General features: G+C 65.8%; 52 protein-coding genes, 1 tRNA gene and 1 riboswitch (2 of these 54 cut by a window edge). Of the genes, 28 read left to right on the forward strand and 25 right to left on the reverse strand.

Annotated elements, in window-relative coordinates; translation table 11 throughout:
- The 7 genes from E1N52_RS11250 to E1N52_RS11280 form a co-directional block, all read right to left on the reverse strand.
- Positions 1–901, reverse strand: partial view of an L-threonylcarbamoyladenylate synthase gene (locus E1N52_RS11250; RefSeq protein WP_133182801.1) — the 5' portion only. Its footprint begins 146 nt before the window's first position; 901 of the gene's 1,047 nt are visible here — the first part of the coding sequence; the start codon lies at positions 899–901; its stop codon lies beyond the left edge, outside the window.
- 14 nt (positions 902–915) lie between these two features.
- Complete coding sequence (locus E1N52_RS11255; RefSeq protein ID WP_133182803.1) at positions 916–2,133, reverse strand: 5-(carboxyamino)imidazole ribonucleotide synthase; 1,218 nt, start codon at positions 2,131–2,133, stop codon at positions 916–918.
- A 56-nt stretch (positions 2,134–2,189) separates the two neighbouring features.
- Positions 2,190–2,708 carry a 5-(carboxyamino)imidazole ribonucleotide mutase gene (gene purE / locus E1N52_RS11260; protein ID WP_028205944.1) on the reverse strand — a complete coding sequence of 173 codons (519 nt, stop codon included), beginning with the start codon at positions 2,706–2,708 and terminating at the stop codon, positions 2,190–2,192.
- A gap of 26 nt (positions 2,709–2,734) precedes the next feature.
- On the reverse strand, positions 2,735–3,625 hold the full coding sequence (locus tag E1N52_RS11265) for a phosphoribosylaminoimidazolesuccinocarboxamide synthase (RefSeq protein WP_133182805.1): 891 nt from the start codon (positions 3,623–3,625) through the stop codon (positions 2,735–2,737).
- A gap of 216 nt (positions 3,626–3,841) precedes the next feature.
- Positions 3,842–4,906: a class II fructose-bisphosphate aldolase gene (fba, locus tag E1N52_RS11270; protein ID WP_133182807.1), complete on the reverse strand. Its 1,065-nt coding sequence runs from the start codon at positions 4,904–4,906 to the stop codon at positions 3,842–3,844.
- Positions 4,907–5,313: 407 nt separating this feature from the next.
- Positions 5,314–6,750 carry a pyruvate kinase gene (gene pyk / locus E1N52_RS11275; protein WP_133182809.1) on the reverse strand — a complete coding sequence of 479 codons (1,437 nt, stop codon included), beginning with the start codon at positions 6,748–6,750 and terminating at the stop codon, positions 5,314–5,316.
- Positions 6,751–7,182: 432 nt separating this feature from the next.
- On the reverse strand, positions 7,183–8,382 hold the full coding sequence (locus tag E1N52_RS11280; protein WP_133182811.1) for a phosphoglycerate kinase: 1,200 nt from the start codon (positions 8,380–8,382) through the stop codon (positions 7,183–7,185).
- 496 nt (positions 8,383–8,878) lie between these two features.
- Here E1N52_RS11280 and E1N52_RS11285 point away from each other — a divergent pair, with 496 nt between their 5' ends.
- The 6 genes from E1N52_RS11285 (at position 8,879) to E1N52_RS11310 (ending at position 13,776) form a co-directional block, all read left to right on the forward strand.
- A complete protein-coding gene (locus tag E1N52_RS11285; protein ID WP_133182812.1) occupies positions 8,879–9,802 on the forward strand; it encodes a branched-chain amino acid transaminase in 924 nt (307 codons plus the stop codon).
- 59 nt (positions 9,803–9,861) lie between these two features.
- A complete protein-coding gene (locus E1N52_RS11290; protein WP_028205950.1) occupies positions 9,862–10,056 on the forward strand; it encodes a zinc-finger domain-containing protein in 195 nt (64 codons plus the stop codon).
- A gap of 207 nt (positions 10,057–10,263) precedes the next feature.
- Positions 10,264–11,289, forward strand: a complete 1,026-nt coding sequence (gene waaF / locus E1N52_RS11295) for a lipopolysaccharide heptosyltransferase II (protein WP_133182814.1) — start codon at positions 10,264–10,266, stop codon at positions 11,287–11,289.
- 313 nt (positions 11,290–11,602) lie between these two features.
- A complete protein-coding gene (locus tag E1N52_RS11300; protein WP_133182816.1) occupies positions 11,603–12,049 on the forward strand; it encodes a nuclear transport factor 2 family protein in 447 nt (148 codons plus the stop codon).
- Positions 12,050–12,077: 28 nt separating this feature from the next.
- Positions 12,078–13,148 carry a YheT family hydrolase gene (locus E1N52_RS11305; protein WP_133182818.1) on the forward strand — a complete coding sequence of 357 codons (1,071 nt, stop codon included), beginning with the start codon at positions 12,078–12,080 and terminating at the stop codon, positions 13,146–13,148.
- Positions 13,141–13,776 (forward strand): DUF2946 family protein, encoded by a 636-nt coding sequence (locus E1N52_RS11310; protein ID WP_133182820.1) that lies wholly within the window; start codon positions 13,141–13,143, stop codon positions 13,774–13,776. The genes E1N52_RS11305 and E1N52_RS11310 overlap by 8 nt, the downstream gene beginning before the upstream one ends.
- A gap of 8 nt (positions 13,777–13,784) precedes the next feature.
- Here the strand turns inward: E1N52_RS11310 and E1N52_RS11315 are convergent, their stop codons facing one another.
- Entirely contained in the window at positions 13,785–15,590 is a 1,806-nt protein-coding gene (locus E1N52_RS11315) for a M48 family metalloprotease (RefSeq protein ID WP_133182821.1), read from the reverse strand.
- Between the two features lie 184 nt (positions 15,591–15,774).
- On the opposite strand from E1N52_RS11315, the gene moaC reads away from it, so the two are divergent.
- Entirely contained in the window at positions 15,775–16,254 is a 480-nt protein-coding gene (gene moaC, locus E1N52_RS11320) for a cyclic pyranopterin monophosphate synthase MoaC (protein ID WP_042266308.1), read from the forward strand.
- 4 nt (positions 16,255–16,258) lie between these two features.
- A complete protein-coding gene (locus E1N52_RS11325) occupies positions 16,259–16,609 on the forward strand; it encodes a nucleotide pyrophosphohydrolase (protein ID WP_133182823.1) in 351 nt (116 codons plus the stop codon).
- Positions 16,610–16,678: 69 nt separating this feature from the next.
- Here E1N52_RS11325 and E1N52_RS11330 read toward each other — a convergent pair whose 3' ends face one another.
- The 8 genes from E1N52_RS11330 to recA form a co-directional block, all read right to left on the reverse strand.
- Positions 16,679–18,493 carry a PglL family O-oligosaccharyltransferase gene (locus E1N52_RS11330; protein ID WP_133182825.1) on the reverse strand — a complete coding sequence of 605 codons (1,815 nt, stop codon included), beginning with the start codon at positions 18,491–18,493 and terminating at the stop codon, positions 16,679–16,681.
- A 144-nt stretch (positions 18,494–18,637) separates the two neighbouring features.
- Entirely contained in the window at positions 18,638–19,249 is a 612-nt protein-coding gene (locus E1N52_RS11335; protein WP_133182827.1) for a pilin, read from the reverse strand.
- Between the two features lie 126 nt (positions 19,250–19,375).
- The gene (locus E1N52_RS11340) at positions 19,376–20,098 is read right to left on the reverse strand and encodes a TerC family protein (RefSeq protein ID WP_133182829.1); all 723 of its coding nucleotides are present in this window, start codon (positions 20,096–20,098) and stop codon (positions 19,376–19,378) included.
- Positions 20,099–20,285: 187 nt separating this feature from the next.
- Complete coding sequence (gene sucD, locus E1N52_RS11345; protein WP_069262862.1) at positions 20,286–21,167, reverse strand: succinate--CoA ligase subunit alpha; 882 nt, start codon at positions 21,165–21,167, stop codon at positions 20,286–20,288.
- A gap of 98 nt (positions 21,168–21,265) precedes the next feature.
- On the reverse strand, positions 21,266–22,432 hold the full coding sequence (gene sucC / locus E1N52_RS11350; protein WP_133182831.1) for an ADP-forming succinate--CoA ligase subunit beta: 1,167 nt from the start codon (positions 22,430–22,432) through the stop codon (positions 21,266–21,268).
- A gap of 50 nt (positions 22,433–22,482) precedes the next feature.
- Complete coding sequence (locus E1N52_RS11355; RefSeq protein WP_133182833.1) at positions 22,483–23,178, reverse strand: DUF2889 domain-containing protein; 696 nt, start codon at positions 23,176–23,178, stop codon at positions 22,483–22,485.
- 119 nt (positions 23,179–23,297) lie between these two features.
- Complete coding sequence (recX, locus tag E1N52_RS11360; protein ID WP_246089028.1) at positions 23,298–24,107, reverse strand: recombination regulator RecX; 810 nt, start codon at positions 24,105–24,107, stop codon at positions 23,298–23,300.
- 131 nt (positions 24,108–24,238) lie between these two features.
- Positions 24,239–25,315, reverse strand: a complete 1,077-nt coding sequence (recA, locus tag E1N52_RS11365) for a recombinase RecA (protein WP_042266320.1) — start codon at positions 25,313–25,315, stop codon at positions 24,239–24,241.
- A 247-nt stretch (positions 25,316–25,562) separates the two neighbouring features.
- Between recA and E1N52_RS11370 the strand changes: the two genes are divergently transcribed.
- The 4 genes from E1N52_RS11370 to E1N52_RS11385 all read left to right on the forward strand — a co-directional run bounded on the left by E1N52_RS11370 (position 25,563) and on the right by E1N52_RS11385 (position 30,157).
- Positions 25,563–26,327: a response regulator transcription factor gene (locus E1N52_RS11370; RefSeq protein WP_133182837.1), complete on the forward strand. Its 765-nt coding sequence runs from the start codon at positions 25,563–25,565 to the stop codon at positions 26,325–26,327.
- 12 nt (positions 26,328–26,339) lie between these two features.
- Positions 26,340–27,989, forward strand: a complete 1,650-nt coding sequence (locus tag E1N52_RS11375) for a sensor histidine kinase (RefSeq protein ID WP_133182838.1) — start codon at positions 26,340–26,342, stop codon at positions 27,987–27,989.
- A gap of 321 nt (positions 27,990–28,310) precedes the next feature.
- Positions 28,311–29,969: an MFS transporter gene (locus E1N52_RS11380; protein WP_133182840.1), complete on the forward strand. Its 1,659-nt coding sequence runs from the start codon at positions 28,311–28,313 to the stop codon at positions 29,967–29,969.
- Positions 29,970–30,080: 111 nt separating this feature from the next.
- Positions 30,081–30,157 (forward strand) — tRNA-Met (locus tag E1N52_RS11385).
- A gap of 102 nt (positions 30,158–30,259) precedes the next feature.
- On the opposite strand, the gene E1N52_RS11390 is transcribed toward E1N52_RS11385, so the two are convergent.
- Both E1N52_RS11390 and E1N52_RS11395 read right to left on the reverse strand, forming a co-directional pair.
- Complete coding sequence (locus tag E1N52_RS11390; RefSeq protein WP_133182842.1) at positions 30,260–31,276, reverse strand: sensor domain-containing diguanylate cyclase; 1,017 nt, start codon at positions 31,274–31,276, stop codon at positions 30,260–30,262.
- Between the two features lie 174 nt (positions 31,277–31,450).
- Positions 31,451–32,206 carry a FadR/GntR family transcriptional regulator gene (locus E1N52_RS11395; protein ID WP_133182844.1) on the reverse strand — a complete coding sequence of 252 codons (756 nt, stop codon included), beginning with the start codon at positions 32,204–32,206 and terminating at the stop codon, positions 31,451–31,453.
- A 73-nt stretch (positions 32,207–32,279) separates the two neighbouring features.
- Here E1N52_RS11395 and dgoD point away from each other — a divergent pair, with 73 nt between their 5' ends.
- Both dgoD and E1N52_RS11405 read left to right on the forward strand, forming a co-directional pair.
- Positions 32,280–33,428, forward strand: a complete 1,149-nt coding sequence (gene dgoD, locus E1N52_RS11400; RefSeq protein WP_133182846.1) for a galactonate dehydratase — start codon at positions 32,280–32,282, stop codon at positions 33,426–33,428.
- 283 nt (positions 33,429–33,711) lie between these two features.
- Positions 33,712–34,011 (forward strand): hypothetical protein, encoded by a 300-nt coding sequence (locus E1N52_RS11405; RefSeq protein ID WP_133182848.1) that lies wholly within the window; start codon positions 33,712–33,714, stop codon positions 34,009–34,011.
- Positions 34,012–34,028: 17 nt separating this feature from the next.
- On the opposite strand, the gene E1N52_RS11410 is transcribed toward E1N52_RS11405, so the two are convergent.
- Positions 34,029–34,955 carry a CopD family protein gene (locus E1N52_RS11410; RefSeq protein ID WP_133182849.1) on the reverse strand — a complete coding sequence of 309 codons (927 nt, stop codon included), beginning with the start codon at positions 34,953–34,955 and terminating at the stop codon, positions 34,029–34,031.
- A 665-nt stretch (positions 34,956–35,620) separates the two neighbouring features.
- Here E1N52_RS11410 and E1N52_RS11415 point away from each other — a divergent pair.
- From E1N52_RS11415 to E1N52_RS11430, 4 genes are all read left to right on the forward strand, one after another.
- Positions 35,621–36,388: a c-type cytochrome gene (locus E1N52_RS11415; protein WP_069262871.1), complete on the forward strand. Its 768-nt coding sequence runs from the start codon at positions 35,621–35,623 to the stop codon at positions 36,386–36,388.
- Between the two features lie 22 nt (positions 36,389–36,410).
- Positions 36,411–37,706 (forward strand): cytochrome c, encoded by a 1,296-nt coding sequence (locus E1N52_RS11420; protein ID WP_133182851.1) that lies wholly within the window; start codon positions 36,411–36,413, stop codon positions 37,704–37,706.
- A gap of 316 nt (positions 37,707–38,022) precedes the next feature.
- A complete protein-coding gene (trhA, locus tag E1N52_RS11425; protein ID WP_133182853.1) occupies positions 38,023–38,643 on the forward strand; it encodes a PAQR family membrane homeostasis protein TrhA in 621 nt (206 codons plus the stop codon).
- Between the two features lie 257 nt (positions 38,644–38,900).
- Positions 38,901–40,571 (forward strand): DEAD/DEAH box helicase, encoded by a 1,671-nt coding sequence (locus tag E1N52_RS11430; protein ID WP_133182855.1) that lies wholly within the window; start codon positions 38,901–38,903, stop codon positions 40,569–40,571.
- A gap of 67 nt (positions 40,572–40,638) precedes the next feature.
- On the opposite strand, the gene E1N52_RS11435 is transcribed toward E1N52_RS11430, so the two are convergent.
- Positions 40,639–41,472, reverse strand: a complete 834-nt coding sequence (locus E1N52_RS11435) for a ferritin-like domain-containing protein (RefSeq protein ID WP_342777843.1) — start codon at positions 41,470–41,472, stop codon at positions 40,639–40,641.
- A gap of 630 nt (positions 41,473–42,102) precedes the next feature.
- On the opposite strand from E1N52_RS11435, the gene E1N52_RS11440 reads away from it, so the two are divergent.
- Positions 42,103–42,300 carry a hypothetical protein gene (locus tag E1N52_RS11440; RefSeq protein WP_028205977.1) on the forward strand — a complete coding sequence of 66 codons (198 nt, stop codon included), beginning with the start codon at positions 42,103–42,105 and terminating at the stop codon, positions 42,298–42,300.
- 266 nt (positions 42,301–42,566) lie between these two features.
- Here the strand turns inward: E1N52_RS11440 and E1N52_RS11445 are convergent, their stop codons facing one another.
- A complete protein-coding gene (locus E1N52_RS11445) occupies positions 42,567–42,944 on the reverse strand; it encodes a hypothetical protein (protein WP_205965602.1) in 378 nt (125 codons plus the stop codon).
- A 208-nt stretch (positions 42,945–43,152) separates the two neighbouring features.
- Between E1N52_RS11445 and glpK the strand changes: the two genes are divergently transcribed.
- Positions 43,153–44,688, forward strand: a complete 1,536-nt coding sequence (gene glpK, locus E1N52_RS11450) for a glycerol kinase GlpK (RefSeq protein WP_133182857.1) — start codon at positions 43,153–43,155, stop codon at positions 44,686–44,688.
- 135 nt (positions 44,689–44,823) lie between these two features.
- Complete coding sequence (locus E1N52_RS11455) at positions 44,824–45,510, forward strand: HAD family hydrolase (protein WP_133182858.1); 687 nt, start codon at positions 44,824–44,826, stop codon at positions 45,508–45,510.
- Positions 45,511–45,590: 80 nt separating this feature from the next.
- Here the strand turns inward: E1N52_RS11455 and ribB are convergent, their stop codons facing one another.
- The 4 genes from ribB to E1N52_RS11475 all read right to left on the reverse strand — a co-directional run bounded on the left by ribB (position 45,591) and on the right by E1N52_RS11475 (position 49,288).
- Positions 45,591–46,319, reverse strand: coding sequence for a 3,4-dihydroxy-2-butanone-4-phosphate synthase (gene ribB, locus E1N52_RS11460; protein WP_133182860.1), 729 nt, complete (start codon positions 46,317–46,319; stop codon positions 45,591–45,593).
- A gap of 164 nt (positions 46,320–46,483) precedes the next feature.
- A riboswitch (FMN riboswitch) is annotated at positions 46,484–46,657 on the reverse strand.
- Positions 46,658–46,770: 113 nt separating this feature from the next.
- Positions 46,771–47,436 (reverse strand): helix-turn-helix domain-containing protein, encoded by a 666-nt coding sequence (locus E1N52_RS11465; protein WP_133182862.1) that lies wholly within the window; start codon positions 47,434–47,436, stop codon positions 46,771–46,773.
- Between the two features lie 202 nt (positions 47,437–47,638).
- Entirely contained in the window at positions 47,639–48,826 is a 1,188-nt protein-coding gene (locus tag E1N52_RS11470; protein ID WP_133182864.1) for an MFS transporter, read from the reverse strand.
- A gap of 57 nt (positions 48,827–48,883) precedes the next feature.
- The gene (locus E1N52_RS11475) at positions 48,884–49,288 is read right to left on the reverse strand and encodes a VOC family protein (RefSeq protein WP_133182866.1); all 405 of its coding nucleotides are present in this window, start codon (positions 49,286–49,288) and stop codon (positions 48,884–48,886) included.
- Between the two features lie 115 nt (positions 49,289–49,403).
- Here E1N52_RS11475 and E1N52_RS11480 point away from each other — a divergent pair, with 115 nt between their 5' ends.
- From E1N52_RS11480 to lnt, 7 genes are all read left to right on the forward strand, one after another.
- On the forward strand, positions 49,404–50,387 hold the full coding sequence (locus tag E1N52_RS11480; RefSeq protein ID WP_133182868.1) for a LysR family transcriptional regulator: 984 nt from the start codon (positions 49,404–49,406) through the stop codon (positions 50,385–50,387).
- A gap of 279 nt (positions 50,388–50,666) precedes the next feature.
- A complete protein-coding gene (miaB, locus tag E1N52_RS11485; RefSeq protein WP_133182869.1) occupies positions 50,667–52,040 on the forward strand; it encodes a tRNA (N6-isopentenyl adenosine(37)-C2)-methylthiotransferase MiaB in 1,374 nt (457 codons plus the stop codon).
- Between the two features lie 45 nt (positions 52,041–52,085).
- The gene (locus tag E1N52_RS11490) at positions 52,086–53,219 is read left to right on the forward strand and encodes a PhoH family protein (protein WP_133182871.1); all 1,134 of its coding nucleotides are present in this window, start codon (positions 52,086–52,088) and stop codon (positions 53,217–53,219) included.
- Between the two features lie 35 nt (positions 53,220–53,254).
- Positions 53,255–53,716, forward strand: coding sequence for an rRNA maturation RNase YbeY (gene ybeY / locus E1N52_RS11495; protein WP_028205986.1), 462 nt, complete (start codon positions 53,255–53,257; stop codon positions 53,714–53,716).
- A 9-nt stretch (positions 53,717–53,725) separates the two neighbouring features.
- Positions 53,726–54,415, forward strand: coding sequence for a gamma-glutamylcyclotransferase (locus E1N52_RS11500; protein WP_133182873.1), 690 nt, complete (start codon positions 53,726–53,728; stop codon positions 54,413–54,415).
- A gap of 235 nt (positions 54,416–54,650) precedes the next feature.
- Positions 54,651–55,544, forward strand: a complete 894-nt coding sequence (locus E1N52_RS11505; RefSeq protein ID WP_133182875.1) for a CorC family transporter — start codon at positions 54,651–54,653, stop codon at positions 55,542–55,544.
- A gap of 197 nt (positions 55,545–55,741) precedes the next feature.
- Positions 55,742–56,429, forward strand: partial view of an apolipoprotein N-acyltransferase gene (lnt, locus tag E1N52_RS11510; protein WP_133182877.1) — the start only. Its footprint extends 1,004 nt past the window's final position; the window shows 688 of its 1,692 coding nt (coding positions 1–688); the start codon lies at positions 55,742–55,744; the stop codon falls past the right edge of the window.

Consider the following 56,429-nt stretch of genomic DNA (forward strand, 5'->3'; position numbering starts at 1 on the left):
CGTATTCCTGCGGCTCTTCCGGCGCGGTGACGAAGTGCACGCCCTGGGCCTGCGCCCAATCGCCCGCGCGCGAGGCGCGCGCCACGAGCGCCACCGTTTCACCCGCATCACGCGCCGCCGCAAGCAGCGGTTCCAGCGCCTCGAACGGCAACAGCGCGAGCGGCGTGCGCGGCGCGTAATGCGCCTTGAGCGTGCCTGAAGCGCGCGGCGTCGTGGCGTCCGAACCATCGGGCAAACGCGGCGCCTCGCCCAGCACGCGTGCGATGTCGTGCGGCGTCACGTGGCCGGGCCGCAGCAACGCGGGAAATCCGCGCGAGAGATCGAGAATCGTCGATTCGATACCCACGTCGCATGCGCCGCCGTCGAGCACATGCACCGCTGCGCCGAATTCGTCGCGCACGTGCTGCGCCGTCGTCGGGCTCACATGGCCGAAGCGGTTCGCCGACGGCGCCGCCACACCGCCATTGCCGCCGCGACGGGCAGAAAACGCCGCCAGCAACTTCTGCGCGACCGGATGCGACGGGCAGCGCAGCCCCACCGAATCCTGGCCGCCGCTCACGGCGTCGGGAATGCGTTCGTGGCGCTTGACGATCAGCGTGAGCGGGCCGGGCCAGAATGCATCGACGAGCTTTTGCGCCGCCTCGGGCCACTCTGCGGCCCAGTACTGCGGGTCGCCGCCCGGCGGCAAGTGCACGATCACCGGATGGTTCGCCGGCCGCCCTTTGGCCGCGTAGATGCGAGCGACCGCCTCGGGGCTCGCCGCATCGCCGCCCAGACCGTAGACGGTCTCGGTCGGGAACGCGACCAGCTCGCCCGCGTCGAGCAGCGCGGCAGCGTGCTCGATGTCGGCATCGGTCAGAGTCGGCGCGCCATCGTGCGGCGCGTTCTGCTGATCGGACATGATGCGGCTCAACCTCAGCTCGTGGCGATGTGCAGCAGGCGCGCGCAGTCGCGTGCGGCCGCGCGCGCTTCGTCGAGCGTCGGCGCAGTGAAGTTCACGTGGCCCATCTTGCGGCCCGGACGCGCTTCTTCCTTGCCGTACAGATGCAGGCGCGCCGCCGGCATCGCAGCCACCTGGTCCCACGGCGGCGTGACGGGCGCGGCGCCCTTCTGGGGCTTCGCCTCGCCCACGGCGCAGGGGAACCAGACGTCGCCGAGAATGTTCAGCATCACGGCCGGCGAGTGCTGGCGCGTGTCGCCGAGCGGCATGGCCGTCATGGCGCGCACCTGCTGCTCGAACTGGCTCGTTGCGCACGCATCGGTCGTGTAGTGACCCGAGTTGTGCGGGCGCGGCGCCATTTCGTTGGCGACGAGCGAGCCGTCTTCGAGGATGAAGAACTCCACGCACAGCACGCCCACATAGCCGAGCTTCGCCGCGATCTGGATCGCGGCCTGCTGAGCCTGCTGCACGAGCGCCGGGCTTGCGTCCGGAGCGGGCACGATGGTGTGCGACAGCACGCCGTTGCGGTGGGTGTTCTGCGCGAGCGGATAAACCGCGGCCTGGCCGTTCGTGCCACGCGCGATCAGCGCGCTCACCTCGAACTTCAGCGGCAGGCGTTTTTCGAGCACGCACGGCACGCCGCCGAGCGACGCATGCGCCTCACGCACTTCTTCGGCGTTGGAGACACGAATCTGGCCTTTGCCGTCGTAGCCCATGCGCGCGGTCTTGAGAATGCCCGGCAGCACGGCGGCGAGCGCCGTGTCGTCGATGCCGGCGAGCGCCTGCGACGACTCGATCACCACGTGCGGCGCGACCGGCACGCCGGCCGCCGCGATAAAGCGCTTCTCGGCGATGCGGTCCTGCGCCACCGCCACGCAGCGCCCGGCCGGGCTCACGAAGGTCGATTTCGCGAGCGCGTCGAGGCTCGCCGCGGGCACGTTCTCGAACTCGGTCGAGATGGCCGCGCACAGGCGCGAGAGTTCGGTAAGCGCGGCTTCGTCGTCGTACGCGGCGCAGATGTGGCGGTCGGCCACGGTGCCCGCGGGACTCGTCGCGTCGGGATCGAGCACGGCGACGCGGTAGCCCATCGCCTGCGCGGCAAAGCAGAACATGCGGCCGAGCTGGCCGCCACCCACCATGCCCAGCCAGGCGCCGGGCAGGATCGGTGAAACCGGTGAATTGTCAGGAGTCATCTTCGTGGTCGGCCGCGGGGTGGCCGCGGCGCGTGGGGACAATCAAAGCGGGACGATCAAAGCGGGGGCAGCACCATGGCGTGCGCCGCTTCGTTCTGGCGCACACGGAAGGCCGCGAGCTTGTTCGCGTATTCGGTGTTGGTCACGCTCAGGATCGAGACGGCGAAAAGCGCCGCATTGGCCGCGCCCGCCTCGCCGATGGCGAAGGTCGCGACCGGCACGCCCTTGGGCATCTGCACGATCGAGTGGAGCGAATCCACGCCCTTCAGATATTTGCTGACAGCCGGCACGCCCAGCACGGGCACCGTGGTCTTGGCCGCCAGCATGCCCGGCAGGTGCGCCGCGCCGCCCGCGCCCGCGATGATCGCGCGCAGGCCGCGCTCGCGCGCCTTTTCCGCGTACTCGAACATCTCGTCGGGCATGCGGTGCGCCGAAACCACCTTGGCCTCGTACGCGACGCCGAACTCCTGCAGGATCGCGACCGCGTGCTTCATCGTGTCCCAGTCGGAGCTGGAGCCCATCAACACGCCGACGAGCGGCGCCGCATGCTGGTGAGCCGTCTGAACTTCGCTCATTGTGCTTCCTTCTTCCCTCTTCTCGCTCATGCGAGCTTTTGACCCGTGAGACGCTCGAGCGCCTCCTGATACTTCGCCGACGTTTTGGCGATCACTTCGTCGGGCAGCTTCGGCGCCGGCGGCTCCTTCTTCCAGTCCTGGGTTTCGAGCCAGTCGCGCACGAACTGCTTGTCGAACGACGGCGGGTTCGAGCCCACCTGATACTGGTCGGCCGGCCAGAAGCGCGACGAGTCGGCGGTGAGCGCCTCGTCCATCAGATACAGCTGGCCGTGGTTGTCGAGACCGAATTCGAACTTCGTGTCGGCGATGATGATGCCGCGCGTGGCCGCATAGTCGGCGGCTTCCTTGTACAGCTTGATCGAAATTTCCTTGATGGTGCGCGACAGCTCGGTGCCGATGCGGCGCTCCATCTCTTCGTACGTGATGTTCTCGTCGTGGTGGCCCATTTCGGCCTTGGCCGCCGGCGTGAAGATCGGCTCGGGCAGCTTTTGGGCGTTCTCCAGGCCCGCCGGCAGTTCGACGCCGCACACGGCGCCCGTTGCCTGATAGTCCTTCCAGCCGCTGCCGGCCAGATAACCGCGCACCACGGCCTCCACGAGGATCGGCTCGAGGCGCTTCACCACGACGGCGCGGCCCTTGACCTGCTCGACTTCGTCGGCGGCCACGACCGTTTCAGGCGCGACGCCCGTGAGGTGGTTCGGCACGACGTGCTTGAGCTTTTCGAACCAGAAGTCGGCCATCTGGTTGAGCACCTCGCCCTTGCGCGGAATCGGCTCGCCCATGATGACGTCGAACGCCGACAGACGGTCGGTGGTGACGATCAGCAGCTTGTCGTTGCCCACGGCATAGTTGTCGCGGACCTTGCCGCGGCCGAGAAGCGGCAGCGAGCGGAGCGTGGATTCGTAGAGGGTAGACATCGTCGTGATTCGCTAAAAGGACAATCGAAACGGAGGCGGGTTCGGTCCAGAATCGCGGTTGCAACCGCGCGAGGAAACCGTAAAACCGAAGGTAATGCGAGGGTAAACCAAAAACTGGCAAATTTCCCAGAAAAGCCCATCGCCGTTCCCCCAAAACAGGCGGAAACGGCGATGTTTTGCTACTCAAGGCGCGGTGCGCCTGGCACAGAAGCCCGCTTAGCGAACGATCTGCGCGAATTCGCCCGACTTGTACTTCTCGGCGATCTTGTCGAGCGCGACCGGCTTGATCTTGCCAGCCTGGCCTTCCGAGCCGAACGCGAGGAAGCGGTCCACGCACACCTTCTTCGCGGCTTCGCGAGCCGGCTTCAGGTAGTCGCGCGGGTCGAACTTCGACGGGTTTTCATACATATAGCGACGGATCGCGCCCGTGATCGCCAGACGCAGGTCGGTGTCGATGTTGATCTTGCGCACGCCGTGACGGATGCCTTCCTGGATCTCTTCCACCGGCACGCCGTACGTTTCCTTCATGTCGCCGCCGAATTCGCGGATCTCGGCCAGCAGTTCCTGCGGCACCGACGACGAACCGTGCATCACGAGGTGCGTATTCGGAATGCGCGCGTGGATTTCCTTGATGCGCTGGATCGACAGGATGTCGCCTGTGGGCTTCTTGGAGAACTTGTACGCGCCGTGCGAGGTGCCGATGGCGATGGCCAGCGCATCGCACTGCGTGAGCTTCACGAAGTCGGCGGCCTGCTCCGGGTCCGTCAGGAGCTGCTCGCGCGTCATGGTGCCTTCGGCGCCGTGACCGTCTTCCTTGTCGCCCTTCATCGTTTCCAGCGAACCGAGCACGCCCAGTTCCGCTTCGACCGTCACGCCGATCGAGTGCGCCATTTCGACGACCTTGCGCGAGACTTCGACGTTGTACTCGTACGATGCGACCGTCTTGCCGTCGGCTTCGAGCGAGCCGTCCATCATCACGCTGGTGAAACCGCTGCGGATCGCTGCCATGCAGACCGCCGGCGACTGGCCGTGGTCCTGGTGCATCACGACCGGAATATGCGGATACGACTCGACCGCGGCTTCGATCAGGTGGCGCAGGAAGGGCTCACCCGCGTACTTACGCGCGCCGGCCGATGCCTGCATGATCACCGGCGAACCGACCTGGTTCGCGGCTTCCATGATCGCCTGGACCTGTTCCAGGTTGTTCACGTTGAACGCGGGCAGGCCATAACCGTGTTCAGCCGCGTGGTCGAGCAGTTGACGCATTGATACGAGAGGCATTGTTGCTACTCCTTTGATTTGAAACGAATCTCTTCTGCCGCCGGCTGTCTTGCGCAGCCGGTCGAGGGCGGCCTGGCAGCCGCCGCCCGCGTGACCTGCCGCGGGCTCGATGGCGTGATTTTATCGCGAAGCGCGTCCGTTCCCGGCGCCAGGCACGTAACTGGCATGAAATTGGCGTATCGGAGCGTCAAAACCGCGGGAGGGTGCAAAAAGAGTTGACAGCCCGCGCGTCGTTTCTACGGCGTACGGGCTGCAATTGCGGGGAAAAGGCGTCTAAATGGCACCGATCTGGCGCCGAACTGATACCAGTGTGATACCAGTTGGTCACCTCGGGCGCCGAGCGCATTTATTTTCGGGAGTCGCGAAAATAAAGCGAAAAAAATCGCCGCGAGATGACCGCACCGAAGTTAGAGCACGTCGCCGACGCGCACGATCTTCAGCGTGTTCGTGCCGCCCGGCTGCCCCATCGGCTCGCCCACGGTCAGCACGACCATGTCGCCGCGCGACGCGTAGCCCTTGCTCACCACCACCTCGATGGCTTGCTGGAGCGCCGTGTCGCGGTCGCTGCTCGTGTCGAGGTGCAGCGGCGTGACATTGCGGTACAGCGACATGGCGCGTTCGCTGCCCGCGCGCGGCGTGAGCGCGAAGATCGGCACATGGGTCCAGTGGCGCGACATCCAGAGCGCGGTCGAGCCCGACTCCGTGAGCGCGACGATCGCCTTCGCGCCCAGGTGATAGGCCGTGAACAGCGCGCCCATGGCGATCGACTGGTCGATGCGCGTGAAGGTGCGGTCGAGGAAATCCTTGTCCAGCTCGGATTGCTCCGACTTCTCCGCTTCCAGACAGATCGCGGCCATGGCCTCGATGGTCTGCACCGGGTACTTGCCCGCCGCCGATTCGGCCGAGAGCATCACCGCGTCCGTGCCGTCGAGCACCGCGTTGGCGACGTCCGAGACTTCGGCGCGCGTGGGCACCGGCGCGTGGATCATCGACTCCATCATCTGCGTGGCCGTGATGACGAGCTTGTTCGAGTCGCGCGCCATGCGGATCATGCGCTTTTGCAGCGCCGGCACGGCGGCGTTGCCCACTTCCACGGCCAGGTCGCCGCGCGCGACCATGATGCCGTCCGACGAGTCGAGGATTTCCTGCAGCGCCGGAATCGCTTCGGCGCGCTCGATCTTCGCGATCATCTTCGGCTTGATGCCGTACGGCGCGCCCGCGATGTTCGCGAGCTGACGCGCCATTTCCATGTCGGTGGCGTTCTTCGGGAACGACACGGCGACGAAGTCCGCGCCGAGCGACATGGCCGTGCGGATGTCTTCCATGTCCTTCGCGGTGAGCGCGGGCGCCGTGAGGCCGCCGCCCTGGCGGTTGATGCCCTTGTTGTTCGACAGGTCGCCGCCCACGCGCACGACCGTGTGGATCTCGCTGCCGATCACACGTGCGACGTCGAGCACGATCAGGCCGTCGTTGAGCAACAGGATGTCGCCCGGCTTCAGGTCGCGCGGCAGGTCCTTGTAGTCGAGACCGACGCGCTCGTCATTGCCGAGCTCGCATTCGGCGTCGAGGATGAACGGATGGCCCGGCTCGAGCGTCGTCTTGCCATTCTCGAATTTGCCGACGCGAATCTTCGGGCCTTGCAGGTCCGCCATGATCGCAACTTCGCGGCCAGCCTGGCGGGCGCAGTCCCGCACCATTTCAGCACGCTGACGATGGTCGTCGGCGGTGCCGTGCGAAAAGTTGAGGCGCACCACGTCCAGTCCTGCGCGGATCATTTTCAGCAGGATGTCCGGCGTGCTGGAAGCCGGACCGATGGTGGCGACAATCTTGGTGGCGCGATGCATGAGTCTCCTCGTCTGGATAGGATCGCTGGGAAAACCGTTGCTGCGAGAAGTGCTGGCCGGCTGCGCCGCGGGTGCGGATGCGCCGGAACGCGCACCGGGTGTACCCGGCGTCGCTTTCTTGGAGGACGCCGCGGGGCTCGCTTGAGCCGCTGCGGCGCTATCTACATGCGTAGTCGTATTCGATGCGGGCGTGGCTGTGCGCCCTGTCGGATTCTGTGCGGCTGTCGATTCAGCAGTCGACTGCGTCGCCGCAATGTCCACTTCGGCAGCGGCGGCGACGGGCGTCGCGTCCGCCCTCGCCTGATCCGTCTCTGCCTGGGGCGCTGCGCGCCCCGTCTGTTTTGCTGCGGCCCCGGCTGCGCTGCGCGACTTCTGTGCGCCTGCACGAGGAAGTTTGCTCATGGCCTTCCCGGCCGGGGCGCGCGGCGCCACTTAGCCGGCCGCCCGCGTTTCGAGCATTTCGACCGCCGGCAGCTTCTTGCCTTCGAGGAACTCGAGGAAGGCGCCGCCGCCGGTGGAGATATAGCTGACCTTGTCGGCAATGTTGTACTTCGCGATGGCCGCGAGCGTGTCGCCGCCGCCGGCGATCGAGAACGCGCCCGAATTGGCGATTGCATCAGCGAGCGTCTTCGTGCCGTTGCCGAACTGGTCGAACTCGAACACGCCGACCGGGCCGTTCCACACGATCGTGCCGGCCTGCGCGAGCTGCGCGGCGAGCGCGTTGGCGGTGACGGGACCGATGTCGAGGATCATGTCGTCGTCGGCCACGTCGGCCACGTTCTTCGTCTCGGCCTTGGCCGTCGGCGAAAATTCCTTGGCAGTCACGACGTCGGTCGGGATCGGCACCGAAGCGCCGCGGGCGCGCGCCGCGTCGATGATGGCCTTCGCGTCGTCCACGAGATCGGCTTCGGCGAGCGACTTGCCGATCTTCAGGCCGGCAGCCAGCATGAACGTGTTGGCGATGCCGCCGCCGACGATCAGCTGGTCGACCTTCTCGGCCAGCGACTTGAGGATGGTGAGCTTGGTCGAGACCTTCGAGCCCGCCACGATCGCCACCAGCGGACGCTTGGGCGCGCCGAGCGCCTTGCCGAGCGCGTCGAGTTCGGCCGCGAGCAGCGGGCCCGCGCAGGCGACGCTCGCGTACTTCGCGATGCCGTAGGTCGTGGCTTCGGCGCGATGGGCGGTGCCGAACGCGTCGTTCACGTAGATATCGCAGAGCTTCGCCATCTTTTGCGAAAGCTCGTCCGAATTCTTCTTCTCGCCCTTGTTGACGCGGCAGTTTTCGAGCAGCACCACGTTACCCGGCTCGACGTTCACGCCGTTTTCAACCCAGTTCGCGACCAGCGGCACGTCGCGGCCGAGCAGTTCGGCCAGACGCTTCGCGACAGGCGCGAGGGAGTCTTCGGGCTTGAATTCGCCTTCGGTCGGGCGGCCCAGGTGGGAGGTGACCATGACGGCCGCGCCGGCGTCGAGTGCGGCCTTGATGGCCGGCACGGAGGCGCGCACGCGGGTGTCTTCGGTGATGTTGCCGTTGTCGTCCTGCGGCACGTTCAGGTCGGCGCGGATGAATACGCGCTTGCCCTTCAATTTGCCTTCGGAGATCAGATCGGAAAGACGCAGAACCTTGTTCATGGGCATGTCATCTTGATGGTGGGAAGGCGGTGGCAAGGCGATGCGGCGCCGCGGGCCGTATTTTGGCGCGGCAACACGTGCGTGGCGGCACGGCGCGGGATCCGGGTTTGAACGCTGTCTCGGGTCGCGGCTCCATGTCGCTGCTCGTCGCTGGCACGAGCCGGCATCGAATTGCGAGATCGGTATTTTAGCTGATAGCCAGGACGATCTGAGACGTGTCCAGGCGAATCTCCCGTATTTGGGCAGACGCTGCTCGCCGGGCGGGCGTTCGCGCGATTTGCTGCATCGCAGCATAGGTTCGGCCTGAAAAAAATTCAGCCGGAGCCGGCGCCGATCGACCCTAAAATCGCCCGAAAAGCCCGCCCCGCGTGCCCGCGGGCGCGCTGGAAGCCGACAAATGACGCTAAAATAATCGTCTTTGCCAACCGCAGCCACGCGGCACGCGGCGAGGCCCGCTGTATAAGCCGATATTTACTGCACTTGTCTGGAGAATCGTATGTCAATGGCCGACCGCGACGGCAAGATCTGGATGGACGGCAAGCTGATTGATTGGCGCGACGCCAACATTCACGTGCTGACCCATACGCTGCACTACGGCATGGGTGTTTTCGAAGGCGTACGCGCCTATCAGACTGCCGACGGCAGCACCGCCATCTTCCGCCTCGCCGAGCACACCAAGCGTCTGCTCAATTCGGCCAAGATTTTCCAGATGGACGTGCCGTTCGACGCAAAGACGCTCGCCGATGCGCAGCTCGAAGTCGTGCGCGCGAACAAGCTCGAGTCGTGCTACATCCGCCCGATCATCTGGGTCGGCTCGGAAAAGCTCGGCGTTTCGGCCAAGGGCAACACCATTCACGTGGCCATCGCCGCGTGGCCGTGGGGCGCCTATCTCGGCGAAGACGGCCTCGCCAGGGGCATCCGCGTGAAGACGTCGTCGTTCACGCGCCATCACGTGAACGTGTCGATGGTGCGCGCCAAGGCTTCGGGCTGGTACGTGAACTCGATCCTCGCCAACCAGGAAGCCACCGCCGACGGCTACGACGAAGCGCTCCTGCTCGACGTGGACGGCTATGTCTCGGAAGGCTCGGGCGAGAACTTCTTCCTCGTGAACAACGGCAAGCTGTACACGCCCGACCTCTCGTCGTGCCTCGACGGCATCACGCGCGACACCGTCATCACGCTCGCGCGCGACATGGGCATTCCCGTGATCGAGAAGCGCATCACGCGTGACGAGGTGTACACCTGCGACGAAGCGTTCTTCACCGGCACCGCCGCCGAAGTCACGCCGATCCGCGAGCTCGACAACCGCACCATCGGCAGCGGCTCGCGCGGCCCGGTCACGGAGAAGCTGCAATCGGCCTTCTTCGACGTGGTTTCGGGCAAGAATGACAAGTACGCGCACTGGCTCGCGAAGGTCTAAGACAAAAAGGTCCGGGCGAACCTTGCCCGGCCCCCACAGCTACACAGAGAATCGTCCTCATGAGCGAAATCAAGGAAATGCCGCTGGTCGAACTTTCGGCCAAGGATCTGCCCGCTTACTGCCCGAACCCGTCGATGCCGCGCTGGAGCAACCACCCGCGCGTGTTCCTCGACGTGACGCACGGCGAAGCGAAGTGCCCGTACTGCAGCACGCGTTACAAGCTGCGCGCGGGCGAGGTCGTCCACGGCCACTGACGCGTTTCGCCTCACTCGCAGCGCGCCACCGTGTATGCGGCGGCGCGTCTTTACGTCATGCCGCCGCCCGTTGACCGGCGCGCGGCGTTTCGTCATTTTCCCAACCGTGTTTCGCGCGCGGCCCAATACGCCCCGATGCCGGCCCACGCCGGCCCCAGGCAGGCAAGCCGCACGCGCAACCTTTACCCTCCCGGACCCTGACTCCCGATGCGCCGCGCGCTGGTAATCGCACCGAACTGGATCGGTGACGCACTGATGGCGCAGCCGCTTTTTTCGCGGCTCGTGAAACTGCACCCGCGCATTCAGATCGATGCGCTCGCGCCAACCTGGGTTGCGCCCGTACTCGAGCGCATGCCCGAGATCCGCGACGTCTACGCCACCGACCTCGGCCACGGCAAGCTGCAACTGCTGCGCCGCTGGCAACTGGCGGGCGATTTGCGCGCCGAACGCTATGACGCCGCCTACGTGCTGCCGAATTCGCTCAAATCCGCGCTGATCCCGTGGCTCGCCAATATCGGGCTGCGCATTGGCTACACGGGCGAGAACCGCTACGGCCTCTTGAACGTGCGCCATGCGAATCCGCCGAAGGACGAGCGCCCGCCGATGGTCAGGCACTACGCCGCGCTCGCCTATGCGCCCGGCGCGACCGTGCCCGACGACCTGCCGATGCCGCGTCTCGAGTCGGACCCGAACGAGGCGTCGCGCGTGTCGGCGCGCTTCAATCTCGATACGCGCGTGCCGCTGCTCGTGTTCTGCCCCGGCGCCGAGTACGGCCCGGCCAAGCGCTGGCCGCCCGAGCATTTCGCGGCGCTCGCGAAGATGGTGGGCCAGTCGTTCCCGTACACGCAGATCGTCGCGCTCGGCTCGCCGAAGGACGCCCCGCTCGCCCAGGCCATTGCCGATCGCGCGCCGAACGTGCGCAACCTGTGCGGGCAGACCGCGCTCGGCGAGGCGTGCGCGCTGATCTCGCGGGCGAACGCCGTGGTGACCAACGATTCGGGCCTGATGCACGTGGCCGCCGCGCTGCGCCGGCCGCTCGTCGCGCTGTACGGTTCGACGGATCCGCGCCACACGCCGCCCTTGTCCGAGCTTGCAAAGGTACAATGGCTCCATCTCGAATGTAGTCCCTGCTTTGCGCGCGAGTGTCCGCTCGGGCATCTGAACTGCCTGCGCGAACTGAGCCCGGAGCAGGTTTTCGGCGATCTGCGCGGCATGCTGCTCGGGCAGCGATAAGCGTTCAGCATCACCAGGCAGTGTTGGGCGGCTATGTGCCGCCCGCCACGCTGAAAACATCGCGCACACAAATGGATGTGCGCCACGCAACGGACGCCTTGCGCGTTGCGCGCGCCCAATAGAGGCATCGAGGCGCGGGAGGGACCAAAGCGCCGTATCGGAGCACGTCACAGGCCTGTCTCGCGAAAGCGGCATGCTCGCGGCAAACGCGCGCAACGCAGCGACATGCCGCGAAGCGGCGCAACCGATCAATCGCCAACCCGCGCCCAGGTACACGCCGAGTGCAACACCGAGCGCACAAGACCAACGAGCCATGCCACGTTTTGCCCACATCTTCGAAGCCGCCGCGGACACCCTCAACGCGTACTACCAGGCCGTCGCGGAAGTCAACATCGACAGCTTGATGGGTCTGTGGATCGATGAAGAATTCGTGAGCTGCATCACGGCGGAAGGCGCACATCTGCACGGCCTGCCGAGCATCCGCGCCGGCCTCGCCGCGCAGCTCGAAGCGGCGCCGGTGTCGATCGAACCGCTCGACATCCGCGTGTACGACAGCCTCGGCACCGTGGTCTACGCGATCGTGGAAGCGCACCGCCCGGTCGATCCCAGCGCGATTCCCAGCATGGTCTTCACGACCTATGTGATGGTTCACGAGCGCGGCGAGTGGCGCATTGCGCATATTCACGCGAGCCGCATGCCCGACGACGCAGCTACCCAGTTCTCGGCCAGATTGCGCCACGGCCAGGGCGCGCTGCACTGACATAAAGGGCGCAAAGCAGGGGGCAGTAATGAGTACGACCGACGACACCAGCAGACCCGGCGAGGCAGCCCGCGTCGCGGCCGCGCTCGAAGCCCAGACTGCCCTGCTCGGCCCCCGCTACGACAACGACTACCGCGCGCCGTTCTGGCTGCCCGGTGCGCACATCCAGACCATCGTGCCGGCGCTGTTCTCGCGCCTGCCCGCGCCCGCCTACCGGCGCGAGCGCTGGGACACGCCGGATGGCGACTTCATCGAAGTGGACTGGCTCGACGGCAAGCATACCGGTGCGGATTCACACAACGCCCCGCTTTTCGTCCTGTTCCACGGCCTCGAAGGCGGCTCGAGTTCCCACTATGCGCGCGCGCTCGCGGCCGCTGCGCAGGCGCGGGGCTGGCATGCGGCGATCCCCCACTTTCGCAGCTGCAGCGGTCCGCTGAACCTGCTGCCGCGCTTCTACCATCTCGCCGATTCCGCCGAAGTCGATTGGGTACTGCGCCGCTTCGCCGCCCGCCACGCAGGGCCGCTCGTCGTCGCGGGCGTGTCGCTCGGCGGCAACGTGCTGCTGCACTGGCTCGCACAGCGTCGCGAAGACGCCGCGATCGTCGCGGCCGCCGCCGCGATCTCCACGCCGCTCGATGTGCATGCAGGCAGCGAGATGCTGACGCAGGGCTTCGGCATGATCTACACGCGCAGCTTCCTGAAGACGCTGAAGGTAAAGGCGCTCCAGAAACTCGAGCAGTACCCCGGCCTGTTCGACGCGCAAGCCGTGCTCGCCAGCCGGACGATGTACGAATTCGACAATGTCGTGACGGCGCCACTGCACGGTTTTCGCGACACCCACGACTACTACACGCAGGCGACGATCCGTCCGAAGCTCGGCGAAATCGCCGTCCCCACGCTCATTCTGAACGCGCGCAACGATCCGTTTCTGCCGGGCCGCGCGCTGCCCGCACGCCACGAAGTGAGCGCCGTCGTCGAGCTCGATCAGCCCGCCCACGGCGGCCACGTCGGCTTCATGACGGGACCGTTCCCCGGCCGCAGCGACTGGCTTTCGCAGCGCGTGTTCACTTATCTCTCGCCTTTCGCCTCTCATGGATGACATCGTCAAACAGGCGCTCGCGCGCTGGCCCAACGTCCCGCATTGCACGGGCTGGCTGCTGCTCGACGCACGCGGGAACTGGCGCATGCGTGACGAGGCCGCCCAGGCGCAGAACGCACCCGGCACGGCGATCCGCCACGAAGCGCTGCTCGGCTTCATCAACCGCAATTACGAGCGCGATGTACATGGTCAGTGGTACTTCCAGAACGGGCCGCAGCGCGTGTACGTCGAGCTGGAATACACGCCGTGGATCGTGCGTCTCGCGGCGGGTCATGATGGCGATGACGCATTGACGCTCACCGATCAGGGCGGTCAAGCGTTCGAGCCCATGGCCGCGTACCTCGACGAAGCGGGCAGCGTGATCTTTGCCGATGCGAGCACGCCGCCGCGTGCGGCGCTGCTGCACGACCACGACCTCGATCTCTTCACCGACCACGCCACGCTCGCGGACGACGCCAACAGCGGCACGTTCCACTGGCGCGCCGGCGCCGCGCTGCCGCTGCAGCCGATCAAGCGCGCCGACGTGAGCGCGCGCTTTGCCTTCGTGACGAGCCCGGCGCGCGCCGAGCGCGAAGCGCAGGCCGCGGAGCACAGCGCGAGCGGCACACCGCCTGCATCCGCAGACTGAGCGCCGATTCAGCCGCGGCCCTCATCCTTCTCGTCCTGGCGCTCCTGCTTGTAGCGCGCCTCGAAGTCGTGCAGGCGCGCTTCGATCGTCGACAGATCGTAGTAGCCCACCGATTTCATGTCGCGCGCCTCCTTGAGCTGACGGATGGCCGAGGGCCAGGCGCCGTCGAGCGCCAGCTTCTCCGCCATCGCCCGATGCTGGGTGAGCACATCGCCGAGTCCGGCGCTCGCCTGCGCCAGATAGAGCCACCATGCATCTTGCTGCGGCTCGGCCTCGGTTTCGCTGCGCGCGAGCGTCTGCGCCTCCTTGAAGCGCCGCGCCGCGATCAGCGCCTGCAGCAGCGCATCGGTGGCCGCGTGGGAGCCTGGCCACGTCTTGTGCGCAGCCTCTGCCAGCCGCACGGCGTCATCGGTGCGGCCTGAGCGGCGCGCGATATCCACGGCGAGCACGTCGAGACTCGGCGAGTTGCGCGTTTTGCTGCCATCCGCGGCCTCGAACTTCGCGAACGCCGCGCGCGAGTTCGCGAGCGACGCCGTGGCGTCGTCGTAGCGCTCCAGCAGCAACTGCGCGTAGGCAATGCCATACCAGTTTGCGGCGACGTTGAGCGCCGTGCGGTCCTCCAACTCCGAGCGCAAACGCGAAACCTCGTCGATGTACTCATTGCGCGTGCGGTCCTGAAGCACACGCACGCGCGCGCGCACGAATCCGTACTCGGGCGCCTGGCGCGGCTGCCGGTAAGCCGCGCGGCGCGCGCGGTCCTGCATGTCGGCGATGCGCTCGCCGGTGAGCGGGTGCGTGCGCGCGTAGGCCGGCACGCCCGTGTCTTCCATCGAATCGCGCTCGAGCCGCTCGAAAAACGCCACCATGCCCCACGGGTCGTAACCCGCGCCGGTGAGCAGCTGGAAGCCCACGCGATCGGCCTCGTGCTCCGCGGCGCGCGAGAAACGCAACTGGCTGTCCACGGCATACGCCTGGCTGCCGAGCGCAATCCCGGCGCCGAGATCCCCGCTATGCGCGAGCACGCCCGCGAGAATGCCGAACAGCACGCCCGCCAGCGCGGCCAGACCCGTGCGCTCGCTCTGCGAAAGCATGCGTGCGATGTGCCGTTGCAACACGTGGCCCATTTCGTGACCGAGCACGGAGGCGAGTTCGGATTCCGTTTGCGTGACGACGATGAGCCCCGAGTTCACGCCGATGAAGCCGCCCGGCAGCGAGAACGCATTGATCTGGCCGTCGCGGATCGCGAACAGATCGAAGTCGGGCCGATAGCCGCCGATGAACTGCGCACTCGCGGCCGCCGCGAGGCGCGCGGCGACCGAATTGAGGTAGTCACGCACGAGCCAGTCGCCGATATAGTCGGGGTCGCGGCGAATCTCGCGCATCACGCGCTCGCCGATACGGCGCTCGGCCTGCGGCGTGAGCGCGCCGCCCGAGCCGTCGCCGAGGTCGGGCAGTTGCGGCACCCAGGCGGGGGCGCGCACGCTGGTATTGCCGCTCGAAGACGAGGAAGCTGAGCCTGCCTGGCCCTGGGCCGAAAAGCGGCTCTGCGCGCCGCCGTAGGTGCCGAACACGCCCTGCGCGATCGAGGCGGGGACGACGGGGTCCGCCGCGTCGTCGAGCGGACCGCTGACTAATGCTGGCGCAGTATTGGGTGCACCGGGTGTGAGGCCGGAAGGGGCCGGGACGGGCTGCGTGGCGGCCGACGGGGCCGCGCCGAGATTGAGCACGGTGGCATTCGACGCCTGCGCGTACGCTTGCGGCGAAACCGCGAGCGACGCGCACAACCATGCAGCAAGCAGCCGTTTCAGACGCATTGATGACAGGATCGGGGAATGCGGAACACGGGCACGGCGGCGCGCCCGGCGTGGACCGCCCGCGCTCGCTAGCGCCAACCGTTCGATTGTAGCCCGCCTTACAACCCTTGCGGCCCGGCTAGGTGCGCAGAAAGCGCGGCGTGCCGCACTGTTAAGATAGGTACCCCTCAAGGAAGAACCCACCATGCCTGAACTCACGCATTTTGACGCTGCCGGCGACGCCCATATGGTCGATGTCGGCGGCAAGGCAGAGACGAAGCGCATTGCGCTCGCGAGCGGCACGATCCGCATGTTGCCCGAAACCTTCGCGCTGATCCGCGACGGCCACGCGAAAAAAGGTGACGTGATCGGCGTTGCGCGCATCGCCGCGATCCAGGGGGCGAAGCGCACTTCGGATCTGATTCCGCTGTGCCACCCGCTCGCCATCACGCGTGTGAAAGTGGACTTCGCGCTCGACGAAGCGCTGCCCGGCGTTCATTGCACGGCGCAGGTGGAAACGCTCGGCCGCACGGGCGTGGAGATGGAAGCGCTGACCGCGGTGCAGGTCGGACTGCTGACCGTCTATGACATGTGCAAGGCCGTGGACCGCGGCATGACGATCACCGATGTGCGCGTGCTGGAGAAGCACGGCGGGAAGTCGGGGGATTGGGTGGCGGAGCGTTGACGCCATGACTCTCGACGAACTGCTCGCGCAAGTACTGGCCTTCCGCGACGAGCGCGACTGGAAGCAGTTTCACACGTTGCGCAACCTGATCGTCTCCACGAGCATCGAGGCAGGCGAGCTGCTGGAAACGGTCCAGTGGAAGACCGATGCGCAGATCGACGCACAGCTTGCCGATCCCGCGCAGCTCACGCATCTCAAGCACGAATGCGCTGATGTGTTCATCTACCTTCTGCTGGTCGCGCATACCGCCGGGATCGATCTCGTCGAAGCGGCAGCGGAAAAGCTCAAGCTGAACGCGCAGCGCTATCCGGTGGAAAAAGCAAAAGGCAGCGCCGCAAAGTACTCCGAGCTTTGATTGCCTGAGCGACAAAGAACACGCGGCGGCGAGCTGACTCACCGCCCCTTCACGCGCGCGCTGTGAGGCTCAATCGTCCGAATCGTCCTCGTCGTCCTGTTCGACCGATTTCGCCGGCGTCCCGTACTTCTTGACGAGTTGCGCCTTGAAGTCTGCGAGCGTGGGCTGCTCGTCGAGCAGGCCGTAGAGCGAAGCGAGTTGCGTCGGCCAATCGTGCAGCTCCGTGGCGAAAATGCGCAGGCGCTCCACCGTATCGAATGCGCCCGCCGTATCGCCGTCCAGCGCCTGCAACACCGCGTAGCGGCGCAGCACCGTCTCGCCGGGCAGAAGCGCGATGGCGCGCTGGTGCGCGTAAAGCTTGGTCGACAGGCTCGCGGCGTTCATCGGCAACAGCGTGGCCATGCCGTAGTCGCCCCATGCGCCGAACAGGCGCGAAGGATCGTCGCCGTAGTCGCGTGCCGGGTGCTGTCCGTAATACAGCACCTCGGCGCGGTTGTAGTCGCGCAGCACCGGATACAGCGCCGCGACGCCGCCGAACACGACCACCGCATACACGCCGAGCGACACGCGCGACGGCACGACACGCAGCGGCTTCGTCTCCAGCAGACCGAACACGAACATCGCCGGCAGCAGGAAAAACATGTACTGCTGCGGATATTCGACGAGCGCATGCATGACGAGCACGCCGATCAGCATGAAGCCGAACACGCGCTCGGCAGTATGCGGCGCGCGCAGCCCGCGCACGAACCACGCGACGAGCCCGATCACGACGATGGCAAGACCGACGAAGCCGGTCTTCGCGAGCAGGTCGAGGAAAATATCGTGCGCGTTGTTCGCGATCTCGACGCCGCCAAGCGAGCGCACCAGCTCGAACTGATGCATCGGGAAATCGCCCCAGCCGACGCCCAGCACCGGATGCGACTTGAACATCGTCCAGCCGTAGCGCCACAGCGCGAGGCGCGGCGCGATCTGGCTGGCGTCTTTCATGCGCTCGGCAGCCGACTGTGCAAGGTCCAGGCCGTAGTGGACGTTGGCCCAGCGCACGAACGCATTCATGCCGAAGAAGATCAGCACGAGCACGACCGGGATGGTCCAGGCGCGCACGCCGCCGGCCTTGCGGCCCGAGGCCGCACTACGTCCCTCGTCCGCTTCGCTGCGGCAGCCCGTGAGCGCGATCCACAGACCCGCCACGAAAATCACGCCCATCTGCAGCCACGGCCCGCGCGACACCGTGAGCGCAAGACCACCCGAATAGATCGCGGTCAGCACGCCCCACAGCAGGACGTTCAGACGCCGCGTGAGCACGAGGTACATCGCACCCGCCATCGCGAAGGCGATATACGTGGCCAGGTGATTGGCCTGCGCCATGTTGCCGAACGGCCGGCGATCGACCGTGATGTTGTACGCCACCACGAGCGGCGTGACCTTCGTTTCGAGGTGAAAGAGCTGGATCACCTGGGTGAACACGGCGAAGAGGCCGCCGAACTGCAGCGCGAACGCCCCCCACACGAGCGCGGACTGCATGAGGCGCGCGCGCGTGATGGTGTAACCCGCGTGCGTCGCGAGGAACGCGGCGAGCAGATAACCCGCGCCGAGCCAGTTCATCGAAGGCTCGGCGAGCGGCAGTGCGAACGTCTGCACGATCAGCAGCAGGCCGAAGAAAAGCGGCACGAGCGCGACCGTGGGCGACGCGAAGCCCTCGCCCGAGCGCGCCGGACGAACGAGCAGCAACGTCGCGGCGCCCATCAGCACATAAAGTGTCAGTGCAACGAATTCCGCGTAGAACGTCGGAATCGGATAGGTGTGGTTGACGACCGCATAGGGCAGCGTCAACGCGAGGGCCAGCAAGACGAACGTAAGGTAACGCGCAAAATTGGAAGGCATGGTTGGGCGGGGGCGTTCAGCAACGGGGCACTATACAAAACTTTTCCCCCGCTGTGCGGGTGCGGCCGGTTGGGTCGCATCCGCATGCGCTGCGCGAGTGGGCTAGAAAGCGCTCACGGTTGCCCCCGCACCTTTACGCAAACCTTATGCGCGGCACTCCGGCGGCGCGAGATTGCCCGCCAGCGTTGCGGCGTCCGCGGGCGATGGGCCCGTACCAGGCGCGCCGAGGGACGAAGCCGTCTTGCCCGCTGCGAAGCACTCCCACGTGAGCGTGCCGCCCTGCACGCTGCCCTGCGCGAGCACGACGCGCGTGGTGGGCGCATCGGCATTGTCGGGCACCGAGGGCACGAGCACGATCGTGTTGCTGCCCTCGGGCGCCACGCGCGAGGTGAACGCAACCGTGATCTGACCGGTCGTGTCGTCGATATGCAGCGACTTCACGTTGCGGGTGGCAGGCGGCACCGTGTAGCCCGCGCCGAACGCGTTGCCGCTCGCGGCGTTCTCCGCCACGGCGAGGCGCGCGGAAGCCGCGAGCGAGAGGCCCTCGCCCACGCGGCTGCGGGCGAGGTAATCCTGGTACGCCGGAATGGCGTAAGCGGCGATCACACCGACGATCGCGAGCACGATCATCAGTTCGATCAGCGTGAAGCCGCGCGCGGTCCAGCGCCCGGCAATGCTCGCGAGGCGCGACAGTCTGGCAAAACACGCGCAGCCGTTGCGCGGCGGCGGGTTCATGGGAAGTGCAGATACGATCATCGTCAGGGCTCCTGAAACAAGAAACGCCTGCTCACACTCGTGAACAGGCGTCTTGATCGTATCGGCGGCCCGCGCCGCGCATCAGTCGGCCAGATGGCCCAGGCGCAACGGCACAGCCATGCGTGCTCAGTGCGACTGCGGCCCCTGCGTCGCGCTGCGCCGCGCGTTGCGGCGCCTGAGCCAGGTCCCGAGCGCGACGACGAACACGGCCCCCGCCACGCACATGCCGTATTCGGCCGCGGGCGTATCGAGCAGCGGCCAACGGTCGCCGGCGGGGTCGTTGACGATGAGCCCGCCCGCGATCCAGCCGAGCAGTGCTGCGCCGAGCGTCACGATCACCGGGTAGCGGTCGAGCAGCTTGAGGACGAGCTGGCTGCCCCACACGATGAGCGGAATGCTTACCATCAGCCCGAAGATCACGAGAGCGATGCGATGGCGCGGATCGGCCGCTTCGGCAGCGCCCGCAATCGCGACCACATTGTCGAGGCTCATCACCGCGTCGGCGACGACGATCGTCTTGATCGCGCCCATCAGCTTCTCGGCAGGCTTCACGTTGGCGTGCTCGAGTTGACTGGGCGCGAGCAACCGAACGCCGATCCACAGCAACAGCAGGCCGCCTGCGAACTTGAGGAACGGCACGTTGAGCAGCACCACGGCGAAAGCGATCAGCACCACGCGCAGCGCAATCGCGCCAGCGGTACCCCACAGAATGCCGCGCACACGCTGCTGCGAAGGCAGGTCGCGGCAAGCGAGCGCGATCACCACGGCGTTGTCGCCGCCGAGCAGGATGTCGATGACGATGATCTGGAAGACAGCGCCCCAATGGAGCGACGCGAAGAACTCGAGCATGGAAACGAAGACTCAGCCGTGACTCAGGATAGGCGGCTCATACGGCGAGCCAAATAAAAAAGCGAGGGGGCCATGACTGGCTCCCTCGCTCTTTGTTCGGAAACCTCGTGAAAGGATTCCGCAAGCATATCAAAAAACGCTGGCCGCCCGCGCATGCGTGATGCACGAGCGGCTGCGCATTTCGAATTTACAGCATCGCCTTCAGCAGACGACCCATTTCCGACGGGTTGCGCGTCACCTTGATGCCGCACGCGTCCATGATTTCCAGCTTCGCGTCGGCCGTATCCGCACCGCCCGAGATCAGCGCGCCGGCGTGGCCCATGCGCTTGCCCGGAGGCGCCGTGACGCCCGCGATGAAGCCAACCACCGGCTTCTTCATGTTGTCCTTGATCCACTCAGCGGCGTTCGCTTCGTCCGGACCGCCGATTTCGCCGATCATGATCACGGCGTCCGTATCCGGATCGTCGTTGAACATCTTCATGACGTCGATGTGCTTCAGACCGTTGATCGGGTCGCCGCCGATACCGACTGCCGACGACTGGCCGAGGCCGATCGCGGTCAGCTGGGCAACCGCTTCATACGTCAGCGTGCCCGAACGCGACACGACGCCGATGCGGCCCTTGCGGTGGATGTGACCCGGCATGATGCCGATCTTCAGCTCGTCCGGCGTGATCGTGCCGGGGCAGTTCGGGCCGAGGAGCAGCGTCTTGCGGCCTTCGCGGCGCATACGGTCCTTGACTTCGATCATGTCGCGGACGGGAATGCCTTCCGTGATACAGATCGCGAGATCGAGGTCGGCCTCGACGGCTTCCCAGATCGCAGCAGCAGCGCCTGCCGGCGGCACGTAGATGACCGAAACGGTCGCGCCGGTGGCGTCCTTTGCTTCACGCACGTTCGCGTAGATAGGAATGCCTTCGAAATCTTCGCCGGCCTTCTTCGGGTTCACGCCAGCGACGAATGCTTCGCGGCCGTTCGCGTACTCACGGCAAGCGCGGGTATGGAACTGACCGGTCTTGCCGGTAATGCCCTGCGTGATGACCTTGGTGTCTTTGTTGATCAGAATCGACATGTATTGACCTCTGTTCGTTTGGCGTCATGCGTCGCACCAGACCGCTTCTTGCGTTGCGGTGTTCGCGCCGGCACCACGCCATTCGTGTCCGGTGAAAATTACTTGCCTTCGGCAGCCGCGACAACCTTCTGCGCGGCTTCTTCCATGCTGTCTGCCGAGATGATCGGCAGGCCCGATTCGGCCAGCATCTTCTTGCCGAGGTCCTCGTTCGTGCCCTTCATGCGCACGACGAGCGGCACGTTCAGGTTCACGGCCTTCGAACCAGCGATCACGCCTTCTGCGATCACGTCGCAGCGCATGATGCCGCCGAAGATGTTCACGAGGATCGCCTTCAGGCCCGGGTTCTTGAGCATGAGCTTGAACGCTTCCGTGACCTTCTCGGTCGTGGCGCCACCGCCCACGTCGAGGAAGTTCGCCGGCTCGCCGCCGAACAGCTTGATGGTGTCCATCGTCGCCATTGCGAGGCCTGCGCCGTTCACGAGACAGCCGATGTTGCCGTCGAGCGAGATGTACGCGAGGTCGAACTTCGAGGCTTCGATTTCAGCCGGATCTTCTTCGTCCAGGTCGCGGTAAGCGACGATTTCCGGATGACGGGACAGCGCGTTGGAGTCGAAGTTGAACTTCGCGTCGAGCGCGATGACCTTGCCGTCGCCGGAGACGTTCAGCGGGTTGATTTCAGCCAGCGATGCGTCGGTTTCCCAGAATGCCTTGTACAGGCCTTGCAGGATGGCGCGGGCTTGCGGAATCGAAGCAGCCGGCACGCCGATCTTCGCGGCGAGGTCGTCGGCCTGTGCGTCGAGCAGACCCGTCGACGGCTCGACGATGACCTTGTGGATCAGTTCCGGGTGCTTTTCGGCGACTTCTTCGATGTCCATGCCGCCTTCGCTCGAACCCATCAGAACGATCTTTTGCGACACGCGATCAACGACGAGGCTGACATACAGTTCTTGCTTGATGTCGGCGCCTTCTTCGATCAGCAGACGGTTGACCTTCTGGCCTTCCGGACCGGTCTGGTGCGTGACGAGCTGCATGCCGAGGATCTGGTTCGCGTACTCGCGGACCTGCTCGAGCGTCTTGGCAACCTTCACGCCACCGCCCTTGCCGCGGCCACCCGCGTGGATCTGCGCCTTGACGACCCAAACCGGACCGCCCAGCTCTTCAGCGGCCTTGACCGCGTCATCCACCGAAAACACCGGGATGCCGCGCGGGACCGCGACTCCGAATTTCCGCAGGATTTCCTTACCCTGGTACTCGTGAATCTTCATGCGTGATTCCTTCAGTCTGAGAGTTGGAGTGAACTTCGATTCCGCTGTTGTTATTCATGCGAGACGGCGTCGGCCCTGCCCTCTTGGCCCGGGCTCCGGCTGTCGCGCACGCTGGGGGTTTCCGCGCCGCGTGCTATGGAACGCGGCACATGGCCATACCAGCGCGGATAAAACTGCTTCACCGCCTCCCCGTCGAACCGCAGCGCGTGGCAGCGGCCAAGCTGGAAGGGCGGCTTTTCACCGGCGGCCTCATTGCCTCCGGCGGTCTTGCCGAGTTCCGGTCCGGGCGCTTCACCCGGCGAGCCATTCGATGTATCCCACACTGCCCCGACGAACGCCTGGATCGCAGCGGTCGGCAAAACGCCCAACATTTCTGTGAGGTGCGTGCAGCCGGCCGTGCCGGCGAGGAGCCGGCCCGCTTCGCGGCGGAAATTGTCGAGGAGATTGAGCCCGATAAGGGCCCGATAGGCGGGATTAGCGTTCTGGCACTGACCGTCGTAAGGCACCCAGTCGGACGACGCTTCGGCGTCGACGACGTTGAGCTTGCGATCGATCGTAATACGCAGCCAGAGTTCATGGATCGGCAGACCATTGGGCCGGACACCGGCGGCGAGCGGCACGTCGCGTGGCTTGTGGTCGGTCAGGCACGCGTCGATGTCCCACAGGCCGTCTTCACGCTCATAGGCAACCGCCCGGATGGCGCGCTGATGGCGCAACTGGCGGGGCACGGGCGGAGAAAGCGGCATGCTAAAGGTAAGACCGTATTGGAAAACCTCGTGATTTTAACATACCGAGTATTTGAGACAGCCGCGAACACACAGGCCGGGCGGGGACTTGCCTGCGCTGATTTTTCGAGACGGCCGGCTCAGTTATCGGACCAGTCTTCCTCGATTCCCTTGAGGATCTTGCCGATGATCGACATCGAGAAGCCGCGCGCCGCGAGGAAGCGCGCCTGGCGCGCGCGTTCGGCAGGCGTCCCGGGCAACTGGCCGTACTTCTTCTGCCAGACCGTGCGGGCACGTACGAGCTCGGTCTCGCGTAGTTGCGAACTCACCTCTTCGATGAGTGCTTCGCCCACCGCGTGGCGCTTGAGTTCGCTGACGATACGCCCTGCCCCCACGCGCGCCGCGCGCCGGTGCACGACGCTTTCGGCAAAGCGCGCATCGGAGAGCCAGCCCTCGCGTTCGAGCGAATCGAGCAGCACTTCGAGTGCGTCGGCGTCTTCGGTGTGCGGCATGAGCTTGCGCGAGAGTTCGGCGCGGCTGTACTCGCGACGCGAAAGATAGCCGAGTGCGCGGCCCTTGAGGGAGCGCTCGGGGCGCTGCTTCGCCGTGGACGATTTTTCGCGCTCACTCGCGCGTGCGGCGCGGCTGGCCGAGCTGCGCTCGTATTGGTCGGCTTGCGGCGCGCTGGCTTCGCGCGCGGTTTCGACAGGCGCGCGACGCGATCGCTTGAATGATGTCTCGGACAGCGGCTCTGGCGGCACGTTTACCGCCGCCTCATCCGCCCCGCCAAAGAAAGCCTCGAACGGAACTTCGAAGACCGCGCCGCCATCGTCGCTGAGATCGGCGGGCGACGAATACGCCGCGCCAGAATGCGCAAAGCCGCGATCGCCCGCCTGGGCGTCGCGGCTCAAATGGCTTGAGCGGCTCGTGCGCGAGTCGGCAGGCTTCACGGCGGAGCGCCGCTCGGCGCCCCTGTCCGCAGGCGAACCCGCACGGGGGTTAGCCTGCTCGCCGGAAGGCGAGGACGTATGTGACCCGCCCTTGCGCATCAGCTTGCCTTATCTACGAGAGCCTGGTGGACTTACTCTTCGTCAGCGACTTCGACTTCGCCGGAATCGTTGACGCCGTCCGGCATCGTGCTCACGCCAAGCGATTCGCGGATGCGGTTTTCGATCTCACGAGCAATGTCCGCGTTCTCGCGCAGGAATTCGCGTGCGTTGTCCTTGCCCTGGCCAATGCGCTCGCCGTTATAGCTGTACCACGCACCCGCCTTGTCGACGATCTTGGCCTGCACGCCAAGGTCGACGATTTCGCCCTGACGCGAGATGCCCTCGCCGTAGAGAATATCGAACACGGCTTCGCGGAACGGCGGCGAGACCTTGTTCTTCACCACCTTCACACGCGTTTCGCTGCCGATCACTTCGTCGTTCTTCTTGATCGAACCGATACGGCGAATGTCCAGACGCACCGACGAGTAGAACTTGAGCGCGTTGCCGCCCGTGGTGGTTTCCGGGTTGCCGAACATCACGCCGATCTTCATACGGATCTGGTTGATGAAGATCACCATGCAGTTCGTCTTCTTGATCGTGCCGGTGAGCTTGCGCAGCGCCTGCGACATCAGACGCGCCTGCAGACCCGGCAGCGAGTCGCCCATTTCGCCTTCGATTTCGGCCTTCGGCACGAGCGCCGCGACCGAGTCGATCACGATCATGTCGATCGAGCCCGAGCGCACCAGCGCGTCGGTGATTTCGAGCGCCTGCTCGCCCGTGTCCGGCTGCGAGATGAGCAGTTCGGGCACGTTCACGCCGAGCTTGGCGGCGTATTGCACGTCGAGCGCGTGTTCCGCGTCGATAAACGCCGCCGTGCCGCCGAGCTTTTGCATTTCGGCGATGACCTGCAGCGTAAGCGTGGTCTTACCCGACGATTCCGGACCGTAGATCTCGACCACCCGGCCGCGCGGCAAACCGCCCACGCCAAGTGCGATGTCGAGGCCGAGCGAACCGGTAGAGACTACCTGGATGTCCTCGACCGCCTCGCCGTCGCCGAGTCGCATGATCGACCCCTTGCCGAACTGCTTTTCGATCTGCGCGAGCGCGGCGGCCAGCGCCTTGCTCTTTTCAGCAGTCAGCCCAGCCGAGCCTTTCTTGCTATCTTCCATGAATCGTCCTTTGCTATGATGAACGGCGTCTCGTGACCATGCGCACGCCTCATTCGGGCTAATGCACACGAACGCAGACACTGTATAAAAAAACAGTGGTTTTGGCAAGCCTTTCTGGCTATCCAGAACCTCGAATTTCGGAGACCGCCGCGCGTCGCCTGGCCGCGCCCTCAAGGACGCGGCGCGGCGCGGGTGTTACGAGCCTGACTACGAGGTCAAAAAGCCTCGAAGGCGACGCTGACGCAACATGCGAATCCTCATTGCCGAAGACGACAGCATACTCGCGGACGGGCTCGTGAGATCACTCCGCCAATCGGGCTATGCCGTTGATCACGTGCGTAGCGGCGTGGATGCCGATACCGCCTTGTCGATGCAGTCGTTCGACCTCTTGATCCTCGATCTGGGCCTGCCGAAAATGCCGGGCCTCGAAGTGCTGCGCCGTTTGCGCGCGCGCAATTCCAATCTGCCCGTGCTGATCCTCACCGCCGCCGACAGCGTGGACGAGCGCGTCAAAGGCCTCGACCTCGGCGCCGACGACTACATGGCCAAGCCCTTCGCGCTCAACGAGCTCGAAGCGCGCGTGCGTGCGCTCACGCGGCGCGGCGCGGGCGGCGGCCCGACCGTCGTGCGGCATGGCGCGCTGGCGTTCGACCAGGTGGGGCGCATTGCGCGCATCAACGACCAGGTGCTCGATCTTTCCGCGCGCGAACTGGGCGTGCTCGAAGTGCTGCTGCAGCGGCTCGGGCGGCTCGTCTCGAAGGAGCAGCTCGTCGACCACCTGTGCGAATGGGGCGAAGAAGTCAGCAACAACGCCATCGAAGTCTACGTGCATCGGCTGCGCAAGAAACTCGAAACGGGCGGCGTGCGCATCGTGACCGTGCGCGGGCTAGGCTACTGCCTCGAAAAAGAGGCGAAGGAAGCACAGGCCGGCGCAGGCCAGACGCCCGCCCGGGCCGAGGCCGGCACGCCCGACGCCGCGCCGGCGATGCCCGCCAGTCATTACTTCAAGTAGGCGGGACCGACGATGGCCGGGCGTCCTCCCATCGCGCGCGCCGTGCCGCCCAAGGGCGCCGCAAGCGTGGCCGACCCGGCTGGCGACAGCGCCTCGGGCGCATCCGCGTTCGCGGCCGACGCCCTCGACGACGACGCGCGCGACGCCCGCTACGCCAATCCGTTCGCCCCGCCCGACGAAGCCGAAGCCGCCGCGGAAGCGCGCCCGCGCTCGCTCTTCGGCGAGATTCTCGACTGGATGCTCGCGCCCTTGCTGCTGCTCTGGCCGATGAGCATCGCCGTCACGTATCTCGTAGCGAAATCGATCGCCAACGGCCCCTTCGACCGCGCGCTCGAAACCGACGCCTATGTGCTCGCGCGCCAGATCCAGCCCGTGAACGGCGTGGCCGAGCTGACACTGCCCGCCTCCACGCGCGACTTTCTGCGCGCCGATAACGTCGACAGCGTGTTCTATCAGGTGCTCGGCGGCCGTGGCGAGCTGATCGGCGGCGATCGCGACATGCCGCTGCCGCACGACGACGACCGCCCGCCGCCGGGCCTCGTCGAATTCCGCGACGACACGCTGCATGGCATCGACATCCGCGTCGCCTATACAACCGTGGACCCGACGCACCTCAGCGCCGGCGACCGGCAAGGTCAACCCGTACTCGTGCAGGTCGCGGAAACGCTCGACAAGCGCCGCCAGCTCGCCAACGACATCATCAAGGGCGTGATCCTGCCGCAGTTCGTGATCTTGCCGCTCGCGATCCTGCTCGTATGGTTCGGCCTCTCGCGGGGCCTCGCTCCCTTGCACGCGCTGCAGTCGAACATCCGCATGCGTCGCCCCGACGATCTTTCGCCGCTCGAAGCGCGCCGCGCGCCGCCCGAAATCGAGCCGCTCGTCACGTCGTTCAACGACCTGCTCACGCGGCTCGAACAGAACATGGAGCTGCAAAAGCGCTTCATCGCCGACGCCGCGCATCAGATGAAAACGCCGCTAGCGGGCCTGCGCACCCAGGCCGAACTCGCGCTGCGCCAGAACGCGCCCGCCGAAGTGCACCGCTCGCTCGAGCAGATCGCGACGAGTTCCGAGCACGCCGCGCGGCTCGTCACCCAGTTGCTCGCGCTCGCGCGAGCGGAAAACCGCATGTCCGGGCAGGTCTTCACGCCCGTGGATGTGGCCGACGTGGCGCGCCACGCCGTGCGCGACTGGGTGCAGCCGGCGCTCGCCAAGCAGATGGACCTCGGCTACGAAGGCCCCGAAACGGCCTACGGCAGCGAGGAAGACGATGGCGAAGCGGCGCCGCGCGTCGAAGTGGACGGCAACCCGGTGATGCTGCGCGAGATGCTCTCGAACCTCATCGACAACGCGATCCGCTATACGCCCGCGGGCGGGCGCATCACTGTGCGCGTGCGGCCCGAGCCCGCGGCGGGCATGGTCCATCTCGAAGTGGAAGATACGGGCATGGGCATTCCGCCTGCGGAGCGCGAGCGCGTGCTCGAGCGCTTCTACCGTATTCTCGGGCGCGACGGCGAAGGCAGCGGGCTCGGGCTTGCGATCGTGCGCGAGATCGCCACGATGCACGGCGGCACGCTCGCCATCGACGATCACGTCTATCAGGACACGCCGCGCCTCGCCGGGACGCTCGTGCGCGTGACGCTGCGCCTGCGCACGCAGGCCTGAGCGGCATTGCCGGCGCTTCGGCGGCGAAACCACCGCGAAACTGACGGACCGCGTCAGAAAACCGGGATGGGACTTACCCTTACCCGATATGCGTCGAACGAGTCAAAATCTGCGCGTTAGGCGATGTTATAAGATCAATACCGGATTTTTAGCGCACATTACGCGACGATCGCCGACTCCACCCCGCGCCGACACCACACTCAGAAACCCACGCGCGCGTCAGAAGCCCGTAAGTTTCCATTCCAATAATGCTCCGCAGGACCGCGGGTCTTCGAGTCGCCTGCCCGACGGACCACACGCATATCAATACTGGAGACAAATATGGCAACCGTTGGCGGACAAGTCTCGCACGCGCCGATGACCAGCGACGAAAAACGCGTGATCTTCGCGTCGTCGCTCGGCACCGTGTTCGAGTGGTATGACTTCTACCTGGCCGGATCGCTTGCGGCCTTCATCAGCAAGAGCTTCTTTTCCGGCGTCAATCCCACGGCCGGCTTCATCTTCACGCTGCTCGGCTTCGCCGCCGGCTTTGCCGTGCGTCCGTTCGGCGCGATCGTGTTCGGGCGCCTCGGCGACCTCGTGGGCCGCAAGCACACGTTCCTCGTCACGATCGTCATCATGGGTATCTCGACCTTCGTGGTCGGCTTCCTGCCCGGCTACGCGTCGATCGGCATTGCCTCGCCGGTGATCTTCATCGCCATGCGTCTCCTCCAGGGTCTCGCGCTTGGCGGGGAGTACGGCGGCGCCGCAACCTACGTCGCTGAACACGCGCCGCCTGGACGCCGCGGCTTCTACACCTCGTGGATCCAGACGACCGCCACGCTCGGTCTGTTCCTCTCGCTGCTCGTGATCCTCGGCGTGCGCACGTTTGTCGGCGAAGAGCAGTTCGCCGCATGGGCCTGGCGCATTCCGTTCATCGCCTCGATCCTGCTGCTCGCCGTTTCGGTGTGGATCCGTCTGCAGCTCGACGAATCGCCGGCGTTCAAGCGCATCAAGGCGGAAGGCAAGGTCTCGAAGGCGCCGATCAAGGAAGCGTTCGGCCAGTGGAAGAACCTCAAGGTCGTGCTGCTCGCCCTCTTCGGCCTCACCGCCGGCCAGGCCGTGGTCTGGTACACGGGCCAGTTCTATGCGCTCTTCTTCCTCACGCAAACGCTCAAGGTGGACGGCTCTAGCGCCAACATCCTGATCGCGCTGGCGCTGTTGATCGGCACGCCGTTCTTCCTGTTCTTCGGCGCGCTGTCGGACAAGATCGGCCGCAAGCCCATCATCATGGCTGGCTGCCTGATCGCGGCGCTCACCTACTTCCCGATCTTCAAGGCGATCACGCACTACGCGAACCCGGCGCTCGAAGCCGCCACGCAGCGCGCGCCGATCGTCGTGATCGCGGATCCGGCCGAATGCTCGTTCCAGTTCAACCCGGTTGGCACCTCGAAGTTCACGAGCTCGTGCGACATCGCCAAGAGCGCACTTTCGAAGGCTGGCCTGAACTACGAGAACGTGGCCGCCCCGGCAGGCACGCTCGCGCAGATCAAGGTGGGCGACACGACTATCGACACGTTCAACGGCCGGGCGCCCGGCGCCAAGGAAGCCGGCGCGCTGTTCGAGAAGACGCTCGCGGCCACGCTGAAAGCGGCGGGCTATCCGCTGAAGGCCGACCCCGCGCAGCTCAACTGGCCGATGACGGTGGTGATGCTGACGATCCTCGTGATCTTCGTGACCATGGTGTACGGGCCAATCGCGGCGATGCTGGTGGAGATGTTCCCGACGCGCATCCGCTACACCTCGATGTCGCTGCCCTATCACATCGGCAACGGCTGGTTCGGCGGCTTCCTGCCGGCGACCGCCTTCGCGATCGTGGCGGCACGAGGCGATATCTACTCGGGCCTCTGGTATCCGATCATCATCGCGCTGGGCACCTTCGTGATCGGCATGCTGTTCGTGAAGGAAACCAAGGACTCGGATATTTACGCGCAGGATTGAGGCTGCGAGCGCCGCCGGGCGGGGCTTCTCGCCCGGCGACTGCCTTCCTTGCAGAAAAGATGACGAAGGGGGTTGACAACCTCAGGCCGTACTGCGATAATTCTCTTCTTCGGCGAATTAGCTCAGCCGGTTAGAGCGACGGAATCATAATCCGCAGGTCCGGGGTTCGAATCCCTGATTCGCCACCAGTTGCAAAAGAAAGCCGCTGTCCCACAAGGGCAGCGGCTTTTTTCATTTCCGGCTTCCGCGCTCGTGCCTGGCGGACCGGAGTCCGCCAGATCGCACAGCATTCACCTGATCTGCTTACGCTCCCGCTTCGTTTCGTACATCGAACGATCTGCGAATTCGATCAGCGCCGTCATCTCGGTGCCGTCTTCGGGGAGGATGGCAACGCCCACGCTCACGCCGAGATCGATGCGGTTGCCTTCGAACTCGAACGGCTCGCCCACGGTGTCCACGAGCCGGCGGCTGTACGCCTCGGCGTCCCTGCGCCCCGCGATGCCCGGCAAGATCACCGCGAACTCGTCACCGCCCACGCGCGCGGCCGTGTCCACTCGACGGCTGTGGCGAGCGATGCGCGTCGCGGTCTCCCGGATCGCCGCATCGCCGGCCCGATGGCCGTGGCGGTCGTTGATCGGCTTGAGGCCATCCATGTCGAGATTGAGCACGCCGAGTCCGCCCGACGAGCGCACCGCGAGATCCACCGACTGGCGCAGGCGATCGTAAAAGAGCGCGCGATTGGGCAAACCCGTGAGCGCATCATGCGTCGCGCGCAGATAGAGCTCGCTCGTCTCGTGTTTCGCGGCATGGAACATCGCCGCGGCGATGAGTTCGGACATCAGCGAGAGCGTGCGGATGTCCTCGTCCTTGAAGGCGTCGACTTCCGAATTCGTGACTTTCAGAACGCCGACGGTGGTCTCGAGATGCTTGAGCGGCGTGACGATCATCGAGCGCAGGCCCGCGCGCCGGCAGGCTTCGCGGTCCACGCGCGGGTCGGTTTCGGAGTCGTCGCAGCGCAGGATCTCGCCCTCGCGCACGCACAGGCCGGAGAGGCTCGTTTCGCGCGCGAGGCGCAAGCCAAGGAGGTCCGCGACGTTGCCCGATGCCGCGCGATACACCATGTCCTCGCCTTCGGCAAGCTCGACGACCGCGCCCTGGGCTCGCGTGAGCTGCTCGGTGCGTTCGGCCACGTAGGCCATCACGCCGCCGAGATCGAGCCCGAGCTTCGCGATGTCCGACTGCGCCTTGATGATTTCCAGCAGGGTTGCGTTGTCCAGTTGCGTGTCTTTCGCTTCGCTCTTCTTCATCGCTTAACCGTTAGCCTTGCCTTTGACTTGCTGACGGCACTGAAAGCCAGGGCGCCGTTCGATCGGGCTAAAGCATAGCAAACGTTAATGATTGCGCCAGCGCAAACGTTTTACATCTGCAATTCGCCGCGCTTTTTGCGATTCGTTGCGGGGACACCCATTGTGCATACGCGTTCAGCGCTCGATGCGCTCGCGCGTGAGGCGCAACAGCGCGGCCATCGCGCGGCTCGCCGCATAGGCGTCGCGTTGCGCGATCGCCTCGTACACAAGGGTGTGGTCGGGCAGCGCAGCGTTGAACACCTCGGCGCGCTTCGCGTTCACGCGCAACTGGCCTTCGAGCGTGCGCTCGATCAGCGTGCCGAGCGGCACCAGCAATTCGTTGCGGCAAGCGCCTAGCACCGCGAGATGAAAGCGCAGGTCCGCGCGCACCCATTCGTCCACATTGCGCGCCTCGGCCATGGCTTCGTGCGCGGCGGCGATCGACGCAAGCGAATCGGCGTCGTGTGCGTTTGCGGCGAGGCCTGCCGCAAACGGTTCGATCATCTCGCGCATTTCCTGGAGCTTGAGCGCGAAAGCGAGCGGCGGTGCCACGCGCGCGTACCAGTCGAGCACGTCGGCATCGAGCAGATTCCACGCTTCGCGCGCCCGCACCCGCGTACCCACGCGCGGACGCGATTCCACGAGCCCTTTCGAGGTGAGCGTGCGCAGCGCCTCGCGCAGCACCGTGCGGCTCACGTCGAACGTTGCCATGAGTTCGGCCTCGCGCGGCAGGACCGTCGCGGGCGGGTAGTCGCCGCGCAGGATCGCGCTGCCGAGTTCGTAGGCCACGGTGCCGTGCAGATCGCGTTGAATCGCCGTTCTCCTGGATAATGGGAAGCGTTGCGAAATAATACTATTAATAGCACTTAAAGGCGAATTTTGCAGTAGCATGTGCGGATGAAGACGTTGCCGCTCGCGCGTGGTGCGGGCGCCGCCTTACCGCTCAAGGTCATGGAGACACCGCATGAAAATCACCAAGCTCGAAACCTTCGTCGTCCCGCCGCGCTGGCTCTTTCTGAAGATCGAAACGGACGAAGGGATCGTCGGCTGGGGCGAGCCGATCGTCGAAGGGCGCGCGCATACGGTGGCCGCGGCCGTCGATGAACTCGCCGACTATCTGATCGGCAAGGATCCGCTGCTCATCGAAGACCACTGGCAGGTGATGTATCGCGCGGGCTTCTACCGCGGCGGCCCGATCTCGATGAGCGCCATTGCCGGCGTCGATCAGGCGCTCTGGGACATCAAGGGCAAGCATCATGGCGTGCCCGTTCACGCGCTGCTCGGCGGCCAGGTGCGCGACAAGATCAAGGTGTATTCGTGGATTGGCGGCGACCGTCCGAGCGACGTCGCCAACAACGCGCGCGCCGTGGTCGAGCGCGGCTTCAAGGCCGTGAAGATGAACGGCTCGGAAGAACTGCAGATCATCGACACCTTCGACAAGGTGCAGGGCGTCATCAACAACGTCGCGGCCGTGCGCGAGGCCGTGGGCCCGAACGTCGGCATCGGCGTGGACTTCCATGGCCGCGTGCACAAGCCGATGGCCAAGGTGCTCGCGAAAGAACTCGATCCGTTCAAGCTGATGTTCATCGAAGAGCCGGTGCTTTCGGAGAACGTCGAAGCGCTGCGCGACATCGTCAACCAGACCAGCACGCCGATCGCGCTGGGCGAGCGCCTGTATTCGCGCTGGGATTTCAAGCACATCCTCGCGGGCGGCTACGTGGACATCATCCAGCCCGACGCCTCGCACGCGGGCGGCATCACCGAGTGCCGCAAGATCGCGTCGATGGCCGAAGCCTATGACGTCGCGCTCGCGCTGCACTGCCCGCTCGGGCCGATCGCGCTCGCCACCTGCCTGCAGATCGACGCCGTGAGCTACAACGCGTTCATCCAGGAGCAGAGCCTCGGCATTCACTACAACAAGGGCAACGATCTGCTCGACTACATCAGGAATCCCGAAGTCTTCAAGTATGAAGACGGCTTCGTCTCGATTCCGCAGGGCCCGGGACTCGGCATCGACGTGAACGAGGAGAAGGTGCGCGAGATGGCCAAGACGGGCCACCGCTGGCGCAATCCGGTGTGGCGTCACGAAGATGGCAGCGTCGCCGAATGGTGACGCAAAGATGAACGCCAATCGCGCGGCGGTGAGCGTTACGTGACACGCTCATTGCCGCGCGTTTCGGCGGCGTAACATTTCGCGTGGCTTTGCGCGCCCAGGCGCGCGCACTCGCAAGACACGCGAACGGCTTATGTCGTTTGCGCACACAGCCAGTTCATGGAAAGCCGCGCCACGCAAGGCGCGCCCATCATCGAAGACACGCGTCGAGCGCAAACGCCACCCACTGGCCTGCTCCTTGCAGATTCCTTTGCAACCCAACCTCAGTGTTGCAAAGGATTCCATGGACGCGTCGCTTCCCGACTATCTGATCCGCGAACAAGCGGCCGTAGGCGCACTCGTCGCCTTCGGCTTTCTGCGCGTGCTGGCTGGCGCGATCGCCTTCGCGCGCGGCTGGCGCATCGGCTGGGTGGAGTACGCCATGATCGGCGCCGCGGCGCTGTGGTGCGCGCCGCAACTGATCGCGCTGATCGCCAATCCAGCGTCCGTGGCCGCGCTCGCAGAACTCGAAGGCAACGCCACGGGCTGCGCCATCGCCCTCTTCTTCGCGCCGATCCTCAGTCACCGGCTCGGCTACGAATAACGTCCACCGGCGACGTTTCAGCCCTGCAACACGTAGCCCGGCACGCTACGCGCGAGCGCGGCCGCGGCCACCAGCACGCCGATCATCACGATCGCTTCAAGATGAATCACGTTGACGAAACGGCGCGCCGCCGCTGTCGACGCCGCGCGCCGCAACTCGGGCATCGCCACGAGCCGGTTGAAGCCGCCCATCCCGAGCGCGAGCAGAACCAGCACAGCCTTGAGCATCAGCACGCGGCCCCACGTGCTGCCGACGATGGCGTCGATCGAGCCGCCGCTGCCGCGCAGCGCGTTGAACACGCCCGTCGCGATCACGAAGCCAACCGCGAAGAACGCCACGTTCGAAATCTGGCCCGCCGTGCGGATCAGCACGCCGCGCGACGTCGATGCGCCGAGCGCCGGCAGCACGGCAAGTCCCCCCGCCATGACGATGCCGCTCCAGGCGCTCGCACTGAGCAAATGGAGAGTGTGCAGCCCGAGCGCGGCCGAGGCGAAGCCCGCATCGGCTGCGTGTCCGAGCCCCGCGCGCCCCGCGGCGATGGCGATGAGCGCGAGCCACAGCACGCCGTCGCGCGCCACACTCGAAGCCGCGAACGCGCAGCCGAGCAGCACGAGCGCGCCGGCAAACGCAACGCTCCACGCGTGGCCAACGTGCGTTTGCGAGAGCACCGTACCGACCACGCCGAACGCGCTGGGCAACGGTTCGCCGCTGACCGACGCGCTCTCGTACAGCATCCACATGACGAGCGCCGCCACGAGCACGAACGCCGAGGCGCGCAGCGAGCGTTGCGCACGCAGCCATGCGAGGCGCGCGGGCGCGACGGCCGTGCGGCCATCCTTGTCGAGCCACGCGCCATAGAACGCCGAGCCGAGCGCGAATGCGTAGGCAATGTTGACAATGGCCGCCATGGCGACCTGCCCGATCCAGAGCCAGTCAGCTTTCATCGGAGCTCACCCTCGCGCGTGGTGCGGGTCGCACGGACTTCGCGCGATGTGGATCGGTCGGCTTGGTGCAACGATAGGGAAAGTGCAATTGGAGTCATCGAGACAAGTGGCAAGGAAACAACATGAAAACGGCAACAGCAGCACGCACACGCATCACATCGCGTGTCGCGCAAGGGTGCCTGCTTCGATAGCCGCCGCGCCATTCGGTTCAATGCAGGCTCGATGCGGCTTCAATGCGGCTTCAATGCGGATCCAGCGCAGATCGAACGCGGATTCGAAGCAGGTTCGACGCGCATTCCATGCGCGAGCATCGAGCCGGGGCACGAGACCAGCGGCGGCGGCGGCATGCGCCCGGCATGATGCTACGCATGCACCCGGCAACAAGCGGCTCGCCGAGTGTGGCGCGGGTGCGGGACAACCCCGTGTCACCGATTGGCGAACAGGTGCAGAATCATAACCGGCACCGGCGCGACGATCGGCCGCAAGCACGTCGCGGTGGCGCCTCGAAGGCATCGGAGGGCGCTTGTGGCACATGCGGCAAATGGTCACCATGAGTTCCCGATGCTAGAATCTGCTGCGTCGCCGCAGCGCGCACGGTCTTCTGCTTTCATCGCGCGCAGCCTAGAAGCCGGGCCGTTCGAAGCCTGGTCAGGTCCACGATAAAGATGGAGTTACGCGTGTCCCCAAGACGTATCTTCCGACCGCTCATTCCGCTCGTCGCGCCTCTGGCAGCAGCACTTTTGCTCGGGACGACCGGCGTTCTCAGCGCTGCACATGCCCAGACGGCCGCCTCCGCGCCGCAGGCCAAAGCCCCCGACACGATCGCCGCACGCGTGCAGGGCTGCACCGCGTGCCACGGCTCGCACGGGCAGGGCACCGACAACGACTATTTCCCGCGTCTCGCCGGCAAACCGGCCGAGTACCTGTTCAACCAGCTAATGAACTTCCGCGAGGGGCGCCGCAAGTACCCTCCGATGAATTATCTGGTCACCTATCTCTCCGACGACTACCTGCACGAGATCGCGACGTTCTTCTCGCAGCAGCGGCCGCCCTACCCGCCGCCCGCGAAACCTTCGGTCGGCAGCGACACGCTCGCGCGCGGCCAGCAGATCGTCCTGCACGGCGACCCGGCCAAGCAGGTGCCCGCCTGTGCGGCCTGCCACGGCGCGAAGCTCACCGGCATGGAGCCGGCCATCCCGGGTCTGGTCGGTCTGCACATGGATTACATCAGCGCGCAGATCGGCGCCTGGCGCTCGGGCTCGCGGCATGCGAAAGCGCCCGACTGCATGCATGAGATCGCTACGCGTCTCACCGACGAAGACGTGAACGCGGTCGCGGCCTGGCTCTCCACGCAGAGCGCGCCGCAGAACCCCGTGCCGGCGCCGGCTGGCTCACTCAAGACGCCGCTTGCCTGCGGCAGCGAACCGCAATAAGGCGCCGGGGGAGACAGCCAATATGAACCGCAAGTCCCTGTTCGCACTTTCCGCCGTCATCGTGGCCGCCGCCGCGGCCCTCGTACCGGTGCTCTGGTCGGGCACCCACTATCTGCACAATGGCGCGGCGCAGGCCGCGACGCCCGTCGACCAGGCCGATCTCATCAAGAAGGGTGAGTACCTCGCGCGCGCCGGCGACTGTATCGCCTGCCACACCGTGCGCGGCGGCCAGATGTTCGCGGGCGGCCTGCCGATGGCCACGCCGTTCGGCACGCTCTACACCCCCAACATCACGCCCGACGATCAGTACGGCATCGGCAAGTGGAGCGCCGACGACTTCTATCGCGCCATGCACACGGGCCGCTCGAAGGACGGCAGCCTGCTCTATCCGGCGTTCCCGTTCGCGAGCTACACCAAGGTCACGCGCGCCGACGCCGACGCGATCTTCGCCTATTTGCGCTCGGTCCCGCCGGTCAACGTGCCTAGCCGCCCGCACGAACTCAAGTTCCCGTTCAACAACCGTAACCTGCTGATCGGCTGGCGCACGCTGTTCTTCCGCGAAGGCGAGTACAAGCCCGATCCGACCAAGTCGGTCGAATGGAACCGCGGCGCGTATCTCGTGGAAGGCCTCGGCCACTGCGGCATGTGCCACACCTCCATCAACGCCGTGGGCGGCCCTGTCAACTCGGCGGCCTTCGCGGGCGGTCTGATCCCGCTGCAGAACTGGTACGCGCCGTCGCTCACGGGCAGTGAAGGCGGCCTCGGCGACTGGGACATCAGGGACATCGCGAGCCTCCTGAAGACCGGCGTGTCCGAGCGCGGCGCCGTGTTCGGCCCGATGGCGGACGTGATCCACAACAGCCTGCAATACCTCTCGGACGACGACATCCACGCGATGGCCTCGTATCTGAAGACCATCCCGCAGAAGAAGGAAGCGCCCGAGACGATGCAGATGGAGACGTCGGAAGCGTTCGGCGGCGAACTCTTGCAGCAAGGTCATAAGATCTACCATGACCAGTGTGCAAAGTGCCACGCGGAGAACGGTCTCGGCATGCCGCCGAACTTCCCGCCGCTTGCGAACAACCAGTCGATCCAGATGCATTCGGCCGTGAACCCGATCCGCATGGTGCTCAACGGCGGCTATCCGCCGAGCACGGGGGGCAATCCGCGCCCGTACGGCATGCCGCCGTTCGCGCAGGCGCTCTCGAACCAGGAGGTCGCGGCGGTGGTGACGTTCATCCGCATGTCCTGGGGCAACAAGGGCACGCCGGTGTCGCCGCAGCAGGTCGCGGATCTGCGCTCGTCTCCGCTCGACTGACGGGCGTGTCGACCAGAGTTAGCGCTTTAGCGATTACTCTGGTCCCATGCAAAGCAGTCCACCGCCGTAAGGGCCTCAGCCCTTACGGCGGTCCCACGCAAGTGGTTACTGTTATAGTGACGGTTGCCTGATAAGGGCGCAGTCCGCACAGCGCGGGCTGCGCCCTTCGCTATTTGGCGCCGGGACGTGCGGTGAAGGCGGTTCCGTGGCCCGTCAGGCCTGGTTTTGAACGCTGCGGTCGAGCACTGCGCCGTACGGGGTGGAACACTGTTCCACCGGCGCGCGCTGCGCTCAAGAAGAACAAGGAGTGGTCGTCATGCACGCCGGTGAGCGTCTGAACAGCATTACTCACCTCGTGGGCGCGATGTTGTCGGTAGCGGGACTCGTCTCGCTCGTGACACTCGCGGCGCTGGATCACGACGCGTATAAGGTCGTGAGCTTTGCGGTATACGGGGCGATGTTGTGCGCGCTGTACACGATCTCGACGCTGTATCACGGCGTGCGCGGCATACGCCTGAAGGCGGTGCTGCAAAAGTGCGACCATGCGGCGATCTATCTGCTCATCGCGGGCAGCTATACTCCGTTCACGCTCGTGACCCTGCGTGGGCCCTGGGGCTGGTCGCTCTTCGGCGTGAGCTGGGGGCTTGCGGCCCTTGGCATCGTTCAGGAACTCACGCTCGGGCGGCGCACGAGGGTGCTTTCGATGGTGCTCTACGTGGTGATGGGCTGGCTCGCGGTAGTGGCGGTTCGCCCGCTCGTCGAAGCCTTGCCGGCTGCGGGCACGGCGTGGCTGCTCGCCGGCGGCGTCATTTACAGCATCGGTATTTATTTTTTCGTCAATGACGAACGCATCCGGCACGGACATGGAATCTGGCATCTGTTCGTGCTCGCCGGGAGCGTCTGTCAATTCGTGAGCGTCGCGCGCTACGTCGCGTGACGCGTCAATGCGAAGACATCGCACGGCCGCCGCAGTGTCCGCGGCCGCACGATGCAACTTAACGCCAGACGACGGGTCTTGATAGACCCGTCCGTTCCATGAAGAAAAAACGCGGCGCGCGCACTGGCGCGCCGTCCGAACAACGCGAAAAAGCGGCTTCACCGGGCGCATTCAAACCCGGCAACACTGCTTTGGCTTCGCAGCGCGCCTTCGGGCCGCGAAGCGACGCCCGCGCTACTGCAATACAACAGGTGTTTATGTCTTTCGATTCTCTCGGCTTGTCCGAACCGCTGGTCCGCGCAGTCAACGAACTTGGGTACAGCACGCCCACGCCCATCCAGGCGCAAGCGATTCCCGCCGTGCTCGGCGGCGGCGACCTGCTCGCCGGCGCGCAAACCGGCACCGGCAAGACCGCCGGCTTCACGCTGCCGATCCTGCAACGCCTCACGGACATGCCGCCGGCAGCGAATGGCAAGCGCGTAGTGCGCGCGCTGATCCTCACGCCCACGCGTGAGCTCGCCGCGCAGGTCGAAGAGAGCGTGCGCGCCTACGGCAAGTATCTGAAGCTCAAGTCCACGGTGATGTTCGGCGGCGTGGGCATCAATCCGCAAATCGACGCGCTCAGGCGCGGCGTGGATATCGTGGTCGCGACGCCGGGTCGCCTGCTCGATCACATGCAGCAAAAGACGATCGATCTTTCGCAGCTCGAAATTCTCGTGCTCGACGAAGCCGACCGCATGCTCGACATGGGCTTCATCCACGACATCAAGCGCGTGCTCGCGAAGCTGCCGCCCAAGCGCCAGAACCTGCTTTTCTCGGCCACCTTCGCCGATGAGATCAAGGCGCTCGCCGACAGCCTGCTCGACTCGCCCGCGCTCATCGAAGTCGCGCGCCGCAACACCACGGCCGAAACCGTGGCGCAGAAGATCTATCCCGTCGACCGCGACCGCAAGCGCGACCTGCTCACGCACCTGATCCGCCAGCACAACTGGTTTCAGGTGCTCGTGTTCACGCGTACCAAGCATGGCGCGAACCGCCTCGCCGAGCAGCTCACGAAGGACGGCATCAGCGCGCTCGCGATTCACGGCAACAAGAGCCAGTCGGCACGCACTCGCGCATTGAGCGAGTTCAAGGACGGCACGCTCCAGGTGCTCGTCGCCACGGACATCGCCGCGCGCGGCATCGATATCGATCAACTTCCGCACGTCGTCAACTACGATCTGCCGAACGTGCCCGAGGACTACGTGCACCGCATCGGCCGTACCGGCCGCGCGGGCGCGACGGGCGAAGCCGTGTCGCTCGTGTGCGTGGACGAGCATCAACTGCTCAAGGACATCGAGAAGCTCATCAAGCGCGCGGTGCCCCAGGAGGTCATCCCGGGCTTCGAGCCGGACCCGAACGCGAAGCCTGAGCCGATCCAGCGCCGCAGCCAGCCCCAAGGGCGCTCGCCGCGCCAGGGGCAAGGCCAGGGCCGCGGTGCGTCGAATGGTGCGAATGCCACGAACGGCGGCCGCCCCGCGCAGGCGCGTGAATCGCGTGAATCGCGTGAATCGCGTGAATCGCGTGAATCGCGGGAATCGCGTGAGCCGCGCGGCGGTAATCGTGAAGGTGGCCGTGAAGGCGGCCGTGAAGGCGGCCGCGCGCAAGCGGCCAACGGTGGCGGCAACGGCGGCCAGCGCCCGGCCAAGCCGGCCTCGAACGGCGGCGGCGTGCGCACCGCCAAGCCCGTGAAGCAGCAAGGCGCGAATCACGGCGCACAAGGCACACGCGGCGAGCATACGCGCCGCGAAAGCCAGCGCGGCGTTTCGCACGAGAGCGCACTGGGCCGCCCGCAACAACGCAAGTCGCAAGGCAACCCGGGCGCGCTGCTCGGCGGCCGCCCAGGCGGCAATTCGCGCCGCGACGGCAACGGCCAGCGCGATCGCTGATCCTCGCGTCCAGAAACGAAAAAGCCCGCTCTAGAGCGGGCTTTTTGTTTTCGCGCGCGCCGATGTCCTAGCGGAAGAAGACGTGTTGCGTGATCTTCGCGAGCGGATAGTGCACGCCCGGCCGGATCTTCGCAGGCAGGTTGAGCGGCTTGAGCAGCATCTTCACGCACATGTCGGCGGACAGATTGTGGCGTACCAGCCTGTTCACGCGCGCGGTCAGTTCGCGGCTATAGGCTTCGTCGCGCACGCGGTCGGGGTAGCGGCCCGCGTACACATGGCGCAGCGCGATCTCGGAATCCTCGTTCTTGATCTCCATCACGCGGCGCAGGAGCGCGCCGAGTACGGCGAGACGCCCGTGCCCTTCTATCTGGTTGTACTTCTTGAAGTAGCTGAAAAAGTGCTTGTAGTGGCGCACTTCGTCGCTGCGGATGTTGCCGGTGATTTCCTTGAGCACGGGCTCGTCCGAATACTCGCCGATCGCGCGATAGAGCGTGGCGGTGCCGGTTTCGACCACACAGCGCGCAACCATTTCGAGCGCGCGCGTTTTCTCGAACTCCTCGAACGAACAGGTCTTCGAATACTCTTCGATGAAAGTCTGAAACGCCGCGTCCCAGTCGAACTCGGGCCACACGTACTGGATATACGTCTTCAGCGCGCGCCCATGCTGAAGCTCCTCGGGCTCCCATTCGCGGTTGAGCCACTCGGAGACCTCGGGGTCGCCGTTGAAGAACATGTTCAGGTTGCTGGTGTAAAGGTCGGAACCGCTTTCGATGAACGAAGAGGCGGCGAGGAGCAGCATCAGGTCTTCGTTCGCGGCGGCACGTTGACGGTCGATACGGGTGAGATCGATGTCTTCGATGCGCCAGGGCATCACATGGCGAGGCTCGTTATCGTTACGCATTGTGTCCTACTCCCGAAGCGGCGTTTTACGCTCACGACGCGCGGCACCTGGCCGGAAGCCCTAGGCCCGGCGAACTTCGCCAGTCACGCGCGGCGAACGTTACTAGCCATCCCTATTTCCATCTTAGCTGTAGTTTCGCGTAGCTGCAGTCACAAAGCACAGACCGAGCCTGGTCCGCACAGTTCCGGGAATAGACGACTTGTCCGCATTACGTCATGTGACGCCCAGCGGCAAAGGCGCAAACGGAATACCCGCAGGGATACCGTGTCCTCGATGCACTGGGCATCGATGCGGATTCGCTCGCCGCATGCGGCGATGCGGTAAGAACTTCAAGTGATTTCGCGAATCTGGACGGCTCGCAACACCGCTGCGTACGGGCTCGAATGTCAAAGGGAAAATTTTCGGGGCGTGGTTTGTACAACGCAGCGGCGTTGACTACACTCCAGTTCCCCGAGGTAGATCCCGGGCTGGATGCCGTTTTGGCCGCGCACAGGCGGTCCGCGCGGCCGGTCCCTCCAGTCAGTCGATCTGCACGGTCGCAGGCTTTCGCTCATACCACCGCATTCTTGTCGCTGCGCCGCCCTGCGGGCCGCAACCGGCGACCTCTGATGCGGCAACACGGAGAGAACGATGCTGAGTCCGCATGAATTCGCCACCCTGCTGCTAGTACAGGACGCCCCCAACCAGCTCGACATGGAGCGAGAAGAACTGGACGCCTTGCTCGAACGACAGCTCGTCCAACTGGAGCGCCTTGCATCTGGCCTTCAGCAATGGCGACTAACCGAAATCGGCGACTCTGCGTTGCGCGCCATCAAACGGTGTTCGTAGCCTGATCCCGCGGGCCGAGCACCCGCGCAGCCACAGGCTCCATTGCCCTTTATCGATTTGCGCGGACGCATGGATCGTCCGCCCGCCCGACTTGTCGGGCACGTCCCCGATGCAGGCGCACGGCAGTAGACGTACGCGCCTGCAGTGCATGGTCACGCGGACCCGCGCGCTTCATGCCCGCGTGACCATTTTTTTGCGCGTGCCTGCTTGCACTGCTTGCACGCGCGGACGCGCGCACCCTGCCGCGGCACTATCCGTCTATTCGCCTACCCGGCTCTCAGCGTGGGATCGACCGCTGCCCGCCAGCTCAGCGCCTGCGCGCGCTGCGTGTTGAGGAAGTTCACCCACTCACCCCGCGCCTCGCCGTTGCCGCTCTTGCCGAGCGCGGTGTATTGCTGCGCGAGCTGAGCCTGGAAGCCGCAAAACTGGTCCTGGGGCAGCCGGCCGCGCCGGTTCGCGACCCACGCGTCGAAAATGGCCGCGTAGACGCCCGGCGCATACGCACCGAAATCGACCGTCTGGCCGCCGCACATCTGCTGCAAAGCGGCGAGCGACGGTGCGCGCCCCCCGCCTTCCGGGTTCTGCGGCGCGCCCACGCACCCCGCGAGCAGCACGGCCGCACTGATCATTGCAATTGCACGCATGATTGCCTCGTTATCGTTTTCGGCTGGTTGGATCGACTCCATCCCGACTTGATTATTGTCGCACCGAGCCGCGCGAGCGACACCCTGGCCGTTCGGCCGAGTCGAGCGCAAATCGCTTTCGGGCTATGCTGGGTTCGATGCCACGCGCCTCGTTGCGCGCCGGTCGCCGCAATGCGTACCGCTGCGCACGCTCAAAGGAGACTGCACGATGCCTCAGTCGCACGCCGACTCGTACATCCTCGCGCTGGACCAGGGCACGACGAGTTCACGCGCCCTGCTGCTCGAGCGCAGCGGTGCAATCGTCGCGCTCGCGCAGAAGGAGTTCGCGCAACTCTACCCGCGGCCCGGCTGGGTCGAGCATGACCCGCGCGACATCTGGTCGAGCCAGGCAGGTGTCGCGGCCGAAGCGCTCACGCGCGCCGGCGTCGGTGCCGCCGCGATCGCGGGCATCGGCATCACGAACCAGCGCGAAACGACCATCGTGTGGGACCGGGCAACAGGTCAGCCCGTGTACAACGCCATCGTCTGGCAGGACCGCCGCACGTCCGGCTATTGCGACGAACTGAAAGCGCGCGGCCTCGAGCCGATGGTGCGCTCGAAAACCGGCCTGCCGATCGACGCGTACTTTTCGGCCACGAAAATCCGCTGGATTCTCGACCATGTCGAGGGTGCGCGCGAAAAAGCGCGCGCGGGCCGGCTCGCGTTCGGTACCGTCGACAGCTGGCTGCTGTGGCACTTCACGCGCGGCGCGCTGCACGCCACCGACGTCACCAACGCCGCGCGCACCATGCTCTTCGACATCCACACGCTGCGCTGGGACGACGACCTGCTCGCGCTCTTCGAGATTCCGCGCAGCATGCTGCCGGAAGTGCGTTCGTCATCAGAAGTCTATGCGCACACGGCGGCGTCGCTTTTCGCAGCCGAAATCCCGCTCGCCGGCGTGGCGGGCGACCAGCATGCGGCGCTCTTCGGACAAATGTGCATGCGCCCCGGCATGGTGAAGAACACCTACGGCACCGGCTGCTTTCTCGTGATGAATACCGGCGCGCAGCCTATCGAGTCGAGCCACAACCTCGTCACGACCATCGCATGGCAAGCGCTCGGGCAAACGCAATACGCGCTGGAGGGCAGCATCTTCATCGCGGGTGCGGTGGTGCAGTGGCTGCGAGACGGGCTCGGCATCATTCGCAGTGCAGCGGAAATCGAACCGCTCGCAGCCAGCGTGCCGCACAGCGACGGCGTGTACCTCGTGCCCGCGTTCGCCGGCCTTGGCGCGCCGCACTGGAACGCACATGCGCGCGGCACGCTGTTCGGGCTCACGCGCGGCACGACCGCGGCGCATATCGCACGCGCAGCGCTCGACTCGATTGCCTATCAGTCGTTCGACGTGCTCGCCGCCATGGAGGCCGATTCCGGTATGCGTGTGAACGAGCTGCGCGTGGACGGCGGCGCAAGCGCGAACGATCTGCTCATGCAGTTCCAGGCCGATCTGCTGGGCGTGAATGTGTTGCGGCCGCGCTCGAGCGAAAGCACTGCGCTGGGCGCGGGATATCTCGCCGGGCTCGCCGTGGGGTTCTGGCGCGATATCGATGAACTGCAGCAGCAGTGGAGCCTCGAGCGCCGCTTCACGCCCTCGTTGACGCGCGACGAGGCGGCAAGGTGCCTCGCCGGCTGGCAGCGCGCGATTGGCGCGGCAAAAGCGTGGGCCGACGCCGGCACGGCAAGCACAGCGGACGACAGCTGAGCATCGCAGGCCGCAAGTGCGCTGCGTGCAAAAAGCAAAAGCACGTATGATTGGGGGTTTCCATCTTCCCGCCTGCCTGGCTCAGGCGCGCGCACCGGCCGCTGGCCGCGCGTTGCCCGGCCTCTCGTTTCACGCATGATCGACCATCTCATCTGCGACTGTGACGGCGTGCTCGTCGACAGCGAAGTCATTGCCGACCGCGTTCTGTTCGATACGCTCAGCAGCACCTTTCCCGGCCTCGATTTTCACGCCGCCGTGAATGCGGCGTTCGGCCAGCAGACCTCGCGCTTTCTCGCCGACGTCGCCGCGCGCTTCAACCTCACGATGCCCGAGGACTTTCTCGAGACCATCGAACATCGTTGCGAAGCCGCCATTGCCGAATCGGTGAGCCCGATCAACGGCGTGCGCGACGCCCTGCGCCGGGTGACGCTGCCTCCCGCCGTCGTCTCGAACAGCCGGCTCACGCGCGTGCACGCCTCGGTGCGGCGCGCCGGGCTCGACACGATCTTCGGCGAGCGCATCTTCAGCGCCGAGCAGGTTGCGCGGCCCAAGCCTTATCCGGACGTGTACCTGCACGCGGCGAAGCAGCTCGGCGTGGAGCCGGCGCGCTGCATCGTCGTCGAAGACAGCATTTCGGGTTTGAATGCCGCGCGCGCGGCTGGCATGAAGACGATCGCATTCGTGGGCGCGAGCCACATTCCTTCGGGCTACGCCGACGTGCTGCGCGAGATGGGCATCACGCGCATCATGGCGCACATGGAAGAGTTGCCGGCGCTCGTCGAGGCCGGCGTGCGCGGCGAATTCGGCGACGTGCAGTCGTAAGGCTGCTGCATACTCCGCAATGAAAAAAGACGCGGCGCCCATCGGCGCCACGTCCCTCACCCTGCTACTTTCGGCGCGCCTCAGGCCGGCTCGGCGCAGCGCTCGCGCGCCACGGCGAGCGACTCGCGAAACGCCACGAGTTCGGCAATCGACAGTACCGGCAGATTGTGCAGCTTGGCGAAATCGTCGACCTGCTTGCCGCGCGCCATCGTCCCATCCGGGTTCATCAGCTCGCACAGCACGCCGGCAGGCGCGAGGCCTGCAAGCACCGCCAGATCGACGGTACCTTCGGTGTGGCCGCGGCGCGCCAGCACGCCGCCCTTCTGGGCGCGCAGCGGGAACACGTGGCCAGGGCGCACGATATCGGCAGGCTTCGCGTTCGGGGCAATCGCGGCGCGGATCGTCGTCACGCGGTCCGCAGCCGAAACGCCGGTGCTCACACCGTCGCGCGCTTCGATCGAGACCGTGAACGCGGTGCGGTTGCGGCTCTCGTTGTGGGCCACCATCGGCGGCAGTTCGAGCGCGCGCACTTTTTCGTCAGACAGACACAGGCACACGATGCCGCTGCATTCGCGGATGAAAAGCGCCATCGTTTCGGGCGTGAGGCGTTCAGCGGCGACGATCAGGTCGGCCTCGTCCTCGCGGTCGTGGTCGTCCTGCAGCACGACCGGGCGGCCTTCGCGCATGGCTTGCAACGCGGCGGCAATGCGCGGCGGCACCGGCTCGGAATCGATGAACGGGAGATCGGCGGCGGCGTCGAGCGGCGCGCCCTGGGATGAAGCGAGAGTGGTACTGGCAGTAAGGGACATGTGAAACGCTCCTCGCGAGAGTTAGGCGAAAAACGTTTCAGGGCATTGCAAACAGACAGGAATCCCCGGCACGCGTGATTCGGCAGTGATGAGCCGCGCCCCGAAAATGGGGACGCACACGCACCGGCCGAAACACCGCGGCGGATGGGCAAACATGACCATCTGCACATCTTCTTTCATCCGGACTATGACCGTCGGCTCTGGCTTCGCACCAGATCTGCTGACCCTGCGCACGACACAATGAGGCTCGCGCAGGCGCTCGCGGGCTCGTCGACCTTGCCTTTCGGCGCGGCCGGCATACCGCCGGTGGGGAATTTCGCCCCGCCCTGAAGACGCACTGATTACCGGCTTATTACCTGACTTAACCGGCGGGCAAAGCATACAACAGGCTGCGCAACTGTGCAGCGCGAAAACTTGCGACTAGACGATGTTCTCGAAGGCGCGACGCGGTTCATGCCGGCTGCGCCGCCACGGCCGGTACGTCCCAGCGCGGCGGCGTCTCGGCGTTGAGCGTCACGCGAAACACGCGCGCCTCGGTGTCGCCAGGGTTGCGCAGGCTATGCGGCTGGTCGGCGTCGAATACGATCGCGTCGCCGGTTGCGAGCAGTTGGCGCCGATCGTGCACGCTCACTTCGAGCGTGCCCTCGCTCACCACGAGGTTCACCGTCGTGCCCGGCGGCCGGCGCACGCCGGGTTCGGTGTGCAGCGGCGCGATGCGCAGTTCGTGGAATTCGGCGGCGGCGGGCTCCCCTTCCGGATAGAGCGCGCGCGCCGAATAACGGCCGTCGGCGGAAACGAGACGCGACGCCCGCTCGGCGGGCAAATGCTCGAAGCCGTTCACGGCATGCCGCCGCAGGAACGCCGAAACCGAGACCTTGAGCGCCGCCGCCACCTTGCACAGCACCTTGATCGACGGCACGCTGCGCGCCGACTCGACTTGAGCGAGCATCGCGCGCGAGACCCCTGAGGCGCGTGCGAGCGCATCGAGCGAAAGCTGGCGTTCGGCGCGCAGCCGGGCAAGGTTCACGCCCACGAGATGCTCAAGCGTCTCGTAAGATCCTTCGGTGTGCGCAATATCGGGTTGTGCATCGCGTACGAGCGCGAGGGGTGAATGCATGGCTGCCTCCAGGCAGCGCCGCGTCATTGCGGCGCAAGAGCATGAATGGAGGCAAGACTAGCATCGCGATTTGCCGCGCCCAACGAAGTTATCTTCACACTGTTATCAGCATTGCAGAGCGCGAATCGTGGATTACTTTCGCGCCCTGCGCATAAGGCGCATTGCCTTCTGCGCGGCCTAGCGCCTTGCCCTCGTCAGGTGCTCACGTGTTCTGCCGCGCCGCCACGTGCGCATCGCGCAGCGGAACGGCGCGCGTGTCGAGCCGCGCCGCGGCCCATGTGAGCACGAACGCCGCCACCGAGACGGCCGCGGCCACCCACGGCAGCGAGTCGAGCGCCACGCCGTGCGCAATGGCGAGACCGCCCATCGACGCGCCCATTGCGTTACCCACGTTGAACGCGCCGATGTTCAGCGTCGAGGCGAGATTCGGCGCCGCCGCGGCCTTCGCGACCACGCGCATCTGCAACGGCGGCACGGTCGCGAACGCGGCAATGCCCCACACGAATACGGTGATCGCGGCGGGCCACATGGCATGGCTCGTCTTCGTGAAGATCGCCATGACCACGGCGAGCACCACGAGAATGCCCATGAGCGAAGGCATCAGCGCGCGGTCCGCGAGCTTGCCGCCCAGTGTGTTGCCAAGCGTCAGGCCCACGCCGAACAGCACGAGCATCAGCGTCACGCCGCGCGGCGAGAATCCACCCACCTGTTCGAGAATCGGCGCGATGTAGGTGAACACGACGAACACGCCGCCAAAGCCGAGTACCGTCATGCCGAGCGCGAGCCACACCTGCGGGTCGCGCAGCACGCGCACTTCGTGGCCGAGCCCGGCCGGACCGCTGTCGTGATGGTTCGGCACCAGAGCCGTCACGCCCACGAGCGAAATCACGCCAAGGCCGCTCACGATCCAGAACGCCACGCGCCAGCCGAACTGCTGGCCGATGGCGGTGCCGAACGGCACGCCCAGCACGGTGGCGAGCGTGAGCCCCGTGAACATCAGCGCGATGGCGCTCGCGCGCTTTTCCTGCGGGACGAGCGAGGCGGCCACCACGGCGCCGATGCCGAAGAACGAGCCGTGTGCGAACGAGGCGACGACGCGCGCGACCATCAGCAGCGAATAGTTCGACGCGACCGCGCACATCACGTTGCCGACGATGAACACGCCCATCAGCAGTTGCAGCGCGAGCTTGCGCGGCATGCGGCTCGTCAGCGCGGCAAGCAGCGGCGCCCCGGCCGCCACGCCGAGCGCATAGCCGGTGACGAGCAGGCCCGCGGCGGGAATCGTCACGTTCAGATCGCGCGCCACATCGGGCAACAGGCCCATGATGAGGAACTCGGTGGTGCCGATGGCAAAGGCGCTGATGGCCAGTGCGAGCAAGGGGATAGGCATCGAAATCTCCGAAAATCAGCCTGGATTCAAATGAGCTTCAACGGCGTACAGCGGCCATCAAACTGCCGCGCCAACCGGTAGCGACGTCACGAACTCGACGACGACACCTGGCGCAAGCGCGACGAACAGCTGTACTTCCGCACTCGCGGGCGCCTCCGCCAGCTGGTACGGCACACGGTGCGCGGCAAGCCGCTCGCCGAGCGCGCGCCACTCAGCGCCTGATGCCACGCGAAACGCCACGTGGTCGATGCGCGGCGCCACGAGTGCGGGCGATCCGCCGGGCAACCGGGCAGGCTCGGTCGCATCGACCAGATGGATGACCGGGCGGCCGTTCGCGTAGAGCCAGCGGCCGTCCACGCGAAACGGCGGACGCGGGCCGTCTTCGAGGCCGACGATGTCGCGAAAGAAGCGGCATGTGCCTTCGAGGTCTGGAGTGACGAGGGTGACGTGATCGAGTTGCATGGCGTGCGGGCCGAGGCCGTTGTACTGAAAACACGCGCATTGTCGCGGCTACGCTCAAATTTGATAATTGGCGTAGTATTTGAATCATTTTCAATCTATTTCTAATAATCGCGCGATGGACAATCTCGGCGACGTGCGCCTGTTCGTGGAGGCGGCCCGCCTCGGCAGCCTTTCCGCGGCGGGCCGCAAGCTCGGCCTTACGCCCGCCGCCGCCAGCGCCCGGCTCGCGCGGCTCGAGGCGGAGCTTCGTGCGCGGCTTTTCGACCGCACGACCCGCCAGTTGCGCCTCACCGACGAAGGCCGCCTCTACCTCACCTGCAGCGAGCACGCGCTGCGCTCGCTCGACGACGCCAAAGCGGCCTTGCAAGAGGGCCAGAACGCGGTGCGCGGCAAGGTGCGCATTTCGGCGACCTCGGATTTCGGCCGCAATTTGCTGATGACCTGGCTAGACGAATTCCGCGCCCTCTATCCCGATGTGCGCTTCGCGCTGATGCTGACCGACTCGCTCTCGAATCTCGTGCTCGAAGACATCGATCTCGCGATCCGCTTCGGCACGCCGCAGGACAGCTCGCTCGTGGCGCGCTGGCTCGCGCCGAACCGCCGCGTGCTGTGCGCCTCGCCCGAGTACATCGCGCGCTGCGGCGAGCCGCGGGAGCCGAACGATCTGGCCCGTTTCGACTGCATCGTGATCGGCTCGGCGGCGGGGCCGGTGAACGAATGGCGCTTTACGCGCGGCAGCGACTCGCAGACCGAAACGCAGACCTATACGGTGCCGCTCGAGGGCGCGCTCGAATCCACGGATGGCGAAGTGGCGCGCCAGTGGGCGCTGTGCGGCTACGGCCTCGCGGTGAAGTCGATCTGGGATGTCGCGGACGATCTGCGCGCCGGGCGGCTCAAGACCGTGATGCCCGAGTGGCGCTACCCCGACGCGCCGCTGCACGCGCTCTATCACCGCAACCGCTTTCTCGCGCCGCGCGTACGGGCGCTGCTCGATTTCCTCACCGAGCGTTTCGCGCAGACTTCGGGCGAACTGGAAGCGCTCGTCCCCTGCACGGATCCGGCCGAAGCGACGCAAAGCCGCAGACGCAAACGGATATAATGTTGGATTGCGCAGAAAGCGATCCGCAGCCGCATACGCATTGGCCAATATAGGCAAACGCGGCACCGGCAAAAAAGCGAAAAAGAAGTGAAAAGCAACGCGGAACGTCCCCAACGCATTGCCGGAAACAGGATGCCATCGCCGGTCTGATAGCCGGTCTCCCCGCATCCCGATTCGGCCCCCATAAAACACCGTAGTCCTGACGTGCAGACCGTGCATCACGCGCGTGCATCAAGCGGACGACGCCCCCAGGTCAACCACTGCGAACGGCGAAACCCGATGACCAAGAAAGTTTATGTAAAGACCTTTGGCTGCCAGATGAACGAGTACGACTCCGACAAGATGGTCGACGTACTCGGCGCCGCCGAAGGCCTCGTGAAGACCGACACCCCCGAAGACGCGGACGTCATCCTCTTCAACACCTGCTCGGTGCGCGAAAAGGCGCAGGAGAAGGTCTTCTCCGACCTCGGCCGCGTGCGCGAGTTGAAGGAAGCGAACCCGAACCTGCTAATCGGCGTAGGCGGCTGTGTGGCGAGCCAGGAAGGCGCGGCGATCGTCGCGCGCGCGCCGTATGTGGACCTCGTGTTCGGCCCGCAAACGCTGCACCGCCTGCCGCAGATGATCGACGCGCGCCGCGCCTCGGGCCGTGCGCAGGTGGACATCAGCTTCCCCGAAATCGAGAAGTTCGACCATCTGCCGCCCGCGCGCGTGGAAGGCCCGAGCGCGTTCGTCTCGATCATGGAAGGCTGCTCGAAATACTGCAGCTACTGCGTCGTGCCCTACACGCGCGGCGAGGAAGTCTCGCGTCCGCTCGACGACGTGCTCACCGAAATCGCGGGCCTCGCCGACCAGGGCGTGCGTGAAGTCACGCTGCTTGGCCAGAACGTCAACGCCTATCGTGGCGCGCTCACGAATGGCGCGCACGACGTCGCCGACTTCGCCACGTTGATCGAATACGTCGCCGAAATCCCCGGCATCGAGCGCATCCGCTACACGACTTCGCACCCGAAGGAATTCACGCAGCGCCTGATCGACACCTACGCGAAGGTGCCCAAGCTCGTGAGCCACCTGCATCTGCCGGTGCAGCACGGCTCGGACCGCGTGCTCATGGCGATGAAGCGCGGCTACACCGTGCTCGAGTACAAGTCGATCATCCGCAAGCTGCGCGCGATCCGCCCGGACCTGTCGCTCTCCACGGACTTCATCGTCGGCTTCCCCGGCGAGACCGAAGAGGACTTCCAGAAGATGATGGCGCTCGTCGAAGAGATGAGCTACGACACGAGCTTCTCGTTCATCTACAGCCCGCGCCCGGGTACGCCCGCCGCGAATCTCGAAGACGATACGCCGCGCGAGGTGAAGCTCAAGCGCCTGCAGCACCTGCAGGCCACGATCGAAGAGAACGTGGCGCGCATCAGCCAGTCGATGGTTGGCCGAGTCGAGCGCATTCTCGTCGAAGGCCCTTCGCGCAAGGACCCGAGCGAACTATCGGGCCGCACGCAGAACAACCGCGTGGTGAACTTCCCGGCGCCGCTCGCTTCGCATGCTCGCCTGATCGGACAGATGATCGACGTGAAGATCAACCACGCGTACCCGCACTCGCTGCGCGGCGAACTCGTGCTCGCGCACGAAGACGCTTCGACGCTCGCGCATTAATCGGCTCGGCGCACCCAGCCAGGAATTCAGGAGTTCAGAGACACCTTGAAGCCCAATCAGCAGCATCTGGAATTCACCGCGCCGCGCGACGACAACGCGCGGCTCGCCAACCTCTGCGGCCCGCTCGACGAAAACCTGCGCCAGATCGAGCAAGCGCTCGACGTGACGCTCGCGCGGCGCGGCCATCGCATCACCATTCGCGGGCGTGGCGCCAAGCTGGCGCTCGCGGCGCTCGAGAACTTCTACAACCAGGCGCGCGATCCGCTCTCCGTCGACGACATTCAGCTCGCGCTCGTCGAAGCCCGGCACCCTGCGAACTTCGGCGGCAATTCGGCGAACGATCCGCGCGGCAATGGCAGCGGCGGCGTGCGCGGCAATGTGAATGGCGGCAATAGCGGTGGCAACGACGCTTCCGAGATCGACCCACGCTTTCGCGGCGACCCCGATCATCCGTTCGACGAGCCCGCGAGCGACGGCGTCGATGTCGAGGAACTGGGCCCGAAGCTCTACACGCGGCGCGCCGACCTGCGCGGCCGCACGCCTGCGCAGCGCGAGTATCTGAAGCAGATCATCTCGCACGACGTGACGTTCGGCATCGGCCCCGCGGGCACCGGCAAGACCTATCTCGCCGTGGCCTGCGCCGTGGACGCGCTCGAGCGCGACCAGGTCAAGCGCATCGTGCTCACGCGTCCGGCCGTGGAAGCGGGCGAGCGTCTGGGCTTCCTGCCCGGCGATCTGTCCCAGAAGGTCGATCCGTATCTGCGTCCGCTGTACGACGCGCTTTACGATCTGCTCGGCTTCGACAAGACCGCGAAGATGTTCGAGCGCCAGATGATCGAAATCGCGCCGCTCGCCTACATGCGCGGGCGCACGCTCAATCACGCGTTCATCATTCTCGACGAGGCGCAGAACACCACGCCCGAGCAGATGAAGATGTTCCTCACGCGTATCGGCTTCGGCTCGAAGGCGGTCGTGACCGGCGACACCACGCAGATCGACTTGCCGCGCGGCCACAAGAGCGGCCTGATCGAAGCGCAGCATGTGCTGAAGGACGTGCGCGGCATCGCCGTCACGCACTTCACGAGCGCGGACGTCGTGCGCCATCCGCTGGTCGCGCGTATCGTCGAGGCGTATGACGCGCATTCGAAAAAGGACGAAGGCGTCGGCGACGCGCGGTAACGCCGCCGCCTGCGTCGCTTCATAGCTCGAGCCCCATGCCCCGCGCACCAAAACTCAAACTGACTGTGCAGTTCCCCGCCGCGAAGGCGTTCCCCGAGCACAAGGCCGCGCTGCCGCGCGCCACCGTGGCGGCGTGGCTCAAGGCCGCGCTCTTCGCGGACGCGGAACTGGCCGTGCGTTTCGTCGACGCCGAGGAAGGCCGCACGCTCAACCGCACCTATCGCGGCAAGGACTACGCGACCAACGTACTCACCTTCGCGTACGCGGAGAGCGAGGACGATCCGGTCACGGGCGATCTGATCCTGTGCTGCCCCGTGGTGGAAAAGGAAGCCGCCGAGCAGGGCAAGCCGCTCGCCGCGCACTACGCGCATCTGCTCGTGCACGGCGCGCTGCACGCGCAGGGTTACGATCACGAAGACGAGACCGAAGCCGAAGAGATGGAAGGCATCGAGACCGAGGTGCTCAACTCGCTAGGCTTTCCTGATCCGTACAAGTAAGCCTCCGCCATGAACGACAAACGCACGCCCGACTTCGCCGAACCCTCAGCACTGCCCGAGGCGGGCGATGCGAGCGTGCCCTGCCCCGGCTACCCACCGGCGCTCGGCGAGTCGCGGCTCCTGAGCGAAGACGAGTTGCACGCCTCGCTCGCCTGCACGCTGCAAGCGAAAGGTTGGGACGGCGCGAGCGACATCTGGCTCTTCGGCTATGGCTCGCTGATCTGGAACCCAGGGCTGCCCACGGCCGAGAACGTGCGTTCGCGCGTGCACGGCTACCATCGCGGGCTGTACCTGTGGTCGCGCGTGAACCGCGGCACGCCCGAGCAGCCCGGCCTCGTCCTCGCGCTCGACCGTGGCGGCTCGTGCGCGGGCGTCGCGTTCCGCCTCGCCGCCGAGGGCGTGATGCCGCACCTCGAAGCGCTCTGGCGCCGCGAGATGCCGATGGGCTCGTACCGCCCCGCCTGGCTGCCCTGCGTGCTCGCGGACGGCCGCCGCGTCGACGCGCTCGCGTTCGTCATGCGGCGCGATGTGGCGTCTTACACCGGCAAGCTTTCCGAAGCCACGGTGCGCACCGTGTTCGGCTGCGCGTCGGGCCGCTACGGCACGACGCTCGACTACGTGCGCCGCACCGTCGATGCACTGCGCGAGAGCGGCATGCGCGACCGCGCGCTGGAGCGGCTGCTCGCGCGTTGCGCCTGAGGCCGCGTTTCCGAGGTTGCGCTTCTCAGGTTGCACTTCCCAGGTTGACCGGACGGCGGCTGCGTCACGGCGCGCCGCTTTTTCGTCCACCGGGCGGCCACGCCGCATCTGCGTTAGGATGGATCTGCCGGTGTGTGCCCAATGTGGGGCATTACACGGTCGCGCCACAGGCATGTTGTATCCTTAACCCTCCGCAACAGCGCGCCCTGCCCCCAGCGGCAAAGGGCGCACCACCATGAACGACTCTTATCCCAGTCGACGCCAGACCGACAAACCGCAGGAAAAGCGCTCCCTACTCGAGCGGCTGACCGACTTCATCTCGCCCGAGCCCGACTCTCGCAGCGAGCTTCTCGAAATCCTCCAGGACGCGCACGCGCGCAATCTGATCGACGCCGATTCGCTTTCGATGATCGAAGGCGTGTTCCAGGTGTCCGAGCTTTGCGCGCGCGACATCATGATCCCGCGCGCCCAGATGGACGCGATCAACATCGCCGAAAGTCCTGACGAATTCATTCCGTTCGTGCTCGAGAAAGCGCACTCGCGCTACCCCGTGTACGACGGCAACCGCGACAATGTGATCGGCGTGCTGCTCGCGAAAGACCTGCTGCGCTACTACGCCGAAGAGGAATTCGATGTGCGCGGCATGCTGCGCCCGGCCGTGTTCATCCCCGAGTCCAAGCGCCTGAACGTGCTGCTGCACGACTTTCGCCAGAACCGCAATCACATCGCCATCGTCGTGGACGAATATGGCGGCGTGGCCGGTCTCATCACGATCGAGGACGTGCTGGAGCAGATCGTGGGCGACATCGAGGACGAGTACGACTTCGACGAGGAAAGCGGCAACATCATCGCCTCGCCCGACGGGCGGTTCCGCGTGCGCGCGCTCACCGAAATCGAACAGTTCAACGAGGCGTTCGGCACCCATTACTCCGATGAGGAAGTGGATACGATCGGCGGCTTCGTCACGAATCACTTCGGGCACGTGCCGCATCGCGGAGAGAAGGTGCGCATCGACGACCTGATCTTCGAGGTGCTGCGCGCCGACGCGCGCCAGGTTCACATGCTGCTGGTGCGGCGCGACCCGATGGCAGGACAGCGCGAAGCCGCGCTGCAGCCGCCGGGCACCTGACGAAACGCGAGCGCGCCTCCTCTGCGCAGATGACGCCAGCCTCCGGGCTGGCGTTTTTGTTTCGAGCGCGCGCACGCTCCGATCCGTCCCCAGGAGACCATCCCGGTACCGTCGCACGAAAGTGCTATCGTTGCGCTCGTCGCGCAATCCGCGCTCGCGCTTTTCCGCGCGCTTTCTATCGCATTCCACCGCACCGCATGGCCGAACCGATCGATACCCGCACGCGCACCGAGACGCGCGCGAGCGAAACCACCCAAGGCGCCGCGCGCCGCGCGCTGCCCTTCTGGCACTATCTCGCCGCCGCCGCGCTGGGCGCGCTCAACACGCTGTCGTTCGCGCCCACGCCGCACGGCGGCTGGCTCGCCATTGCGATCTTTGCGCTGTTCTACTTCTGGCTCACGCGCACCACCGGCTGGAAGAGCGCGCTCTTCACGGGCTGGGCGTTCGGCTTCGGCAACTTCGTGAGCGGCGTGTGGTGGCTCTACGTGAGCATGCACTTCTACGGCGGCATGCCCGCGGTGCTCGCGGGCGCCGCGCTCGTGCTGTTCTCGCTTTACTTAGGCCTGTATCCGGCGCTCGCCGCGCTCGTCTGGTCGTTTTGCGCGGGACACGCGAAGAATGGCCGCAGCGGCGAGTTGCCGTTCTCGCCCACCTGGCACGGCGCCTTCGCGTTCGCAAGCGCGTGGGCGCTCGGCGAATGGGCGCGCGGCTATGTGTTCACCGGTTTTCCCTGGCTTTCGAGCGGCTACGCGCAAGTGGACGGTCCACTCGCCGGTTTTGCGCCGATCGTGGGCGTGTATGGCGTGGGCTGGGTGCTCGCGCTCGTCGCGGCGCTCATCGCGCAGGCGGTTTTGCGCGCGAGCGACGTGAAAGGCCAAGGCGGCA

This window comes from Paraburkholderia guartelaensis, from assembly GCF_004353905.1.
Taxonomy (GTDB): domain Bacteria; phylum Pseudomonadota; class Gammaproteobacteria; order Burkholderiales; family Burkholderiaceae; genus Paraburkholderia; species Paraburkholderia guartelaensis.

What these genes read in the sequence shown, in the direction of transcription:
- E1N52_RS11310 (WP_133182820.1), top strand. Translation starts at nt 13,141, where the DNA reads ATGGATGACATCGTCAAACAGGCGCTCGCGCGCTGGCCCAACGTCCCG.
- E1N52_RS11470 (WP_133182864.1), bottom strand. Translation starts at nt 48,826, where the DNA reads ATGCCTATCCCCTTGCTCGCACTGGCCATCAGCGCCTTTGCCATCGGC.
- E1N52_RS11300 (WP_133182816.1), top strand. Translation starts at nt 11,603, where the DNA reads ATGCCACGTTTTGCCCACATCTTCGAAGCCGCCGCGGACACCCTCAAC.
- fba (WP_133182807.1), bottom strand. Translation starts at nt 4,906, where the DNA reads ATGCCTCTCGTATCAATGCGTCAACTGCTCGACCACGCGGCTGAACAC.
- E1N52_RS11480 (WP_133182868.1), top strand. Translation starts at nt 49,404, where the DNA reads ATGGACAATCTCGGCGACGTGCGCCTGTTCGTGGAGGCGGCCCGCCTC.
- E1N52_RS11430 (WP_133182855.1), top strand. Translation starts at nt 38,901, where the DNA reads ATGTCTTTCGATTCTCTCGGCTTGTCCGAACCGCTGGTCCGCGCAGTC.
- E1N52_RS11435 (WP_342777843.1), bottom strand. Translation starts at nt 41,472, where the DNA reads ATGCGTAACGATAACGAGCCTCGCCATGTGATGCCCTGGCGCATCGAA.
- E1N52_RS11255 (WP_133182803.1), bottom strand. Translation starts at nt 2,133, where the DNA reads ATGACTCCTGACAATTCACCGGTTTCACCGATCCTGCCCGGCGCCTGG.
- E1N52_RS11390 (WP_133182842.1), bottom strand. Translation starts at nt 31,276, where the DNA reads ATGAAGAAGAGCGAAGCGAAAGACACGCAACTGGACAACGCAACCCTG.
- ybeY (WP_028205986.1), top strand. Translation starts at nt 53,255, where the DNA reads ATGCCCCGCGCACCAAAACTCAAACTGACTGTGCAGTTCCCCGCCGCG.
- ribB (WP_133182860.1), bottom strand. Translation starts at nt 46,319, where the DNA reads ATGTCCCTTACTGCCAGTACCACTCTCGCTTCATCCCAGGGCGCGCCG.
- E1N52_RS11375 (WP_133182838.1), top strand. Translation starts at nt 26,340, where the DNA reads ATGGCCGGGCGTCCTCCCATCGCGCGCGCCGTGCCGCCCAAGGGCGCC.
- E1N52_RS11340 (WP_133182829.1), bottom strand. Translation starts at nt 20,098, where the DNA reads ATGCTCGAGTTCTTCGCGTCGCTCCATTGGGGCGCTGTCTTCCAGATC.
- E1N52_RS11465 (WP_133182862.1), bottom strand. Translation starts at nt 47,436, where the DNA reads ATGCATTCACCCCTCGCGCTCGTACGCGATGCACAACCCGATATTGCG.
- glpK (WP_133182857.1), top strand. Translation starts at nt 43,153, where the DNA reads ATGCCTCAGTCGCACGCCGACTCGTACATCCTCGCGCTGGACCAGGGC.
- E1N52_RS11455 (WP_133182858.1), top strand. Translation starts at nt 44,824, where the DNA reads ATGATCGACCATCTCATCTGCGACTGTGACGGCGTGCTCGTCGACAGC.
- E1N52_RS11410 (WP_133182849.1), bottom strand. Translation starts at nt 34,955, where the DNA reads ATGAAAGCTGACTGGCTCTGGATCGGGCAGGTCGCCATGGCGGCCATT.
- E1N52_RS11290 (WP_028205950.1), top strand. Translation starts at nt 9,862, where the DNA reads ATGAGCGAAATCAAGGAAATGCCGCTGGTCGAACTTTCGGCCAAGGAT.
- moaC (WP_042266308.1), top strand. Translation starts at nt 15,775, where the DNA reads ATGCCTGAACTCACGCATTTTGACGCTGCCGGCGACGCCCATATGGTC.
- E1N52_RS11500 (WP_133182873.1), top strand. Translation starts at nt 53,726, where the DNA reads ATGAACGACAAACGCACGCCCGACTTCGCCGAACCCTCAGCACTGCCC.
- E1N52_RS11370 (WP_133182837.1), top strand. Translation starts at nt 25,563, where the DNA reads ATGCGAATCCTCATTGCCGAAGACGACAGCATACTCGCGGACGGGCTC.
- miaB (WP_133182869.1), top strand. Translation starts at nt 50,667, where the DNA reads ATGACCAAGAAAGTTTATGTAAAGACCTTTGGCTGCCAGATGAACGAG.
- trhA (WP_133182853.1), top strand. Translation starts at nt 38,023, where the DNA reads ATGCACGCCGGTGAGCGTCTGAACAGCATTACTCACCTCGTGGGCGCG.
- E1N52_RS11265 (WP_133182805.1), bottom strand. Translation starts at nt 3,625, where the DNA reads ATGTCTACCCTCTACGAATCCACGCTCCGCTCGCTGCCGCTTCTCGGC.
- E1N52_RS11325 (WP_133182823.1), top strand. Translation starts at nt 16,259, where the DNA reads ATGACTCTCGACGAACTGCTCGCGCAAGTACTGGCCTTCCGCGACGAG.
- E1N52_RS11280 (WP_133182811.1), bottom strand. Translation starts at nt 8,382, where the DNA reads ATGAACAAGGTTCTGCGTCTTTCCGATCTGATCTCCGAAGGCAAATTG.
- E1N52_RS11445 (WP_205965602.1), bottom strand. Translation starts at nt 42,944, where the DNA reads ATGCGTGCAATTGCAATGATCAGTGCGGCCGTGCTGCTCGCGGGGTGC.
- E1N52_RS11355 (WP_133182833.1), bottom strand. Translation starts at nt 23,178, where the DNA reads ATGCCGCTTTCTCCGCCCGTGCCCCGCCAGTTGCGCCATCAGCGCGCC.
- E1N52_RS11475 (WP_133182866.1), bottom strand. Translation starts at nt 49,288, where the DNA reads ATGCAACTCGATCACGTCACCCTCGTCACTCCAGACCTCGAAGGCACA.
- E1N52_RS11415 (WP_069262871.1), top strand. Translation starts at nt 35,621, where the DNA reads ATGGAGTTACGCGTGTCCCCAAGACGTATCTTCCGACCGCTCATTCCG.
- sucC (WP_133182831.1), bottom strand. Translation starts at nt 22,432, where the DNA reads ATGAAGATTCACGAGTACCAGGGTAAGGAAATCCTGCGGAAATTCGGA.
- pyk (WP_133182809.1), bottom strand. Translation starts at nt 6,750, where the DNA reads ATGCATCGCGCCACCAAGATTGTCGCCACCATCGGTCCGGCTTCCAGC.
- E1N52_RS11380 (WP_133182840.1), top strand. Translation starts at nt 28,311, where the DNA reads ATGGCAACCGTTGGCGGACAAGTCTCGCACGCGCCGATGACCAGCGAC.
- E1N52_RS11395 (WP_133182844.1), bottom strand. Translation starts at nt 32,206, where the DNA reads ATGCTACTGCAAAATTCGCCTTTAAGTGCTATTAATAGTATTATTTCG.
- E1N52_RS11440 (WP_028205977.1), top strand. Translation starts at nt 42,103, where the DNA reads ATGCTGAGTCCGCATGAATTCGCCACCCTGCTGCTAGTACAGGACGCC.
- E1N52_RS11285 (WP_133182812.1), top strand. Translation starts at nt 8,879, where the DNA reads ATGTCAATGGCCGACCGCGACGGCAAGATCTGGATGGACGGCAAGCTG.
- purE (WP_028205944.1), bottom strand. Translation starts at nt 2,708, where the DNA reads ATGAGCGAAGTTCAGACGGCTCACCAGCATGCGGCGCCGCTCGTCGGC.
- sucD (WP_069262862.1), bottom strand. Translation starts at nt 21,167, where the DNA reads ATGTCGATTCTGATCAACAAAGACACCAAGGTCATCACGCAGGGCATT.
- E1N52_RS11305 (WP_133182818.1), top strand. Translation starts at nt 12,078, where the DNA reads ATGAGTACGACCGACGACACCAGCAGACCCGGCGAGGCAGCCCGCGTC.
- E1N52_RS11335 (WP_133182827.1), bottom strand. Translation starts at nt 19,249, where the DNA reads ATGATCGTATCTGCACTTCCCATGAACCCGCCGCCGCGCAACGGCTGC.
- dgoD (WP_133182846.1), top strand. Translation starts at nt 32,280, where the DNA reads ATGAAAATCACCAAGCTCGAAACCTTCGTCGTCCCGCCGCGCTGGCTC.
- E1N52_RS11330 (WP_133182825.1), bottom strand. Translation starts at nt 18,493, where the DNA reads ATGCCTTCCAATTTTGCGCGTTACCTTACGTTCGTCTTGCTGGCCCTC.
- recA (WP_042266320.1), bottom strand. Translation starts at nt 25,315, where the DNA reads ATGGAAGATAGCAAGAAAGGCTCGGCTGGGCTGACTGCTGAAAAGAGC.
- E1N52_RS11405 (WP_133182848.1), top strand. Translation starts at nt 33,712, where the DNA reads ATGGACGCGTCGCTTCCCGACTATCTGATCCGCGAACAAGCGGCCGTA.
- E1N52_RS11315 (WP_133182821.1), bottom strand. Translation starts at nt 15,590, where the DNA reads ATGCGTCTGAAACGGCTGCTTGCTGCATGGTTGTGCGCGTCGCTCGCG.
- waaF (WP_133182814.1), top strand. Translation starts at nt 10,264, where the DNA reads ATGCGCCGCGCGCTGGTAATCGCACCGAACTGGATCGGTGACGCACTG.
- E1N52_RS11505 (WP_133182875.1), top strand. Translation starts at nt 54,651, where the DNA reads ATGAACGACTCTTATCCCAGTCGACGCCAGACCGACAAACCGCAGGAA.
- E1N52_RS11420 (WP_133182851.1), top strand. Translation starts at nt 36,411, where the DNA reads ATGAACCGCAAGTCCCTGTTCGCACTTTCCGCCGTCATCGTGGCCGCC.